Here is a 56,390-nt window from a genome sequence, read left to right as displayed (position 1 = left end):
CAAGGTTTAAACGTACTTTGATATCATTTGGATTAATTTCCAAGTAGTCTAAATAGGTATTAATAGCTTGTATATTATCGCCTTGAATTGTTAAAGCATGAGCGTATAGAGGCAAATACTCATGGCTAAAAGTAACCAATTTAGCTAGTGAAGCTACTGTTATTTCAATTTGCTGAAGCTCTGATGCTAGTGCGACCATCTGTTTAAGAATAATCTCAGTCTGATTGCTGTCATCAATTTGTTGTAAGGTTGATAGCGCAGCCTTATTGTTACCATCAAGCATGCATGAATAGCATTGAGCTAGATAGTATAAGCGTTGCGCCAGGTCGTTGTCCTCAATCATTGACTCAATACTATTGATTAACTGAACCAGTCCAGTTTGATTTTTGCTTTTGTATAAATCATTGATTTTAGCTAGTGTGTTATGCAACGAGGTATTGGTTTTTTTCATGGCAAAGTATGGGTGAGTCTTTGCTGTTAACTGTGTATGGTACTCAGTTACAGCGTCAATAAAGTGCTTGTTTTCACTGTCACAGCCGAATCCAAGCTGTTCTCTTAAATGTTGGAATATATGTACTCTACCTGGCTGATTGTGTCGTTTCCATTGGCCACTGAGTTCTTCCATATCGACATGTTCAGCCAACTCTAACTGCCGAGTTTTTGTTATATAAATGGCGTCTTGTACATAGTTATTAAGCTCTTCAGCTAAGCTTTTATAAGCCTCATAGTATAGTTGAGTCATATTTTGCATGTCCTCAACTGTCCAGTGCTGACTTGCTTTTGTGGTTAAGAACTTGGAAAACTCGCCGTAACCATAACTTTTTATCACGTAAGATATATCGCCAAATTTAGCTTCTATTTTTGCTTCAATAGCTTCAATTTTACGAGTGATATTACGATATTTGTTAGATTGAATATTAACGCGTTTTGCTTGTAAGTTGAGCTCGATAGCCTGCTGAGATAGCTTTTTTATTCCTTTAAATGCGTCTACCGAACTGAGTAGCTTGGCTTCGACATCTTTAAGGTGCTCGATTTTATCTGCAGCTGTATTAGGTAACATCTCTAATACTTGCTTTGGAGAGACGCCTGCTGGCTTTAAGATTAACCCTTCGACGGATTGATAGTTAATCCCCTCAAGTTTGGCTGCATTAATTGATAGATTGATGATGTTCACTTGAGGATGTTGCAGGGCTTCGGCTTGTAAAGTTTGTGCCGCTGACACTAGCTGTACAGGGGTTTCTGCAAGGTTGCCTGCGTAGGTTTCCACCCACTCCTCTATTCTGCTGTTGTTTATTCCTGCCTCGGCTTCAACTGACCCTTTGGCATGGGTGACTCCGGTACTTGAATAACAGAAGTCTGCACCAGTAAGTAAAATAGTAGAAAAGCCCAGCTCTATGGCGATGTGTACTGCGCTATTGGTTACTGTTGGCCCTACTGATGCAATATTGCTGGAGTCATCTTTACACCAAGGCAGTTTTGGCCCTGTATATAGTGCTCTTCCTTGCCATTGTGACAGGATGCGATGGTTCAAGTGGTACGAATTAATCAATAGGCTTTCTTGTGCTAAAGCCATAGTATCGATATTGACTTCAAAGTTTAGGTCTTGGTAGTCAATAGACACGATAATGTGGGCTGGAATACCCGCCTTTGAAAGTTTGGCTGCTACTCTCGATACCGTGATAATGAACAATTGCTCATAGTGCTGGGCAATCCAATCGATATGATCATCAAGTGATGGCCCGCCGCCAATAACAATACAGGTCTTCCCTTGAAACTTATTGCGTAATAATGACGCTGGATAGTGGTTGTCGGGGATGTTTTTTAATTGCTGAATTAAAAAAACTTTATTTGAAAATACAGAAGATATTTTAAATTTGTATGCTGTGAGTTGTTTTTGCACACCAAAAATTAACGTGCTGTACTGTTCAATAATACCAGAGGTTGAGGCGATTGAGTTATGTGTAAGATATTGATTTTTTATTAGGTACAGTTCATATTCATCGCTTGATAATTGAGCTGTGAATTCATCAAATGCTAGTATCTTAATTTGTTTATTTAAGTTTGTGCCGATATCAGTGTTTATTATGCTTAACACAGTATCTAGTTCGACAAAAATGTATTTACTTCCGCTAGGGATTCCTTGGCTGATTATATAGTTTATGAGTAAGCCTGAATCAGAGCCGATAATAATGTGTAGATATTCTTCCTTGAGGATATCCTCTCCAAATGTTTGCTTGAAAAGTGTTTTTGAGTCTATTTTTGCAAAAGAGTTTCTGTTTACGCTGGGCAGATAGTGCTCACCAAAATCGTTTTCACGGAATTGATTATCAAGGTTTGACTCAGAGGTATTCATTGTCTTTTTGCCTTTATTGAAAATGTATGTTTGAAAAGTTTATTGACGCTGAAATGCATCGGAAATATATGTGTTTCACTCTGGAGTAAAAGCATTGCGTAGTTCTTCTGTTGGTCAGGTCTCAGTAAGTTTCAATTTCTAAAACAAAAAGAAGTAACCCACAAGGCAAAAAGACAGTAATGCACCTGCTATCACGGGATAGATGAGGTAGCCATCTTCAGCTCGACGGGCGCGCTTAAAACATAAGTTCATGAGTATAAGATTGAATACTATGACCATGAAGGAGGCGACAACCCCATAGCGAAAAGGAAGATATTTTATTTCAGCGCATAGGTAAATCAGCATAAGCCAATCGAGAATGATCAGATATAGGAATATCTTTTGTAAACCATCGACTCCTTTTCTAATATATGAATTAGTCACCGTTGTTTCCTCAATTTCAGAAGGCTTAAGTAATCGAAATTATTGTATTGTTAAGATTGGCTTAATTTGTTTATTTTATTCAAAATGTAGATAATATCTTCTTCGCTTTCAATATCCCACTTAGCCCCAATAAAACTTAGTTTTCCATTCACTCTCTTGATTCGCATAACGGTAATGGGGACTAATTTATCGTTAATAGATAGGCATATCTTTTGGTCTACTTTCAGGTTGCATCGAGTAATTAACCCAATTCCCCCCAGCCCAATATCTTTAATATTGGCGATGCCTATTTGCTTTTCTATCCAGCCATGTTTATCGAATAGAGGCACGGTTATGCCGTCACATGCAAACATAAGGTCTGCATGTGCATTTCGCCGTAGGCTTAATCTGTAGTGTTGCCTACTCTCTATTTTTGGCGTGACTTCTATTGCCGCCTTTTCAGCAGGAATAAATTCATCATGCTGAACTATTGATTTGTCCACGACTCTGGGTATCTCGATCTAGGTTGATTAGCTTCAGCTAGTTTTCTAGCATTCGTAAGTGCTTTGCTCGGTTCCGGTTTTTCTACAGGTAGCCCTGTCATTTGTCTAAGCTGCATCTCTGTATCAGTTGTCATAATAATCATCTCGATACGTCGATTAGCCGCAGCTGCTGGATCATTACGAATATAAGGAGCCTGATCTGCCATTCCCGTTACTTGAATGACCTGATTATCTTGAACTCCGGCATATTCGAGTACTCGTCTGGCGAGCAATGCTCGTTTACTGGATAACTCCCAATTGGTAAAGGTTTTACCGACAAAAGGGGTGGAGTCGGTATGGCCTGAAATGCTCATTTTGTTTTCTACTTTACTGAGAACAGGTCCTAATGCCATTAGTAGGTCTTCAAAATAGGGTTTCATCTCTGAACTGCCGCGGGTAAACATAAACTTGTTAATATTGTCGTGCATCAATATACGCACACCTTGAGGCACGACCTGCAGTTTAACGTTTGCGCTCATGCTGACATTTTCGATGACACTATTAATTTCTCTGGCCAGCATCTCTAGTTGGGCTTGAGTTTCGAACTTACCCGGGATCATGGCGTTAAGTTCGGGACCTTTTCCTGCCTTCACATTATTTTCCCCCTCTGGTATGCGATTGTGTAGCGCAGGGCCTCGGGTATCAGCGCCACTAGAGGAGGTTGGGATCACGGGCTCTTGGATGGTCATTTGCCCTTCAAAGTCGAGCATTGAAGGAGAGCTACTTAAGTCAAAAGGGTTGATAGAACCCGCTTCAAACAGGTCTCCCTGTATGTGCTTAGCTATCACGGTGCGCTCTTGCTGATCGGCAATTTGAATAATCCATAGCACCATGAAAAACGCCATCATAGCTAAGGTGAAGTCGGCAAAAGCGACTTTCCAGGCACCGCCATGTGCCTGTTGGGCTTTTTTGCGCCTTTTGCGTTTGATGATAACCGCTTCAGGTTTTAGAGCCATTAGCTTTGTTGCTCCGCTAACCAGCGCTCAAGCTCTATAAATGTAGGGCGGTTCTCAGTTTGGATCTGCTTACGGCCAGCATCAATTGCAATCATAGGCGGCTTGCCTTTGGCAAATGCTGACAACATAGCGGCTACGCAACGAAGTTGTGCTGACTTGCGTTCTACTAAGTGTTCAAGTGCTTTGGCTATAGGATCGAATAAGCAGTAACAGGCAAAAATACCGATGAAGGTACCCACTAGAGCGGCAGAGACTTTTACACCGATCATGGTTATGGGGCCGTCGATGCTCGACATGGTGATGATAATGCCCATTACCGCGGCGAGGATGCCAAATCCCGGCATGGCTTCAGCAATTTTGCCAATCGCATGCGAGGGGCGCATGCTATCTTCTTCAATACGATGGATCTCTTCTTCAAGAATATGTTCTAAATCATGAGGCGAGATCTTGCCCATCGATTGTAAGCGAAGGTTATCAATAAGAAAGTTCAGCACATTTGGATGCTCAAGAATCGCTGGATACATTAGAAATAGCGAGCTCTCTCTTGGCTTTTCAACATGATCATCGATCACCTTTAATCCCTGCATCTGAATTTGAGTCATCAGCATAGACATAAGCCCAAAAAGTTGCGGGTAGAGTTCAGGATCTTCTTTTTCTACTCTAAGTATTTCTTTGAGTTGCTCTACCATTACCATTAGGACTGGTCTTGGTGTTGCGATAATGAGTGCCCCCAAGCCAGCACCAAAAATAATCAATATTTCGGCTGGCTGCCATAGAGCGAGTAATACTCCCCCGGCCCACATATAGCCACCAAACACAGATAGAAGAATTATTACTAACCCTAAAAGTTTACTCATACAGCCTCACGTATTTACCGCTCCCACTCTTGATAGATCTGCTGAAGTTGTTTCACTGCGTGTTTGTGCAGTTGGCAAATACGTGTCTCAGTCAGTCCCAAAGTTGCAGCGATTTCTTTCAAATTGAGTTCATGCTGATAGTAAAGCGACAGGATCAGCTGTTCTCTTTTGTTTAATTTTAAAATTGCTTGGAATAATGTTTCTTTTGTAGAAAATTGCTCCAACATGTCTCTTTTATCTTCAAAATGTCCGCCGTCACTAATGAGTTCATCTAAGCTGCGCATCGATTCTGACTGGGAGGCAAATAGCCGTTCACGGTACTCTGCTTGGTTAAGCCCCATAGACTCGGCCACCTCAGAATCTGTAGGTTCTCGTTTTAGTTGTCGAGTGAGCTTGCGCACCATGTCGTTGAGTTCATGTGCTTGCTGCCTTACGGGACGTGGCCGCCAATCTTGGCGGCGTAGCTCATCTAGAATGGCTCCGCGGATACGCTGACCCGCAAAAGATAAAAAGCCATTGTCATACTCACCGGGATAGCGTCGGGCCGATTCTAACAGCGCCATCATACCTATCTGCTCCATATCTTCTATTGCGAGCACTAAACCGCAATGGCTTCTAAGTTGCGACACTGAGCGCTTAACTAAAGGAAGGTATTGCTTCATCACCTGGCTTTCTGATAATCGATTAACGGCAATTTCTTCAGCGGCTTCGTGATAGGCTGATAGTGCTGTATTCATAGCATTGCCTTTTATTGGATAATCATACGAGTAAACAGCACTTCATCTAACGCTATGTTGAAGTCATTCTGGACTAACACTGCCGATAAGAGACTTAGAGCCTCTTTTTGTAGTGGCTCAAATTGCTGCGTGTCTTTGAGTTCATCGAAATTTTTATTAGAGAACATTTTCATTAGCGAATTTTTGATAACGGGATCGGCTTGCGTTAAGGTGTACTGTGCATCTTTAGATCGAGTCTTGATTGCCAGCTCCAACAACAAGTAGTGCGAATATTCCTCACCAGGAATAGATATGACAAACTTATCGAGAGGGTAAAATTTAGCCATGACCACTTCGGGCTCTTGAGGGCTGAATGGATCGCCAATCAGTGTTGGTGATTGCCATCCAACCCAGAAAGCTGCACCAGTCCAAGTCATAAAAGCGAGAGCAAGAGCGAGTACCTTGACCTTTTTGTTTATTGACGCCATGTATTTCTCCTAAATTATGCTAACAGATCAACGTGATCTGCTTGTTGTTCTCTGCTGCTATAAGACAGTTCAGTTCCATTTGCGGTTGCCGCTGCAATTGCAAATTCTGCCATAGGTGACGCTTGCTTTTGCTGGCTTTCACCTTGACTAATATCAACATCAATCTGCCCGCCGTGATCCATTGCAAGTTCGGCTCGTAATCTATCCAGTCCCATTAATAGGGCATCACGTACCGATGAATTTGCAGCATGCATTTGAATGTGTAATCGGTCGCCATCTAAACGCACATTCAGTTCGACCTTGCCCAACTCTGGTGGATCGAGTCTGATTTCGGCCTGTTTTATCTGTTGATCGATTTGAAACTTCAGCTGCTCTCGAAGTGGAGATCGCATTTCATGAGCTTGTTGCAGCATCGGGGCTGTTTGTGAAACCGACACGGGTCCCCACTGTGCAACAGAGGCTTGAGAGCGAGAGCTCGAAGCCAAGATTTGGTTAACAGAGTCAACGATGTCTACGGATGCAGCATCGGTTATTGTTGCTGGTGTATGTAGTCCTTGAAATAAATTTTGAGCCATCATGGTGTCACTCTTTACCATTGCAGTTACCGGGGAAAAACTGGTTTGAGCGGTCACTGTATTTAGCTGCGATTGCTGTTGCCCAACGCTGTCTATAGAAAGATAGCCGGTTAGTGCTTGCCCCGTCTTTTGTGAGTCCAGAGGTTGATTAACCGGTTGCGTAATAGGCTTTATAGCGACAGGCGCCTCAGCAAGGGCTAGAGCCTGACCTACTGCCATCTGCTCTGCTGATAAGTTGGTCGTGGCTTGAGTGTGCTGCGACTGTAATTGCTGCCCATAGCTGCTTGTTGCGAACGATGTTGTCTGCGGGAGCGGATTAGTGCCACTTAGTGGGTGATTCAAAGGCGTGCCTGTTAACTGAGTTCCTGCTAAAGACGCGCCCATCGTCGGCAATGTTCCTGAGTGGCGTTGGCCGGCGACCAAGTTCTGTTGACTTGCCACTGGCGCATTAATCAAAGAGAAAGCCATAGAGAACGGCATCGCATCCGCTTGATGTTGATCATGGGGATCGGTGCAGCTACTACAGGTGTTATCTGTTATCGGATTTGATAGCTGAGAGGAGCCTGTCGCTGTAGAGCGGGTGCTCGATGGCGTACTACCCGCTAAGACTGAGTTAGTCATCATAAGCACCGCCACTGACACTGGTCAGCTGATAGGCTGCTAGGCCGTCTTGTTGTTGCTTAAATTGACTCATCTCTTGCCCTAATTGCTCTTTTGCTTGTATTAATTGCTGTAATACCTGTTGATGGGTAGCGGCTAAGGATTGGCGCGCAGCCAGCTGCGAGAGGCAGCTCGGTTTGCCCGCTTTAGTTAATACCTCAATCAATTTCGCATTCACTTTGGCTAATTTTTCCCAGTCTTGGGCATGAGCATAAAATCGCAGCGCTTTTTCAAACTGCTGCCACTGCTCAATTGAGATTAGCCCAACCTTCTCTGACATCGGTAATGACCTTAGTGATGGGTTTTAGGGCGGCTACGCTGTTTTCAACGCTGGCAATAACCAGTTGCCGACTGCAATAGTCATAGAGGCGGTTTAACGTAAATGCGACTTCGGCACCATTTTCAAGATCCAGCATGGAGTCGAGACCATGCACAATATTGAGGCACTTATTGATACTTTGACCTTTATCCTCGTAGCTCTTACGTTGCATAAAGCCTGCAGTACGCTCAATTTCTTCGAGTAAGCCGTCGAGCAGCATACGCACCATCTCATGAGGGTTCGCAGCTGCTGCTCTAGCGTTTAGCGATGTTTGCTTGTAAGCATTAAAAGGGTCGTGCTCATTCAACATTTAAAGTATGTCCTTAATAAAATAGCGCGCTTGATGATTGAAGTTGGCTAATGGTGGCTTCCATAGCGGTAAACTGGGCTAGATAGATTTGGTACCTTTGCTCCATCTGCCTATCGTGATTATCCATGCTGGTTTCGACGCGTTCGATCTGCATTTCAAGATTATCTTTTTTAAGATCCATCGAGCCTTGGAACTTAGTAAAAGGATCGATGATTTTGTCGAGTTTATCGACATAACTGCCCGTGTCGGTAAACATGGCTTGCACGGCATTAGGATCGTCTTTAAGTGCTTTAGAGAGCTTGTCGTTATCAATATCAAGTTTGCCATCGCGACCGAATTCAACACCGATATCCGATAAACGCATACCGTTAGGTGCGGTGTTAAAAATCACATCACGCATGTTTTGTTGCAGCATGCGAATACTGGAGTCGCCTTTGAGTACGCCTAGCTGATCTTCGGTGATTGAAGAATTGCTGTCGTCATCTTTATCATCTTCATCTTCGTCATCTTTATCTTCATCACTATTATCATCTTTATCGGCATTTTCTTGATTTAGCTCATCTAGCGCTTCACTGCCCATGGAGCGAGTTAATTTGTTGATTTCATCCATCAAGTCATTGAAAATATCAACGAAGTCTTCAATAGCCTGCTCGCTAGCATCGGTATCCGATTCAATTCTAATGGTGCTGCTCTCACCCGGCTTGTGGGCTTTATTCAGCTCAATAGAGACACCATCGATGACATTGACTAGGTTATTACTGCTGCTGGTGATATCCATGCCATTGAGGTTCACTTTGGCATCTTGAGCGGCCTTGCGCTGGAGCATTGTCCACTCATTGGGCTTCCCATCCACACCTAGCATACCGGTAGTCGAGAATTGAATTTCATTGGCTGCACCGGTTTCTTTAGATGTCAGCATTAGCTCGACTTGGCCACCCGTGCGCACCAGTGATGCCTGCACCCCAGGATTTCCTGAATGTGAGTTAATCATGCTGGTCAGGTCTTTAACCGTCTTACTGCCATCGGCGTTAAGCGCTGACATATCAAGGCTGATGCTATCGCTGCCTAGCTGGATAGTGATCGTGCCGCTGTTCGGCAGTAGAGTATCCTCGCTATCAAAGCTTTTCGTCACTTGATGTGCCTGTGCAAGTTGCTCGATATGCAGATCGTAGTCACCCATAGGTGCGCCACTTTCGACCGATATTGAAGCACTGTCATCGCTAACCGATGAGGTTTTACTTTCGAAAGCATCACCGTCAATCGCTTCCAGCTTGCTGCTCATGGAGTCCAGGCTGCGCTCTAAGATCTCATAGGCATCAAGCTGCGCCTCGTACTTGGTCATATTGCTTTGAAAGATCTGATCTTTGCCTGCACGCTCTGCGACGATAAGTTGTTCGGCGAATGTGGCGCCACCCATACCTGAAATCATTACACTCTTCCCATTTTGCAGCTATCGCAGCTAAGCAATATCTGTTCCAATTATAAATATGTTTGTTAGTTGTTGTTGTTTAAGCTGTTTTATTTGCTTGTGCGGTTTAGGGGATTCACTCGTTTTCCGTTATTAACCTTTGGTGGGAAGCATTGCTTCCGCTGAGTTAAAGGCTCACTTTTGATTATTGCTTTGTTAAGGCGACCTAACTTGAATGTAGCTAAAGCGAGAGGGCAGAATGTGTGAGATTAACGGCGAAAAAAAAGGGCCTTGAGGCCCTTTTTTAGAAAGTGTGTGGCTAAAGAGGGGATTAGCCCAATAGGCCCATCACCAAACCGGTATTTTGGTTCGATGAAGATAGGATGTTAGTACCAGCCTGTACTAATAACTGGTTCTTGCTCATCGCTGCGGTTTCAGAAGCGAAATCGGCATCCATGATACGGCCTGCAGCCGCTTTAGTGTTTTCAGTCACGTTAGTTAGGTTAGATGCTGTGTGACCTAGACGGTTGATGTTAGCACCTAGATCTGAACGTTGTTCACCAATCTTATCAATCATAGTGTCAATCGTAGCGATAGTTGCACCACTAGCTAGTCCTTTTGCTAAGCCTGAAGCACCTGTGATCAAGCCGCTCGTATCAATGCCTACTTTTAATACTTCAGATGTGCCTGCACCGATTTGGAACTGAGTACCGCTACTTTTTAGATTGTCGAAAAGGTTTTCGCCAGCGTAAGTGGTGTTTTTCATGATACGTGTCATTTCAGAACCTAGTTCTTTAAACTCTGCATCGATAGCTTTTTTGTCTTCATCAGAGTTAACACCGTTAGCATATTGTGTTGCTAGTTCTTTCTGGCGGTTGGCAATTACATTTAGCTCATCCAATGCACCATCGGCAGTTTGTAACATAGAGGTCGCATCTGATACGTTACGGCTCGCCGCTTCCATACCAGTAACGTTGGCATTCATACGTGTAGCAATCTGTAGACCTGCAGCATCGTCAGCCGCGCTGTTGATACGTAGACCTGTTGATAGGCGTTCCATAGCATTGCTAAGTAGGTCGTTATTTTTGTTTACAGAGTTTTGTGCGATGTTTGACGCATTGTTAGTCATTACAGATAACATGAGGACTTCCTTTAATTTTAAGTCATTGTTTGGTTTCTATAGTCTTAAAACGACGCGGTAAAGGAAAACTGAAAGGAATTGATGATTTAATTTGTCTGGCAAGAGTTAAGTGTATGAATTTATAGTGTTAAACGCCTTTGTTGTTCATTCTGAAATGGCGAGAAAAGTTTTAGTTAATAGGTGTTTGGGTCGCTTTAAATAAGCATATTTATGCTTGGCTAAAACTTGATTAAAAAGAGAGCGAGAATGAAACATTCACTCATTAGACCTAGTTTCGTCACTAACTTCAGTTGTATCGGCGGAGAGTGTGAAGATAGTTGCTGTTACGGTTGGGGGATTCATATTGATAAACAAAGCTATAAAAAAACGCTAGCTCATAGTGAGCTTAAGATTTTAGCTAAAACGGCCTTGAAGAAGGTCAAAAAGAGTGAGCAGATGTGGGCTCTTGCTGTATTGAATGAAGAGGGGGCTTGTGGTTTTTTAGATACCAATAACTTGTGCCAAATTCATGCGAAGGCGGGAGAGGAGTTATTGAGTAATACTTGCAAAACCTATCCGAGAATGTCACATATGAGGGGGGGAGACCGATATGACAGCCTATCATTATCTTGTCCTGAGGCAGCGAGAAATATTCTGCTTCGACCTGATGCATTTAGCCTGCAGCGTACAACAATTAATCATCATCGTAGCTATAAGGCGACACCACTTTGGGCTCAAAAAGCCTATGATTATTCAATTCAACTGCTGTTAAAGCCTGAACAACCGCTAGAGCTAGGTCTTACCGCTATCGGTATTTTGATGAACACTGCAGATAAAGCGGCTAAAGGGGAAGTTGAAAGTAGTGCTATTGATAGTATGTTTCAACAACTTATTATCTTAAGTGATAACGGCCAGCTTAAGCAGCATTTCGAGGGGTTTAATCAAGATTCTGATACACACCAAATACATGCATTTACCTCTATTCAATTATGGTTAAATACTAATAAAGTGAGACGAGGTCGGAGTCGATTTGAGCGAATAAACGAAGCTATTTGCTTAATGGCGGACGATGATACAAACATTAGTATGAGCAGCATTAATCAGGCTTGGAAAGATATTGCTCTACCCGCATTACGGGGGCAGCCAGAATTATTCAGTCGTTATCTACTTTACTATTTTTACCACATGAACTTCCCTCTGGTCGATAAGCTCATGCCATCGCAGGCCTTTAGGGTGATGTTGTTAGATTTCTTTATGTTACGTTGTTATTTGGCCGTGATAGCGGCTAAAAATAATGGCTTGTCTGAGCACGACATCATCATGTGTTTTCAGGTTTACCACACCAATAGGCAGCATAAGGCCAACTATAGCCAGTATGCGATTAATCTTTTGGATGAAGCTAAATTTGATGATTTAGCCTCCATACTTACCTTGTTGTCGTAATGGGGAAGGTCGTAGATTAGTTGTGAGGCCATAGTTTTGGCCTCACAAACACAAAACTACCAAGAGAGCAGGGACGATACCTGTGAGCGCGTCATATTCGCCTGTGCCATCAGTGAGGTAATTTGTAGGCTAAAGGGGCTCGGTTGCATCAGTCTGCTTAATTGACTCATTGTTGATGCCAATTCTTGTTGGGTGTCTTTTTTCGAGCTTACCTGCTGCAACTGTTGTTGAATTTTTAGCTTACTGTCACTCAGCTCTTGCAGTTGTTGTTCGACTTTATGTAGCGACTTGGCTATCTTGGCAATGGCTTGCTTGAGTTCGGCATTGCTGCCAAAACGCCATTCTCTCGGATCTTGCCAGTTTAACTCTTCGTTGACCCTAATCGTTCTTGGTTCACCTGCTGGGAGCCGTTGCCCTTGGCCAGTCATCAATATACCTGCTTGGATCTGTTGCCATTGTGACTTAGGACTACTAAAAATTAATTTGCCGTCACTACTGTGGCTAGCTTGAATATCTAGCGGTTTAAGGGATGCATTGAGATTTTTAAGCAATTGTTGTGGCTGCTTGTTGGCTAGCAAAACGACCGTAGCTGACTGGTTGCCGACTTGGAACGTTATCCGTTCATCACGCTGTTTTTGTGCGGTTAAATCAACCGACTTTAAACTAAAATGATACTTGGCGGCGGGCCTTGTTGGCGAGATAAGGTTGAGCTGGTGGTCGACTAAGGGCTTACTATCATAGCTGATAGCAAGCTGGGACAGCTTATTTTGAATTTGCTTACTGCGCGCGCTCTGCTCAAGCGCCGATTGCTCAGAGGCGCTTGCGGCGAGAGATTTTTTGACCTGGCTTTGTAGCTGCTTAAGTAGTTGTTGTACCAGCAATAAGCCTTGCTCTGCAACTTGCGCCGCACTGATTCTATGTTGGCCTTGGGTGACCCTAGCCCACTTGCTGTAGCTTTCTAATCGGTGGGTTGGAATTGCGGTCGGCTTAGCTTGAGCTTGTTCGTTTATTGGTTGCTGCGTACCAACAGCTTGCGCAACCGTTGGGCTGCGCTGCTGAACATTAAGCGTGTCGGAAATTCCGTTGAGCATAGACTTATTGGGGCCTGATTAGATATGGTTAAATAGCGTTAGCTGTGACACTTGAACAAAGGTTTGCTGAGTCACTTTTAGCGTGGTGAGTTTTAAGTTGAACTCCGCGGTGGCCTGAGCATAATCTAAACCTTCGGTTTCACCTATCACTTCTTTATTAAATAGCACCCGCTCTTCATGGCTTCCCTGCACTAGGCTGAGGGTATTTTGCTTGCCACCCATATCGGTGATCGCCGCGCCAATACTGGTAAGTGTGTCATTTAGGCTGGTTAACATATCACCTGAGACTTGTTCAAATGCAGCGTCACCGGGTGCAAGGGCTGGATCGTTAAGCGCGGTAATAAAGTCTTGAGTTTGATTGAGGATATCGGCGCTGCCATTAGAGAAGATAAAGTCAGCCGCTGTGCTGTTAGCCGTCATCCAGGAGGAGGAGGAGGTTTGTACTTCTCTGTGGCTGTTGTCACCTTGATAGACGTAGTTACCCGCCGCGTCTTTACCAATAGGAGCTGTGTCTGTTTCATTGCCAGAGAACAAGTAGTTACCGCCATCATCTTTGGCGTTGAGCACATCGGCAAAAGACTCTAGTAGTTCGTCCAATTCGGCTGCATAGGCCGTTCGATCTTCTGCAGATAAGCTACCATTACTGGCCGATACGGTGATTTCACGCATACGGTTTTGTAATTCAACCATGCTCGACATATAGGTTTCGGCACGGCCAAAGCTGGCACTTAACGACTCGGTATTTTTAAGGTACTGCTCGGTCGCTGCCATATCTCGCTCGTTGCCCATCACTTTTACCGCACCGATAGGGTCGTCAGATGGTCGTAGTATTGAGCTAGCAGTGCCCATCATCTCATTGAGCTTAGCGATATCGGTGGTAGATTTTTGTAGGCTTTGCAAGCTGTTGCTGTAGAGATTATGCATACTTACGCGCATAAGAAAGTCCTTAAATACTGTTTAATATGGTTTGAAAGAGCTGATCGGCGGTGGAGATCACTTTGGCATTAGCCTGGTAAGATTGCTGATAGATGATGAGGTTTACGCCTTCTTCATCCATGTTTACCCCGCTGGTGCTGGCCCATTGTGATTGCGCCTCCATTTGCATCTTTTCTGCCGTCTCTTTGGCCATTTTAGCTTGGCGTGAGGCCGAGCCTAGTTCACCAATTTTACTGGAAAAGGCATCGCCCATGGTGGCATCAACCCCCATTGAGTCAAAGGTAAAGCTCTTATTGGCTAGCTCAACCAGTGATTTTAGGTTGCTGTTGTCACCCGGTGTACCGTCTTTACCAAAGGCCAGCATGTCAGCGTTAAATCCTGCTGTCATCTTTAGGCTACCAGCAGGATTTGTTGGGTCATAGGTAAATAGGTCCAGCGTTGGAGCATCACCGTTTAAGTCCGTGCCTGCCGCTAATATGGTGTTAAATTCATCAGCCATGGTCTTGGCTAGTTCGTTATTAAAGGCCATAGAGTCGACAAGACTATTATCGCGGTAATCGATGAGTGAGCCTAAGCTACCGCCTGCGGTTTCATCTAACGGAAAGCTAGATTGACCGAACTGAATGCTTAATTGGCTAAACAGAGGGTTTGCGGGATCAGGGGTTACTTGTATTTTAGCGGCCGTGGTGCCTGAAAGTAGTGGCTGTCCCTGCGCTAAAGAGATACTCACCATATTATTGGCGTCATGAGCGATATTCACGTCGACAATCTTTGATAAATCGTCAATGGCCGCATCGCGGGCATCTAACAGGGCGAGTGGTACATTACCGCTGGCATTAGAGGACTGGATCTGTGCATTAAAGTTAGCAATGCTGTCTAGCTGTGAATTAATCTCTTTTGCCGAAGTGCCGATCTGGCCTTCGACTTGATTAACTTGGGAGCTAAGTCCCTCACTGATAGAGTTAAACCTTTGGGTTAATGATTTTGCTTCATTGAGCACGCCTTGGCGGTGAGCAATCTCGTTGGGTTGCTCCATTGCCGAGTTCAATGAGGCAAAAAGAAGATCCAGACCCGCAGAGATACTATTACCTTCAGAGCCAAAAATCTGTTCAGCTTGACCTAAGTAACTCGATTGCGTTTGAGCAAAACTTAGGCTGCTGGTGGTATTCCATAGTTGCGCAACCTCGTATTGATCCGATATGCGGCGCATACCGTCGACCGTCACTCCCGAGCCACCGCCATAGACGCCATTGCCTACAGAGCTTAGCATTACTTGCTGACGGGAGTATCCCGCCACCATGGCATTGTTGATGTTATTGGACGTGGCGGTTAGGGCTGCCATGCTGGCATTAAGCCCTGACATACCAATGTTGAGCATGCTCATCTTGAATCCTTATCTCTATCGCTTTAAATGAGGGCTAATCAGCAGCGCCATTTACTCTTGCGGTTTCGTCATAAATGGCAATATTAAAGCGGGTTGCATTGCAACTGTATTGGGAGTGCCATTCGATTGATTATTAGAGGCGACCGTCTCGGGACTAGACTTAAGTGCGACAGACAATTGTTTTGCCATCACACTAGCAAGACCTGTACTTTGCATCTGGCTTAAGCGGCCAGCAAGTTCGGCATCATGCCAATCGCGATACATGCCGTCATTCTGTGAAGAAAGGGGGCTATCTTTGTCGGCCATCACATCTGAGGCCGATCGCATCTGTTTTAATACGGTTTGTAGAAACTGAGCTTCAAACTGTTGGCTGACGAGTTTTAATGCACCATGCTCGCCATTGGCTTTAATCAAATCACCGGCATTTAGTTGATTTAGGTAGCTGTGGTTGTTGTCTAATTTCATTAGATCACCACCAATTCAGCTTCGAGTGCACCTGCTTCATCCAGTGCTTGTAAGATAGACATGAGATCCATGGGTGATGCACCCAGGCTATTGACCGCACGCACGACATCATCGAGGGCTACACCCTCTTCCCAGACAAACATATGACCATTTTCTTGATCGATATCGACAGTGCTGTCGTTAGTGACAACAGTTTCGCCTTGAGCTTGGCCTAAAAAGGCGCCATTGGGTTGGCTTACGTTCTGTTGCTCGACGATAGAGACAGTCAGGTTGCCATGGCTAACCGCCGCTTTACGTACCACCACGTCGCCACCCATGACCACGGTACCTGTGCGACTATTAAATACCACGCGAGGAGACTTGCGCCCTTGCTCGATTTGCAGCTCTTCGAGCATGGACATAAAGGTGACTCGTTCGCGGTTGGTGCGGGGAGCTCGCACCATGACCTTGGCGTTGCTATCGGCTTCAGCGACACTCGGACCAAATAGTTCGTTAACGGCCCGCTCAATGTTACGCGCCGTCTTAAAGCTAGGCTGTTTTAGGTTTAGCACGATATGTTCGGTTTCATTAAAATTACTTGGCATCGATGCTTCTAATAACGCTCCGTTGGGAATAGTACCCACTGTAGGAATATTGACCGTCACTGAGCTGCCATTTCGCCCTTGTGCTGACACGCCACCAACGACTAAGTTGCCTTGAGCCACGGCATAAACCTCGCCATCGACGGCGCGTAGCGGCGTCATTAACAGGGTGCCGCCACGCAAACTTTTAGCATCACCCAGTGATGACACGGTAATGTCTAACGTTTGTCCAGGGCTTGCCAGCGGTGACACCGTGGCTGAAACCGCGACCGCGGCAACGTTCTTTAACTTGGGATCGGTTTTATCATCGATTTGCACCCCAAACTGTTTCAGCATATTCACAACGGATTGGCTGGTAAATTTGACCTGATTCTTATCACCGGTACCATCTAGACCGACGACGAGGCCGTAACCTACGAGTTGGTTATCACGAATACCTTGCACATCGACAATATCCATTAAATAGCGGTGCTGAGCCTCGGCCTGAACGGGAAGTAATGGCAGCAAAGCCAGTAGCATGCTGGTCATAAAGAGGGCGATTTTTTTCATTCAAGTAACCTTGATTTTTGAATATGCAAGCAGAAGATCATAGTGGAAACCACGGGCTATTAAAGTAGCGAGATGCCCAGCCCATACGGTTACTGTCAGTAATCGCACCTTGACCGCCATAGATAATACGAGCATCGGCGATACGCTGTGAAGAGATGGTGTTATCGTTGCCAATATCATCAGTACGAATGAGTCCGAGCAAGCGCAGGTACTCATCACCTTGGTTAAGTCTGAGCCATTTTTCGCCACGAATTAATAGCGCGCCATTGGGCAAAACTTTAGCGACGGTTACTGTGATGGAGCCTGACAGCTGGTTTTGCTGAGTGCTCGATCCGGTACCACTAAACGAGCTACCTAAGTTGGCTTCGCCGCTGCCAGCGATACTGTTTGTGCCTGTAGTGCCTTGACCATCAAGCGATAAGCCTGTGTTTTTATTGGTCTTAGTGTCGGCGCTTTTGCTCGAATAGGTCTTCTCATCTAAGGCGACAGTCAGAATGTCGCCTTCGCGAAATGCACGCTTATCTTTGAATAGTGTCAGCATAAACCCAGGGCGGTAAGCACTACCGTCTTTGGCATCTGGTAAGCTGTAATCTATTTCTGGCGGCGCCCATTCTGGCTTTCCTGGTTTGGTATCAAGCTCAGGAATGTGTGAGATACAGCCAGATAAGAGTAATACTAAGCCTATCCAAAATCCTATCCAAAGTTGTTGCATGGTGATCCTTTTCGAGTCCTAACGTTGAAGCAATGGATAAAGCGCTGATTACAGCGCTTGGTTTAGGAACTTAAGCATGTCGTCAGAGGCCGACACCACTTTAGCGTTCATCTCGTAAGCACGCTGGGTCGAAATCATCTCGACCATCTCTTCAACCACGTTAACGTTAGCGCCTTCAAGTGCCCCTTGGCGGATTTGGCCTAAGGCTTCATCGCCAGCAATCCCTTCAATCGCACCGCCTGAGGCACCCGTTTCACGGTATAAGTTGTTACCACGTGCTTCTAAACCCGCTGGGTTGGTAAAGTTAACTAGGGTGATTTGGCCTAGCTCTTGTGAATCAGCTTGACCCGCCATCTGGGCTGAGACGATACCGTCAGAAGCAATCGTCACTGTCTGTGCTTCATCTGGAATTTGGATATTAGGCACTAAAGGCAAACCTTGAGAGGTCACCATTAAGCCTTCGCTGCTGCGGTAGAACTGTCCATCTCGGGAAAAGCTCACATCGCCATTAACTTCTTCGATTTGGAAGAAGCCCTGACCTTCAATCGCAAGATCTAGCTGTTGATTGGTTGTCAGCATGTCGCCAGGCGTAAACACCTTTTGCGTGCCCGCAACGCGAGTACCTGTACCTAGCTGTAGACCTGCAGGCAGTTCATTTTGCTCATCAACTTGGCCGCCAGGTTGGCGTTGCACCTGATAGAAAAGGTCATTAAAGGCGACACGGTCACGTTTAAAGCCTGTGGTGTTAACGTTTGCCAAGTTGTTGGCAATGGTAGTCATCTTAGTATCTTGGGCGGTTAAGCCTGTTTTACTAACCCATAAAGCTGATTGCATCGAATGTGTCCTTAAAAAATAGTTTACGCGTCACGTAGTAAGCGGTTACCCGCTTCAGCGAGCTTTTCAGCGCTCTTCATCAGTTTGACTTGCACCTCAAACTGGCGGCTTAAATCCATGGCGGCGATAAGCTCACCCACGGCTTGGACGTTACTGGCTTCTAGAAAGCCGCTGCTAACCGTCACGTCTTCACTCGCGGGTAAAGGTTGACGGTCTTGCGGGTAAAGCAAACCGTCCAAGCCTTTGCTCATTGTTGCTATGTCTGGATTAACCAGCTTGAGCTGGCCAACTTCTTCGATAACACCATCGGCGTCGGCAATAATGCTGATCCGGCCGTCATCGCCAATGAAGAGTTCACGATACTCTGGCAGCACAATAGGGCCCGCTAGTCCCGCGACAGGGCGACCATCTAAGGTCAGCTGGCCGTTTACATCGGGAGTCATGGCGCCTGCACGGGTATAACCTTCACCTTCGGCTGTCATTACCGAGAACAGGCCTGCCCCGTTGAACGCCAGATCGAGATTGCGGCCTGTCGGGTTTAAAGTGCCGCTTTGTCGACTGAAGCCACTGCCTTGTGTCTGAGCCAATACGCGAGTCTGCAAGCTATCGCCGATAGGGTTCACTACCATAGAGTTGACTCGTTCAAGATCGGCCTTAAAACCAGTGGTGTCAGCATTGGCTAAGTTATTTGCGCGTATCGCCTGCGCTTCCATTACCCTAGTCGCGCCACTCGCCGCGGTATATAGCATTCTGTCCACGGATTATTCCTAGATTGCGTTCAACAAGGATTGCTGCATTTGCGAGTTGGTATCCAGCACTTTGGCATTGGATTGATAGTTACGTTGCGCTGTCATCAAGTTAACCATTTCGGCAGTTTGGTCGACGTTAGAGCCTTCAAGATAACCCGCGCTGAGTCCCCCTAGGGTGCCAGTGGTTGGCGTGCCAATAATCGGTTGGCCAGCGGCATTGCTTGCCGTCCACGCGTTATTGCTGGTCGGTGTTAAACCGTTCGGGTTGCTAAAGTCTGCGAGTACGACTTGGCCTTGTATCTGCTCTTGACCGTTGGTGTAGGTACCAAACAGCATGCCGTTATCATCAATACGAATACCGTTTAGCTCGCCTGAGGTGTAGCCATTTTGATTTAGGCTTGAGTTGTTATAGTCAGAGGCGTATTGGGTGCTCTTGTCGTAAGTTAACGCAAGGTTCATCGCTGACGCACCGGCAGAGGCGGCGATGTTTAGTGTGATGTCGTTACCGTTTATAAGCATACCGTTAGTATCAAACTCTAATGTATGGCCGGCAGCTGGCGTTACATCAGTATCGCCCATTTTATAATGTACAGACCAAGTGTTATCGGTCGTTTTAACATAATACTGGGTCAGAGCGTGTTCATTACCGAGTGAGTCGAAAGCGGCTATGGTGCTAGAAGAGTGATAGGTTGTGGCATCATCAGAATCGAATGGGTTAGTGGCTGGATCGATCACTTCAACTCTAGCATCTAAGTTAGAGATCAGGCCAATGGTCGAGGTTGCTTTGGCTGAAAGAGCCCCTGTTTGCACCTGTAGATCGCTGACGTTGCCGTTCTGTAGATTGCCTGTTGCACCTGTGCTGTAGCCTTGCAGACGGTTACCTGCTGGATCAGTAATATAGCCGTCAGCGTCTTGGTTAAACATGCCGGCGCGAGCATAGCTGGTGCTGCCGTCTTGGCCGCTTAATACGAAGAAACCATCGCCCTGAATACCCATATCTAATTGACGACCTGTATAGGTTAAGCTGCCACCCATAGAAAAATTTTGGCTGGTGGACATTACGTTAACGCCGCCAGCTTGGCCGCCATTATAGATGGCTGAAAACTCACTGCGACCACTACGAAAGCCGACCGTTGATGAGTTAGCAATGTTATTACTGATCGTGTTGAGGTCTTGAGTAGTTGCTTGTAGACCACTTAGTGCAATATTGAACGACATGGAGATTATCCTTTACTAACGCGTTATGAGACTTCAGAGATTTCAAGTACAGAGATGGTGCCTAGGCCATTGCCAAGTTCTGCCATCATCATTCCTGATGCACTGATAAAGTGAATTTTTTCGATTTCAGCCTTGATAAAAGTATCGGCTGTCGTGGTTACATCACCGGCTGTGGTATTGGCAACTAAGCTGTATTCGCCCTGTGGTAGCTCTAGAGCAGTAGGATCGATGCTAAAGGTAGAATCTCCCGCTTCTTGTGGGCCTAGCTCTATGGTCTTAACCACATCGCCACTGTTATCGACGATGTCGATACTGAGATTTTCAACTGAGTCTTCTAGATACACCTTGCCATCGAGCGCGGCATCATCAAGAGTGAAGTCTGATGCGGGTACCATGGCATTTTTGCCCACAAGCTGAGCAGATTGCACGATGCCAAGGTTTTCCATCATGACCATTTGCATCGACTGATTGGTGCGCATGTGCTCTAAGCTTTCGACTTGTGAGAATTGAGCAAGTTGTGAAACATACTCAGTACCATCGATAGGATTGGTGGGATCTTGGTTTTGGATCTGTGCAATCATCAATGTCATAAATTCATTTTTGATTGAAGCGGCATCATTACCCGGAGAGTTTTGTATAGCACCGGTGTTACCGCTGTTGTTACTCACATCTGTTACATTCATTATTTGTTTCCTAGTTGCAGTAAACCTTGCTGCATTGAGCGAGCACGGTTCATCACTTCAACACTGGTTTCAAATGAGCGGCTTGCAGCCATCATGTCAGCCATCTCCTCTACAGTATTGACGTTGGAGTAGGCGACATAGCCTTGCTCGTCGGCAAAGGGATGGTTGGGCTCGTAACGCATATCGAGTGGCGCATCGCTTTGTACTATGGCTGAAACTTCGACGTGTGCTCCAGCCAGCTCTCCCTCTTGGGTTTGCTTGTAAATAGTCGAGAACACAGGCTTTAACGCGCGAAATGCTTGTTCCGGTGTCTCGGCAGCTGCGCCAGCATTAGCAAGGTTACTGGCAACGGTATTAAGGCGAATGGTTTGGGCATTCATGCCTGCACCAGCAATTTGATAAATTTCTGCGAATGACATAGTTGTGCTTATTTACCTTCAATGGCGGTACGTAAGCCTGAAATCTTCATGTTGAGGAAGGTCAGGCTCGTTTGATAATCCATGGAGTTCTGTGAGTATCTTGCTTGCTCTAAGCTTAGCTCTACGGTGTTTTGATCCGCTGATGTTTGGTGAGGAATACGGTAACTAACTTGGTATTCTCCATTAGGGGTTACCCCTGCATTGAGCTGAGTCATCACAGTATTAAAGTCCAGATCTCTGGCTTTGTAGCCAGGAGTTTCAGCATTGGCCAAATTACCTGCCAGCATTTTGCTACGCTCGACTCTGAAATCTAGCGTCTGGGGGTGAACACCTAATGCGGCATCGAAGTTGATAGCCATTGAAACTCCTAGTATGGTATATGTTGTTTTTTATTTTTCCTTTCTATCCAAATTATGTGCCAAAATGCTTAACTCATACTTATCAGTCACTTATGTCTTTTTGATGTCTAGGGTGGGAACCTCAACTTCCTATGTCTTGCTTATACTTTCCTGCCTATTTCCGCATCATGCCCTCGCACAGGAAAATACGGGTGCAACGGAACAACTCAAACAGGAAGTGAGCCGGTTACTTGCTAGAGAATTGACTCAGTGGCAAAAGCAGATGGGGATAAAGCAGCTAAATACCGACATCAACATCAGGGTGCCATCTGGGGCAAAAAGGTTAGATGTTTGTCAATCAGATTTGAGTATCGATAGCGGTGCAATTCCTTTGGGTAATGTGCAACGTAAAGTGACCTGTGAGTCACAAGGGTGGAGCTTGTATGTGCGCGCCTCTGTTGTGGTAAAGGCAAAAGTTCCAGTGACCAATCGGCTACTAAAGCGGGGTGAACATGTTTCGATTGCTGATATTGAGTGGCAAGTTATTAGGCTGGATGCGTCTGATCGAAATGTGTTGGCACAATTGGATGATATTCTGGGGCGTAAAGTGGTGAGAAAAATTCGTCGCCATCAGGCCATCAAGTCACAGCAGTTAGATGACCCGCAGTGGATTAATATTGGTGACCGAGTCATTATTGAGGCGCGCAGCAATAGCTTTTACGCCAATATGCCCGGCGAAGCGCTTGAGGGCGGGGGCAAGGGAGATGCGATTAGAGTGAGGAACTTAAGCTCGGGTAAAATTATATCTGCTTATCCTATCGCGAAAGGGCGCGTGGCGACTCTGTTTTAACTTGTGAGCGGTGGCTGACATTGTAAATATTGCTGCTGAAGCCGATAATCTTTTGCCAAATAAATGGCGTTAATTTCAGTTGTGTTGTCTTTCTGTCGCCCTAGTTATTTTATAGGCGTATTTAATGGAGCCAGTATGGAAATTAATAAAATTAACAGTACGATAAATACTGAAATGGGCACGAGTCGGAGTAAAACGCATAGTTTCTCTCAACCTCAGCAACCTCAGACTGTTGTCGTCAAAAAGCCTCAAGCGGAAGTCAGTGATGACTGTAAGCTTATCGCGCATAACCAGCCGCAACTTGAGCAGTTACCCGATGTTGATCAAGAAAAGGTCGCTGAAATCCGTCAATCACTGATTGATGGTAGCTTCGAGATTGATATCGCGAAGATGGTTGATGCCATGGTACAGCAGCATGGTTAAGCCTGTTAGCCAGAACAATAAGCGAGAGCTTGTTATAGGGGTGGTGCTGGGGGTTCGGCAAGATATTGATGGTTATCGTCAACTGAAAAGCCTATTGAATCGTCAGCGTGAACTGATGCAACGTCGCGATAATCAAGGTCTTAATGAGCATAACAAGCTGCAATCTAGCTTATGCAATAGCTTGATGATTAAGGCGAGCGATAGAGGACAGATGTTGCAGGACTTGGGCTTTGCGGGGAATGCTAGTGGTATGCTGGCGTTAATAGCAAGGCTGCCTAAAGCCTCTTCTGAGCAGGTCGCCACTCTTTGGAATCGCTTACTTTCTTTAGTCAAAGAGAGCAAGCAGATTAACGAAGACAATGGCAAGTTATTAGTTGCACAGCAGGAGGTGATTAGTCAGCTTTTAAACCGTAACAACGAGGTTGCAATTGATTACGGGGATCTGCGATAAAAGGATGTTTGTCGCCTAAGTTGTAGCGTAACGGCCTGCAAGATCATCTAATTGCTTTTGCTCTTGTCTGTCTAGTTGATGCTGTTGTTCTTGTTTTCGTTCTTGGTAAAGCCACTTGATTCCTTGCTGGCGACCTAATTGACGGCGCCACAGGTTATCCATTCTTTGATGCTCTTGTTGTAAAAGAAGTTGCTTACGTATCAATTGCTTCTGCATCGGTTCGATGACTTGGATCATTTGAGCGCTATTTTGCAGCATCATTGCCGTTCCCCCAGTCACACTAAGCTGAGTGTAATCGGTCACCATTTGGCTTAAGAGTCGCTTTTGCTGTTCAATGTCATTGATTCTCGTCTGGGCGTTATTTCGCTGCAGACCTAGCTGGCCGAGCTTTTTTTCCTCTTGTTGACATAATATGAGTAGCTGTTTCATTACGCTTCTCTACTCGACAAGGAGTACCCCATATTGCTGACCAATTGTGCTAAGGCTGTGATGCTATGAGCGTGATCGGCTTGTGAGTCGGTACTTTGACGTAAAAATTCTGCCATTTGAGGATAAGCTTTCACCGCCATATCCATCTCAGGATCGTGACCCGCTTGATAACCTCCCAGTGGCAATAGATCTTTAACCTCGTTATAACGGCTATTTAGGTGACGAAACCATTGCCCTTGCTTTAGGGTGTCTTCAGTCGCGACTTTAGTCGCTAATCGACTCACTGACGCGCCAATATCGATGGCGGGGAAATGCCCCTTTTCGGCGAGTTTGCGGCTTAATACAATATGGCCATCTAAGATTGCACGAGCAGAGTCGGCGATGGGGTCTTGCTGATCATCACCTTCGGTTAATACGGTATAAAACGCGGTAAGGGTGCCCGTAGGGTGCTGACCATTACCCGCCATCTCGACTAAGCTTGGCAGCTGAGCAAAAGCTGAGGGCGGATAACCTTTGGTCGCTGGTGGCTCGCCTAAACTCAGCGCAATCTCACGCTGGGCCTGAGCATATCGAGTTAAGGAGTCAACCAGCAGTAATACTTGCTTGCCTTGGTCGCGATAGGTGGTGGCAATATGGTGGCATAAACGCATTGCGCGCATTCGCATCAGTGGTGTTGTATCGGCTGGGGCGGCAATGACAACTGCTCGCTTGCGTCCCTCTTCACCCAATGATTCGTCGATAAACTCTTTGACCTCTCGGCCACGCTCACCAATCAGACCAACCACGACAACATCAGCTTCTGTAAAACGGGTCATCATCCCTAGCAGAACACTCTTACCGACACCTGAGCCAGCAAAAAGACCTAGGCGCTGGCCACGGCCAATAGGGAGTAGGGCATTGATGGCTCTTATCCCAACATCCAATGGTTCGTGAATGGGTTTACGCATTAACGGGTTGATGGGTTTATGTTGTAGTGGCACATGAGGCAGATGCTTAATGCAGCCGAGTCCATCTAATGGCTGACCTAATCCGTCGAGCACGCGGCCAAGTATGCCTAAGCCTGAAGGAATAAGGCATCGGCCTTCAATTGGCATCACTCGAGCACCAGGCATTAGCCCCGAAGCGGCTTCGATAGGCATTAAGCAGAGGGTATCTTTGTAGAAACCGACCACTTCAGCCTCTACTAGCTGTTTATCACGACATTCTATGTGGCATCGATCTCCTGTGCCTAGCTGGCAACCGACCGCCTCGAGTAACAGGCCGTTGACTCGAGTGAGTCGTCCGTAAACTTGAGCGACAGGAACCTTAGGCCAATCTAAAATGTCGGCGTTAAATTTCAACGTCAGCCTCATTCGTTAAGCTAGCAGCTTCAATCGGGGTCTCATTAAGATGAGCCTGAACTTGAGCTAAACAGCTGTTGAGACGTGTTTCAACCGATGCATCTGCATCAGAGGTGGCGCTGACAATGCGGCAGCCGCCGGCGCTGATACTCGAGTCTGCAACGAGCGTCCAATGCTTAATCTTGTCGGCTGCCAACTCTTTAAGCTTGTCTACTGCACTTGGCTCAAGATGAATTTTGACCTCTGTCGGATCATCTGGCAGTGCGCTTAATGTCTCTTCAACCAAATTTAAGATCTGTTGTGGTTGAAGTGTTAGTTCACAGCGGATCACCTGTAAGGATACTCGGCGAATGAGATCTAGGATCAGTGTTTGCTGTTGCGCTATCTGTTGGCTATGGCCTTCTTCTAGTAGTGACTTTAGCGCGCCTAAAGGGGCGATAAGACTATTAAGCTGGTCATCGATATTATCTTTACCTTTTTGCTGACCCTCAATGCGCCCTTGGTTGAAGCCCACCGCATGGCCAGACTGGCGTCCCTCTTCTATACCGGCCTCAAAGCCGGCTTGATGGCCTTTTTGTACGCCATCATCATAGCCTTTATCGAAAGCCTGCTGAAAATCTTGCCAACTCATTTCCCCTTGTTCGGCATCGGTTTCAGGGGCGATTAGAGGAGAAAAGCGGTGGCGACGAGCATGATCACCTATGAGGCGCCAGCGTGGGTCGGAATTTTTGATTTCAGTACTCATTATTCAACTACCTGCTCTTCAAACAGTTGTAACTCAATCTCACCTTCGTCAGCCATCTGCTTGGCGATTTCCATGATCTCTTTACGTGCCGCAATGGCTTGACTCAATGGCACGGTACCAATGGCTTCCACCTGAGTTTCAATGGCGGATGACATACGTTTAGGCAGGGCTGTGAGTAGGGTGGTTTTCAGTTCAGCATCGATACCTTTGAGTGCAAGAGCCAATACATCACTAGGGACTGTTGCCATGATCTCTTGCAGTGTTTCTTGTTTCTGTCGACCTAGAATGATGAAGTCGAACATGTTGTCGGTAACATCATTGGCTAGTTGCTTATCGTGCAACTTGAGCATTTCCATCAGCTGTTCTCTATCGCCATTGAAACGGTTCAATATGTCAGCTACTTGGCGAACGCCGCTGATCTGCGTATGGCTCTTTTCCATAGCCATCAGCATGCAACGCTCAACTAATTGACGAAGCTCATCAACCACTTCTCTGTCTAGATCGCCGAGTTGAGCAATGCGCACCAGTACTTCATCTTGCCCCGATGCAGGCAGCCCCTCTAGAACCAGAGCTGCGTTTTCGGCGGGTAATAGTCCCAATAGCACAGCTTGTAGCTGACAGTGTTCGTTGGCAATCTCTCGTGCCAATAACTGCGGATCGACCCATTCTAAACGTTTGACTAAGATTTTAATCTCGTCGCCATAGATACCATCGATTAACCCTTTTGCGACTCGATCGCCTAAGGCGAGGTCTAAGGTTTTTTGAAGGTAGGAGCGTGAAGCTCGTGCGATACCAGATTGTTCCTGATAGCGTTTGAAAAAGCGCCCCAGTACAGCATCTGCCTCATGTTGAGTAATACTAGAAAGGCGTGCCATTTTATGGCTAAGGTGCTGTACGTCATTGCGGTCTAAATGAGCCATGACCTGTGCGGCACCTTGTTCTCCCATACTCAGCAACAACATCGCTGCTTGATCCAGATTATCCATCTTAATTACGAGTTCACTATTATTCACTGTTGCTGTTACCTATCTTCAAGGCTAATTTATATTCGGGTTGCAAGATGTACGATTTGGCTTAATCTCTCTCGGTATCGCCAATCCAATGGGCAATTACCTCGGCAACACGTGCAGGCTCTTGATTAGCAAGCAAGGTGAGGTGTTCCATCTTGACCGCTAAAGGAGAGCTCGCTTCTGGCAGGCTGACATCGCCGCTCCAGTTGATATCGCTGCTACTCTGGTTGGCTCCGATTAATTGATCAGCCATAGGCTGTGCATTATTAGTGGCTTCAAGTTTGGTTACAGCCGCCTGTGCCGATGGCAACGTTGCTTGCACTGGCTCATCACCACTTTTTAAGTTGTGCTCAACCGTTTTAGTGAGGTGCTTAACGAGTGGACGTAGCACGAAGAAGATCATCGCTAGGCCTAATAGCGCACCGATAAAGTAGCGTAAATAGGTTTGATAGCTTTCACCCTGCCACCATGGCATGGGCTCGAACACAGCGATGTTCATGGGCGCAAAGTCAAAACTATTGATGCTAAATTGGTCGCCGCGCGCCGCAGAGAAGCCAATCGAATCCTGTACCATGCTGCTTAATTGATCTAATTGAGGCTGAGTCCAGCCAGCTTCTCCGCCAGATTGCTTATTGACTAACACTGATACCGACAAACTTTCTAATTGCATCTGTTGATAACGCGTGTGTCTAACAGAGCGGCCAGTATCGAATTGGCGGCTCTCTTGTGAGTTTAAGTTGCGGCGAGCATTACTATCTTCTGCTTCTGCGGCTGGGGGCTGATTGCTGAGCGCTCCCGGAATACCCAGAGCCATATCGCTATTGGTTTCATTGCTGGTGACGTTTTCTTTGGTTACGACAGCGACTGGATCCAGAGACTCTTTGGTTTCTTCTACTTGGTTGAAGTTCACTGTTGCAGCAACTTGTACTTGGAAATGTTCGCGTCCTAGAATAGGCAGTAGCATGCTTGAAGCACGATCAATTAAGCTTTGCTCTAACTCTTGGGTGTACTTTAGCTGGCGGTCTCGTGCCTGAGTGATATCTTTATTAACACTAATTGATGAGCTTAAGTGGTTACCCTCTTGATCGACAACTTGTACTCGATCGGGAGTCATACCGGTAACGCTACCAGCGACTAAGTTGACGATAGACTCAATCTGTTCCGGTTGAATATTGCTACCGGCATAGAGTTCAAGCATCACAGAGGCTGTGGGTAATTCAGGTTGCTGACGAATAAATAGGGTTTTTTTAGGGATGGCCAAATGGACTCGAGCTGTTTTAACTGCTTTGAGTGCCATAATCGTTCGTGATAACTCACCCTCTAAACTATAGCGGTATTTAGCCTGTTCCATAAACTGGCTTGTGCCTATGCTAGAGTTTTCGAGAGACTCCATTCCTGACGGTACCTTAGCCTTAACGCCTCGGGCGGCTAATAGCATGCGGGCGGCGCCGAGTTTATCTTCAGTCACCAGTATCAGTCCGCTGTTAGCGTCGATACGATAGCTAATTCCTTCCGCTTCAAGTACCTCGATAATTTGTGAAGTTTCAACGCCTTCTTGGTCACCATATAAGGGACGGTAGCCTTGGCTAGCACTCCACAGCATCAACACAATGACGCAAGCGGCAACAATAGCGAGTACGGCTAATATCGCCACCTGACGGTCGCCTCGATTAAATTGTTGCCACTTTTGTTTTAGTGAATTAATGGGGTTGTTATTGACACCAACATTCGTTGCGGCGTTGCTGGTTTGAGTCAATGTTGCTGGCATGCTTTAGTTATCCTTCCTCAAAAATAGCACTTGAGTTTTTGGGTCGTAATGGTTATTAAATTAGACTGTTATGATCAGACTGGCATCTTCATAACTTCGTCAAACGCTTGTACTAAACGATTTCGAATTTGGATCATGGAGGAAAAAGCGAGTCCCGCTTTTTGCGAGGCCACCATGGCGCCGACTAAATCGCCGCTCTGGCCTGTATCTACCGCTTTCATTAGGGCTGCCGATGCATTTTGATCTGAGTTGACGGCGGCAACTTTATTTTTCATCAATTCAGTAAATGAGGGTGCTTGTAGCCCAAAATCTCTTGGATTAGGCGTGACGCTTATCGCGCCTTTTGCCATCTCTGAATGGATATTTAGCTGCTGCATCATTAACTGAGCACTGGCTATATTGGCATTTGACATATAAATTCTCTTGATAAACCTAGACTATGATTACGCGGCATGACCTGCTTGAGCGAGGAGCCGTTCAATATCGATCCCCTCTTCTCGCATTTGCGCCAGCTTGTATCGCAATGCTCGTGTTGTCATACCCAAGGCTTCAGCCGTTTGGATCCTATGGCCGTTATGACGCTTCAGTGTGTCAATAATATATTGGAACTCAGCCTGGCGTTTAGAGGCCTTTAGCCCTAACTCATTTTGCTCCACTAAGATTGAACCGTCTTGATTTTCGAGACCGAGATCTTCTGCTTGTAAGGCTTGGCCGCGGCGCATCACCAGCGCGCGTTGGATGGTATTTTCGAGTTCACGCACATTGCCGGGCCAGTTGTGGCTCAAGAGTAAGTTTCGTGCTTGCTCACTGAAGTAGCATTGCTGGTTAGCGGCAAGAATTTTGTATCGCTGCAGAAAATGCTCAGCGATAGGCAGAATGTCTTCACGTCTCTGACGCAGCGGTAATATCTTGATTGGCAACACATCCAAACGATAGAAGAGATCTTGTCTAAATTTGCCATCTTGCACCGCCTGGCGCAGATCTTTGTTGGTGGCGGCAATAACCCGAATATCTAACTTAATCGATTTATGACTACCTAATCGCTCAACTTCTCTTTCCTGCAATACCCGTAGTAATTTGGCTTGCAAAAGCAGAGGCATCTCACCGATTTCATCGAGCAGCAGCGTTCCGCCATTGGCGAGTTCGAATTTTCCGGGCTGGTCTGTTGTCGCACCGGTAAATGCGCCTTTGATATGCCCAAACAGGATCGACTCTAAAATGCTTTCAGGGATAGCGGCGCAGTTGATTGCGATAAAGGCTTTGTCAGCACGATTGGAATGACGGTGAATATAGCGAGCTAGTGGCTCTTTACCTGTGCCGCTTTCACCTGTAAGTAGCACTGTGGCTTCTGTATTGGCAGCGCGATGAGCCAGCATGAGCAATTGGCGACTGACAGGGGCCGCGCAAATTAACTCGTTATTGGGCAGTTCTAGTCGGCGCAATCTTTGTAGTAGTGAACACAGTTGCTCTTCATCTATCGGCAGTAACAAATAATCTTGTACACCACACTGCATGGCGATACTGGCAAGCTCGGTTTGTTCTGGGTTAAGCAGGGCGACTTGGTGCTTACCCGGAAATTGTCGTAGCCGTACCGGTACATCCTGACTCGTGCAATGAGAAAGGTTGATCAAGCTTAACCAGGGGGTGTCTTTGTTATTGGGCAACCATAAATCAAAGCCCTGTTGTATCAACCTATTCTGGCTCGATTGGGTTAGATCTGCATCGACAAATCTTAAACTAGAATGATTCATTTTGTGCTCTCGAAGCTGGGGTCACAGAATTTGCTGCAGACTTTACTAGGCGCAAAGTGACTCGACGGTTTAGCTCTCGTCCTTCAGTGCTGTTATTACTGGCGATTGGGGCTCGGGTACCGTGATGGCGTGTTTGGATCATCTTGGCTGACACCCCAAGCTCTATTAGCCTTGAGACCACCTCATCGGAGCGTTCTTTACTAAGCACTAAGTTGGCTAAGTGCTCACCGGATGCATCGGCATGACCGTCTACCAATACTTCTACAATACTCGGATCGGCTTGAAGGTAACGATAAATGGCATAGAGGTCTTGTTCATGAGTCGCATTCAAAAGACTTGAGCTAGGGGCAAACAAGAATTCTAAGCGTCGCAAGTAGGTGAAGGGTTTTGGCAGTAATTGCTGGCGACAAAGTCTAAATTGATTCGCCACTGAGCGGGTTGATACAGGGCTGGCATTGACTAGGTATTGGTTGTCAGTATTAGTGATAGCGACTTGCCAGGTGTGCCCTTGCTCTAGCGCTTCTAAAAAAGCGGCGGTATTTTTCTGGCTGATTGCTTGTGAGCCAAACCAGTGCAGTGAGGTCGTGGCGATAGGCTGATGCGTTTGTGCCTGCCAAGATGCGGCAACGACAGAGGCTTGGCTCTGTGCGTTATTTAAATTAAGCCAGTCAGCTTGCAAAGCAAAACTCAATGCTTCACCAGGATTCGCTTTTAAGGCGAACGTACCAAAGCTTGCGACTTTATGAGTAATCTCACAACCAAATTGATCTCCTGCAAATTGCCAATGGGCTTGTTCAAAAGGAGTTTGATAGTTAATAGGTGCCGCTAATGCGCTATTTGTGATGTTTGTACAAATAAAAATTAAACAGATTAATATATAAACTGATGGTTTCAATTTCCCATAACCCTTAAAAGTAAAGACTGTGTTTTTATTGTTTTTATGTTTGTATTTTTTAAGGTTGCCAATTAAACACGTAATATTAAAGTATGTAAAACTTTTTATTTTTATTTTGTGTGTAAATCATCTTTTTAAAACTTAAGCTAAAGTTGAGTGTGTTTTTTGTAGATGTACTGTAAGCTTGCGATTATTATAGATAGTCATTTCGTTGATTACTTTTAATACTACCATTGAGTCTTTCTCATTAATTACGCCTTAAGTTTATTTGTAACGTGTTGTTTTTATGGTTATTTTTTATTTCAGCTTAAAATGTTGAAATTAAATTAAAGTTTTTGTGAAAATGGTCGCTTTATAGTTGGCTTTGTTTTTGGCTTTGTTTTTGGCTATAGCGTTTTTATTTTAGGGTCATGGTTTGAATTTGTTTGGTAATGCGTTTTGTTATATTTGTTGCGAGTTTTATTTATTTAGTCATTATTTTGTCGGTCGTCATTTAAATAGCTATTTTTAATTGAGCGTCGATTATTTGACGTTGTTTTGTTGTGAGATTTAAGATGAAAACTACTGCTAAAGCCAATTTAATTAAATCTAGTCAAGGAATAGAAATTAGACCTGTTGCCCTGATCAAAGAGAAGTTAGCGAGAAGTCGATTATTGGTACAATTAGATCAATGCTTGCGTCCGATAATGGATGCCGTAAATGAATTACTACACCCGATTATTCGTCAAGGCCATCATGCGTTATCACAAGTTTCGTTAACTACGAAAACAAGTTCGTGTGTACCTGAATTGCATCATGCTTGGTTCTCATTAAGTTATAATCGAATCGCACTAGGCTGGTGGCGAATTGATAAATGTACTTTAGATCAGTTAGCGAGTGGCTATTATGGTGCTTTTTCTAGTACGCCAAAATCGCCATTAAGATCGCCTAGTCAATCTGAGTTTCGCTTGGTAAAGCGCCTTATGATAGCGGCAATTAAACGCTTGCCCATCACTGAGATAGATGAGAATGCGCTTGAATTAGAACTTATTACTAATGAAACCCCTATTAAGGCGCCTGTCTGCTGTGAGCTGAGTTTTCCTGCTGCCCATAGTGGCCCTCCTATCTTATTTTTTATGAGCGAACACTTACTTGGCTTGATGGCCGAATTACCGAGCCAATATCAAGCCGATCCCGCTTTATCTGAAAAGCTAGCGCACAGACTCAGACAGATCCCATTAAGAGTGTTACTCGAGCTTGGGCATCAAAGTACATCTTTGACTTCACTACAAAATCTGGCTGTGGGTGATATTTTGCCTATGAATCTGCATTCACGTTGTCCTGTGACTGTAGGTAAGCGCCCTCTTTTTTATGCCACGGTTCATACCCATGAGGGGCAAATGGTGGCCAAACTGACTCAAGAAGCCTTTTACATGGAGGAGCAATCCAATGGCTGAACATAACATTTTGCACGATGAAGATTTTTTATTGGATGATGAGTTTTTTGCTGAGGAGGAGAACCATCAGCCAAAGCCTCAAGCTAAGCCAGTTAAAGATATGTCTTTTTTCCATCAACTACCTGTGCAGGTGACCTTAGAGTTAGCCAGTGCTGAGATGTCATTGGGAGAATTGACGAAAATGGGCGAGGGCGATGTAGTGGCACTCGATCGTATGGTTGGTGAGCCTTTAGATATTCGAGTGAATGGTGCCTTGCTAGGCAGAGGTGAGGTGGTTGAGGTGAATGGCCGTTATGGTGTGCGCTTGCTTGAAGTGGAAGCTATCAGTCTAACAGGAGCAAATGACTGATTATGTGGCGAGTTTTGCTGATTCTACTCTTAGGCTTCTCATCGACGGCTTATGCCAATGATGGCTTAACATTATTCACGTTAAATGATGGTGCAGAGACTGAGTCTGTGAGCGTAAAGTTGGAAATTTTGGCACTGATGACAGTGCTAAGTTTCCTGCCCGCTATGTTGATGATGCTTACCAGCTTTACTCGTATCATTGTGGTATTGGGGATACTACGCCAAGCATTAGGCTTGCAGCAAAGCCCTCCCAATAAGGTGTTGATCGGAATCGCATTAGTAATGACGATATTTATCATGCGCCCAGTTGGAGAGGAGATTTATGATAAGGCTTTCTTACCTTACGATCAGGGGCTAATTGAGTTACCTGAGGCGGTAGAGCGTGGAGAGAAACCGCTGCGTCAGTTTATGTTGGCACAAACTCGTGAAACCGATCTTGAGCAAATGCTAAAGATAGCCGATGAACCGACAACCTTGACCGCGGATGAGATCCCCTTTTTTGTGCTGATGCCAGCCTTTGTTTTGAGCGAATTGAAAACGGCTTTTCAGATTGGTTTCTTGCTATTTTTACCCTTTTTGGTGATCGATCTAGTGGTTGCAAGCGTGTTGATGTCTATGGGCATGATGATGCTGTCACCCTTGATTATTTCATTGCCATTTAAATTAATGGTCTTTGTATTAGTCGATGGCTGGTCGATGACGGTGAGTACCTTAGTGGCCAGTTATGGTTAGCCTAGATTCTATTGCGCGATTAGGAAGGTTTTTAAATGAGTATTAGGCTGCAGGATGAGCGGGGATCTACTGTCTCCATCGCCGATATTATTTATCTGTTGCTCGGCTTGGTGATGCTCGGCTTAGTGGCATTAAATGACTGGCCTACTATCATCTCTATGCTCATAGCCGGGGTGTTTTAGCCTTATGGATGTGAATGAACTGACATCCTTCTTTGCTGATGCCGTTTATTTGGTGATCGCTATGGTCGGAGTCTTAGTGCTGCCAAGTTTAATCGTCGGTTTGGTTGTTGCTGTATTTCAAGCGGCAACCCAGGTGAATGAGCAAACCTTAAGCTTTTTACCTCGTTTGGTTATCACTCTGCTAATGGTGCTATTTGCTGGTGAATGGATGTTGTTACAGATGAGCGACTTCTTCCAGCGCCTGTTTCTTAACATTCCTCACCTGATAGGCTGAGACAATTGCGTAATTTGAATAAGATTGTAGCTAAAAAAGTTCAAGCTAACAGCTATTCAAACTTAAATGGTTAGCTAAATGCTGTCTCTTACCTCTATTCAACTTAGTACTTTTATTGGCACCTTTTGGTGGCCATTCTGCCGGATTATGGGCGCCTTTATGGTCATGCCATTTTTAAGCAGTACTTATATCCCAGTCACGGTACGAATTTTACTCGCATTAACATTATCGGCGCTGATAGCGCCAATGTTACCGCCATTACCTGAAGTTGATGCAATCTCGATACAGGCACTTTTACTCGCCATTGAGCAGCTGCTGGTAGGGTTTATGATGGCGTTGTTTCTCACCATTATGCTCTATGTTATGACGCAGCTCGGTGAGATGCTATCGATGCAGATGGGTCTGGCGATGGCGGTGATGAACGACCCCTCAAGTGGTGGCTCACACCCTATTCTTGGTCAATGGTTCCTGCTCTATGGCACCTTGGTATTTTTAGTGCTTGATGGGCACTTGGTGGCGATTGGTGTACTGGTCGATAGCTTTAGATTATGGCCTGTCGGTATGGGCGTGTTTGACCTACCGTTAATGGGGCTAATCGGTCGCATTAGCTGGCTATTTGCTGTTTCGTTTATGCTTGCTATTCCTTCAATCCTTGCCATGTTAATGGTCAATATTACCTTCGGTGTATTGAGCCGTTCGGCGCCGTCACTCAACGTTTTCGCTCTGGGCTTCCCTATGTCAATGTTGATGGGGCTGCTATGCGTTTTCTTCTCGTTCAGTGGTTTACCCAGTCGCTATAGTGATCTCTGTTTAGATGCCTTGTCTGCTATGTATCAGTTTATTGGGGGGATAACATGAGTAAAGATACTGGGCAGAGTAAAACGGAAGATGCAACACCCAAGAAGCTTAAACAAGCCCGTGATCAGGGGCAGGTGCCTCGCTCAAAAGATTTCACCTCTGCCGCTTTAGTTATTGGTTGCGCACTATTACTCACGACCAGTGCTGGTGAGATTGGCGCGAGAGTAGCGCAGTTAGCGCGAACCAATATGCTATTCACTAAAGCGCAATTAGATGAACCAGGCATGATGACTCGCCATTTAGGGCAGGCGCTGCTGGAGATCCTCTATATTCTTGCTCCGCTATTTATCTTGGTGGCTCTGATCGCCATGATCGCCGGAGCTATGCCGGGTGGCTGGATATTTAACTTTGGTAACGCAGGCTTTAAATACAGCCGTATCGATCCGATTGCGGGTCTTGGCAGAATGGTATCGATTAAATCGTTTGCTGAACTGCCTAAGTCAGTACTTAAGATTGTGCTGCTAGGCGGGATCATGTTGGTTTTTCTTGATAAGAACTTGCAAACCCTACTGACATTTTCTCAATTGCCAATCGATGAAGCGATTACGCGTGTGATCGATATGCTATCGCTCGGGGTGTTTTATTTAGGGTTGGGACTGTTATTCATCGCTTGTATCGATCTGCCCTATCAGTATTGGCAACATCACAATGAGCTGAAGATGTCGCTGCAAGAGGTTAAAGATGAGCATAAGCAGCAAGAGGGTAAGCCTGAGATCAAGGCTAAGATCCGCCAAATGCAGCAACGTATTAGTCGCTCAAGAGCCGATGTCTCCATTCCTAATGCCGACGTGCTTTTGGTTAACCCGACTCATTATGCCGTCGCACTAAAGTACGATGCTAACAAAGCCGATGCGCCTTATGTACTGACTAAGGGCACAGATGAGTTGGCGCTTTATATGCGAGACGTTGCTAAGCGCCATGGTGTGGAGATCTTAGAATTGCCCCCACTCACTAGGGCAATTTATTACTCGACCAATATTGAGCAACAGATCCCCGCAGCCCTTTTTGTGGCGATTGCTCATGTACTGACATATGTCATGCAAATTAGGGCTGCAAGGCAGGGCAAACAAGCTAAGCCTGATCCTCTACCTCACTTTTTTATTCCTAATAACTTACGACACGATTAAAGGATATCTGATTTAATGAACTGGTTTTCGCGTACTTTTACCGGTAGCCCTGGCTATATAGGTATTCCTATTATGCTATTGGCCGTATTGGCGATGGTGATGCTGCCTTTACCGCCATGGTTATTGGATATCCTATTTACCTTTAACATCGTGTTGGCTGTGATGGTACTGCTGGCCAGTGTGTCGATTCGCAGGCCACTGGAACTTTCAGTTTTTCCTACCGTCTTGCTATTAGCAACTCTGTTGCGATTAACCTTGAACGTTGCCTCCACGCGTGTGGTGTTAATTGAAGGCCATGAAGGGGGCGATGCTGCGGGTAAAGTCATTCAGGCATTCGGTGAAGTGGTTATCGGCGGTAATTATGTCGTCGGTGGCGTGGTCTTCTTAATCTTGATGATCATTAACTTTGTAGTGATCACTAAGGGTGGTGAGCGGATCTCCGAGGTTTCGGCACGTTTTACCCTTGACGCCTTACCCGGTAAACAGATGGCGATCGATGCCGATCTCAATGCGGGAGTGTTGACTCAGGAGCAGGCGAGAGAAAGACGTCAAGATGTTGCGCGAGAAGCCGACTTCTATGGTTCGATGGACGGTGCCTCTAAGTTTGTTCGTGGTGATGCGATTGCCAGTATGCTTATCTTAGCCATCAACATGCTTGGCGGCTTGGCAATCGGTATCTTCATGCATGACTTAGGTGTCGGCGACGCATTTAAGACCTATGCATTACTGACTATCGGTGATGGCTTAGTCGCTCAGATCCCTTCTCTGTTATTGGCGACAGCTGCTGCGATTATTGTGACTCGAGTTTCAGACGCCGAAGAGATGCCTGAACAGCTGCGCAATCAATTGTTGGCGAACCCTAAAACACTGGCTACTTCTGCGGGTGTGATGTTTATTCTAGGTATCGTGCCTGGAATGCCGACTTTTGTGTTCCTCTCGTTTGCTGCTTTACTAGGCTTTGCTGCATGGAAGCAGGAAAAACGAGGGCCGGTGATAAAAGAGTCGAAAATAGATCAGCAGTTAGAGAATAACTTAAGCGAGCCTTCAGCGCCGAGTTGGGATGCGCTGCCTTATACCGATTTGATTGAGGTGCGTTTAGGTTACCGTTTGGTGCACTTAGTTGAGCGCAGTAAAGGCGCCGAGCTGCAAAAGCGCTTAACGGGTATTCGCCGCACCTTATCTGAACAAGCAGGTTTCTTACTGTCTGAGGTCAGAGTTCGCGATAACTTGTCGTTGGCCCCCAACGCCTATCAAATTAGCATGATGGGCAATCCAGTGGTAACTGCCGAGCTGGAGCCTGATCGTTTAATGGCGATTAAGAGTGGCCCTGTATTTGGCGATATCGATGGGATTATTACCAAAGAGCCCGCCTATCAAATGGATGCAATTTGGGTTGAACAAGACAACAAAGCTAAGGCGTTGAACTTAGGCTATTCGGTAGTGGATAACGCGACGGTTATCGCCACCCATGTGAGTAAGCTTATTAGAGAGTCGCTACCCGATATGTTGCAACATGACGACGTATTGGCGCTTAGCGATCGACTTGCAAAGCAATCGCCTAAATTGGCAGAGGCACTCAATAGCGCCTTGACGCCTATCTTGCAACTTAAGGTATATCGCTTATTGCTTAAAGAGCAGGTATCACTAAAGGATATCCGTACCATAGCGACGACCTTGCTCGATTGCAGTGAAAACAGTAAAGACCCAGTACTGCTTGCCGCTGATGTGCGCTGCGCCCTGCGTAACTCGATTTTACACTCGATAGTCGGTACTGCAACTAAGCTGAATGTGATGACTCTGGCACCAGAATTAGAGCAAACCTTGATGGTGGCACTCAATCAATCACAGCAGCAGGGAAAGGTTGCTCTCGATAGTTTCCCGGTTGATCCGCAATTGCTGGCTCAGTTACAGCAGCGGATGCCGCAACTATTGGCCGAGGCAAAAGAGCAAGGTCATAGCCCGCTGTTATTAGTCTCTCCACCACTGCGTCCTATCTTAGCGCGCTATGCACTCGCCTTTGCGCGGGGTTTACATGTGCTGTCTTACAATGAGATCCCCGAGACGCGGGAGCTGATGGTGGCAGGCCAGTTAGGCTAAACGAAAACAAACAATAAAAGGGATAGCGTTGAGCTATCCCTTTTGCTATTAACGCATTTTGACTTGATGCTACCTTGCTTGTTGCTGGCCCGCTTGGTTTAAGAAGCTGAGTAAGGCATTCAGTGCTTGATTACGCGGCTTGTCACGTTCCATAAAGATCTCATGGCGCGCGTAAGGTATTTTTGTCAGCTTACATAAGCCATTAATCGCTCGCTTCTGGGCTCGATTATCCACGATAGTATCTTCTTCAGCCTGCAATATCAGTAATGGGACTTTGCTATTTCGTGCAGCATCAACGGCTTGCTCTGCTGCATCGATAGATTCGACTAACCAATGATTGGTGGGTGAACCTAACTGCAGTTGCGGATTTTTTTGATAGAGCTCGCGGTAATCTTCATAACGCAATTTGCTGTTGGTCAGATCGTTGTTATCGAACGATTCGGCATGATAGCCTTTGCCGCCTAATATATAGTTAGGTTGTTTATGGTTATCGAGTAGTGCAGCTAAACGGCGGATGAACCCTCTGGGTAGCGGTAGTTTTATGCCATACATAGGCGCAGAAAATACCGCGGCTTTAAAGGTTGCTGGATACTGTTGTAAATACAGGGTACCGATAGCCCCGCCCATCGAGTGACCAAGCAAGTAATAGTTTTCACTTGGCAGTGGTTTAACTATTTTAGTGACAAATTCGGCGAAATCGTCGACATATCGCTGGAACTTGTCGATATATCCCTGCTCAGGGTTAGCGGTTGTACGCGCCGATAACCCTTGGCCACGATGATCGATAGCAAATAGGCTGTAGCCTTGTTGGTATAGATCAAACATCAGCTCTTTATACTTTAAATACGATTCTACTCGGCCATTGCTAATCACAATGGTGCCTATGCTATTGGGGTGAGTGATGCGGGCATAGGCCAATGTGATGTCGTCATGAGTCTTAAACGTGGCTTGGCTGACTTGCTGCCAAAAGACTTTTTGCTCAGGGCTATTTAAATGGTGCTCAGATGAAAAATGGGCAGTTTGCTTATTTGTCATATAAGGCTCAGTAGCTATCGACATAATGTAGTTCTATTAAGTGATCTTGCATGCAGTGTAACAAACTTGTTTAGCCAGACTCTAGCGAAACCTAAGCGATTAAACCACGAAGCGCTCACTTCGTTTGCTACACGGAGGACACGAAGAAAAGATGGATTTCCTTCGTGCTCTTCGTGTCCTCTGTGGTCCATTTTTATCTTTTAACGTCATCAGATTTTTTTGAGTTCGTCGTTAAGTGAATGGCATTACGGCTAATGCCATTCACTTTATCCTGTATGAGGTCGTGGTGGCATTGACTAGATGGCGACCTTTTGAGCTGCGATAAAATCGTTTATCTGCTGCTCAAGTATCGACATAGGCACCGACCCGTTTGCCAATATCGCATCGTGGAAGGCGCGAATATCGAAATTCTCACCAAGTTCAGCTTCAGCCTGAGCGCGTAAGCGTTTAATGGTCAACTCGCCAATCTTGTATGACAAAGCTTGTCCAGGCCAGTTAATGTAGCGGTCAATCTCAGTGGTGACATTATGCATCGACAATGCAGTATTGCTGGCCATAAAGTCGATTGCTTGTTGACGAGTCCAGCCTTTGGCGTGCATGCCGGTATCGACCACTAGGCGTGCTGCGCGCCACATTTCGTAAGTTAAGCGGCCAAAGTTACTATAAGGGTCTTGATAGAAGCCCGCTTCTAAGCCTAGGTACTCTGAGTAGAGTCCCCAGCCTTCACCAAAGGCCGATATGTAGCTGTAGCGGCGAAAATCTGGCAGGTTGGTTAGCTCTTGGTTTAGCGCAATCTGTAAATGATGTCCTGGCACTGCCTCATGTAGAGTTAATGCCTCCATCTCATACAGTGGGCGTTTATCGAGGGCATAAGTGTTGACCCAATAATAGCCCGGCTCATCATTGCGGTTAGAGCCAGAGTAACGCCCCGTGGTGTATTTCGGCGCGATTTCAGCTGGAACGGGCTCAATACCGTAGGGCTGGCGCGGCAGCTTGCCAAAATACTTTGGCAACATGGCGTCGGCTTTCTTGGCGATAAAGGCCGCTTCTTTTAGCAACTCTTCTGCGGTCTTAGGGTAAAACTGTGGATCGGTGCGTAAAAAGTGCAGGAATTCGGCAAAACTGCCCTCAAAACCGACTTGTTCGATGATCTGCTGCATCTCACCGCGAATACGCTTCACTTCTTGCAAGCCAAGTTGGTGCACTTCATCCGACGTCATATCTAAGGTGGTGTAATAGCGCACACGATTTTCATAGAAGGCTTCACCATCGGGAAGATCGTAGGTTGCGATGCTTATCCGAGTGTGAGGAATATATTCGCGAGTGATGAAATCGAAGAAAGCTTGGTACTGGGGAAGCACGGTGTCTTGCACCAGGGTGCGGCCTTGCTCGGTAAGCCCTGCTTTCTCAGCCTCAGTAAAGTGTGATGGATACTGAGTAAATGGTTTGAAGTAACCACTGTCTTCGACTGGTACGATAAAGGCGGTGATACTGGTTTCAAAGCCTTTGAGAGTGGCTTTAGCTGGAGTGATGCCGCTGGCGAGACCCTGTTTTAACCAGTAAGTTTGCTGTTCGAAATAGCTAGGCAGTGCTTGCAGTTGCTTAATATAGTTTTGATAGTCTTCGACCTTGGCAAAGCGGCCTTTAGTGATGGAGGCTATATAAGCGTGAAAGCCTCCTTCGGCCGATATCGGCATGTAATGATCTTTATAGCGATATTGGTCGACATCATTTTGTAATTGGTCGCGCAGTATTTGTGCGTTAATCGCATCTTCTTTGCTTAAGCTGTTTTTGTCTATCTTTACTAATTGCTTCAACAATTGCTGTTTGCGCTGATCGAGCGCTTCAAGTGCAGCGGGTGATAGGTCTTGTAGTTTTCCTGCAGCACTTTTGTCACCCAGTGAGTAAGCAAAGCTAGGGCTTGCGTCTAAAGCTATCTGCCAAGCGCCATCGATAAGCGATTGTAGTTGAGTATTGCTGGCAACCTGTTGAGTGCTGACATCTTGCTGCGGTGCTGTCGTTATTGTAGTGTTTTGGCAGGCGCTTAGGCTTAATACCAGTACAGAGGGGAGTAGGTATTTATACATGAATTGTCCATTATTGTTTTAATTTTCAGCTTGATTATGCCGTTATGACCAGCAAAGGTCACGGATGAAAATTAAACTAAATGTGACTAGAAGTGTTTGCAGGTTTGGGGGAAAGGAGTCACTAAGAGCATTTTTGGACTTATTAGAGACAAAAAAACCGGCTAATGCCGGTTTTTTTGGTATCTAACGCAAGATTAGATAACGCGAGAGAACTGTTGTTGTCTTGCTTTCTCACGGTAGTAAACATCGAAACAGATGCAGATGTTACGGATCAATAGGCGGCCAGTTGGGCTGATAGTGATCTTGCGGTCTGTGATGTCGACTAGCTTATCATCGATAAAGGTTTGCAGTAGTTTTAAGTCTTCTGCGAAGTACTCTTCAAAGTTGATATTTAACTTCTCGTCAATCAGCGCCATATCTAAGTCGAAGTGACAGATAAGCTGCTTAATGACTACGCGGCGAATTTCGTCGTCACGGTTTAAGCTACAACCTTTCCAAAGCGCATGACCATTAGCATCGATAGACTCGAAGTATGGACGAATGTCTTTCTGGTTTTGTGCGTAGCAATCGCCAATCTGGCTGATTGAAGACACACCAAGACCTAGCAGATCACACTCTTCTTGAGTGGTGTAACCTTGGAAGTTACGGTGCAGGCGACCTTCGTTCTGTAGAATCGATAGCTCGTCATCAGGCTTAGCAAAGTGGTCCATACCAATGTATTGGTAACCGGCACCCGTTAGCGTTTCGATAGTTTGATGCAACATATCTAGCTTTTGCTGTGGCGACGCTAAGTCTTCGTCTTTAATCTTACGCTGCGCCGCAAAACGAGATGGCAGGTGAGCGTAGTTAAATACCGATAGACGGTCTGGATTTAAGTCCAGTACGCGTTGCATGGTTTCAGCAAAGGTCTCAGGTGTCTGGTGTGGCAAACCATAGATGAGGTCGATGTTAGTTGAAACAAAGCCTAGCGCTTTAGCGCGTGCCATCAGATCGAAGATAAACTGCTCGTCTTGCTCGCGGTTTACTGCAATCTGTACTTTCTTATTGAAATCTTGCACACCGATAGAAATACGGTTGAAACCGGCTTCTTTAAGGGTGTCCAACATTGAAAGTTCGATTTCACGTGGGTCGACTTCAATTGAGTATTCACCCACATCGGCAACATTGAAGTTAGCCTTGATGAGTGCAGATAGCTTAAGAATTTGCTCAGGTGTTAGGAATGTCGGCGTACCGCCACCCCAGTGAATTTGAGTCACTAAGTAGTTTTTAAACAGCGGAGCACGTTTAACGATTTCCGTTGCTAGATACTCAATGTACTGATCGGCTTTATGCTGGTGACGAGTGATCACTTTATTGCAGCCACAGTAGTAACAAAGCTTGGCGCAGAAAGGAATATGGATATAAAGAGAAAGCTTGTCACTCTTGCTGTTCTTAATAGAGGTCAGCAGTTTTTCCTCGGTAAACGAATCATCGAATTCCAAGGCCGTCGGATAAGAAGTATAACGTGGACCGCTATAATTGTACTTTTCGATCATTGACTGATCCCAACTAATTGGGGTGGGCTGCTTCAAGGCGTGTCCTCCGGCGTATAGTTTAGCAACATGTGAAGTATGCATGGTTATTTGTTGAATAACCTTGATCTATGTTGTAAAAATTTAATGTGGGTAGCAAAGTATGACTGAATATCGCTGAAAATAAGGTGTCTGTCTGTGCTCTTTAGAAGATTTTGTGCACAGACTCACCCTATATAAGCAAAATACCCCATATATGCGATGTAGATTCGCCCTTTAATTACTGCAAGTCCTGCATCGTCTTCACTCTTAGTGAAGCAATTCAGGCTTAAATTCACTCAGTCGTTTGGCTTCATCGAGGATCTTGGCTTCTAATTCACCTTCTGAACGCATACGAGCAAAATCGAGCTTCATGCGCTGTTGCTTGTCTAGGCTTTTTCGCTCTTCCTTAATAGGATGCGATTTAATGACTTCAAAATGAGTAAACGTAGCGGGATATAGGCTCTCGACTAATTCAGCCATGCCGACGAGTTGAAACAGTTTCGCGATACGCATTACACCTTCAGATAGCTCACAGCGCTCTTCTATCATAGCGGTTGCGATATAACGTATGTTATCAAGCAGCTCGTCTGATTTGGCTTTGGCTGCAGCGGCCTGTTCTTGTTGGCGTTGTAATTTGAGCTGTTGTTGTGTGCGCACTTGAATAAGCAGGTAGGTCGCATAGGCGGTAAGCGCGACAATGACTAGTGCGCCGAGAGCGATAAAGCTTGTTGTCATACTAAACCCTGGCTGAAAGGAGTGAGATACCGGTGACGATTATGGATAAAAATATGGCATCAATAAAGATGCCATAGAGTTTTATAGAACTTAGTCTTTGTCGAAGTAGTCTTTTAACAGATTTGCACCAGACTCGAACTTATCAAATAGGTCGTCATCGCTAACGGCCTTTTTGTTTTTCGGCTCGTCATCTTCTTCGTCGGTGATCCCCAGTCTTTCCATTAGCGCTTCAATCTGGTTTAACTGCTTGTTTAACCATGTTTGATCGTCTTTGCTTAGGTTTTTGCCTTCTTCAAGCATATCAAGCAGGTTATTCAGTCTTGGATCTTCCTCAAGCTTCAATAACTTCTGCTCGTCTGTGAGTTTTGGCCCTTTTGGCTTCTTCTCAACTTTAACTTCGGCAGTGATATTCAGCTGAACAGGCTTCTTGCTGCCGTGGCGCGGATCGGCACTTTTAGCCTTGCCGCCGTTAGCTTGGCTTTCAATCATCGAAGCGTTATGACGACTTCCCGCTTTATTGCCAGCAACTTGTTTCTTGCCAGCCAGAACACGTTCTTTCTTCTTGGTTCTCGGGGCTAATTTTGGAGCATTATCGTTGCTCTTACGCATTTTCTTACTACGGGACATGATCGCTTATCTCGATAACTTAAAAGACTCTATTGTTGAAAAGCGACTCGGCTCATACAACAACTGAAGTTTGGTCGCGTGTTATATCAGATCCTGATGGTTTTTGCACCAGAATGAGATCGTTTGCTGCAAATAATAGCTTAAAACCAACCTTATTTGCCAGAAACTCAAACGTTGCCTGCTGATAAAAGCTCACATGAGTGAGATTATTTTTATGGTGCCACTTGTCAAATGCGCTCAATTCATTGAGCAATGGCGTACAAATTGCCATCCAGCCACCGGGTTTGAGCAAGTGACACAGTAATTGCCATTCTTTGTCAGGGAAACGAAAGTGCTCAAATACGCGATAGCAGCAAATAAAGTCATATTCTTGTTTGAGTTGTCCGCTCCATGGAGCCTTACTGGGGTCATACTGATTTAACTGGTGGCCCTTAGCGGTAATTTCCTGCAAGGTTTTATTATCTAAAGTACGGCCAAAATTAAGTCCTAATAAGGGCTTATTGCTCTGTTCACATTGAGCAATGAGATCTAACATAAATCGCGCTAGCGACTTTTGTTTGTTATTGGCGAGTCGGTACTTTTGCTGTTCAGCTGAGGGAGGTAAGTGAGAGCTGGCATCGGCAAAAACCAATTGGCAGTGCAGGCAATGATATAAGCAGCGCTTTTTGTTGGCGTAAAATCTAACGGTATTGTCACTGTGACAAAGGGGGCATCTGCGCATATGTTAGCTCAAACCAACGAGTTACTATATTTGAGTATATGGTGAGAAATAAAAAAAGGCGACAGATTAATCTGTCGCCTCTATAAAAGTGCTAATTCGCACCAATTCTGATTTCAAGTATCCGTACTTGCTATGTGACTATCCCGGTCAATATCCATCTTATTTTTTGTCTGCTTTCCATGCATGTCTTATCGTTGTTGGTCTTCCCGACACTTTATTTTTAGACCTGTCGCCATCCTGACAACAGTTTCCGTAGATGGTCTCAATGACACATCACAATTTTATTCGTCCATCCAATGACGCCTAAGTAACCATCCATGTATCTTTTTAAGTATCTTCCAGTGATAACAAGCTTCCCGCAAGTGCATCCTAAGCTAGTCGCTTCCGATGCCGAGTTTGTATTCTATAAACTCGTTCCTGTTGGTGCGCGTTTCTCTGAATGTAAGGTTTAATGCTAAATAGCGTTATTGGCCTTCCTAACCAATCCCTTACTAAAATTCTTACGACCTGGACTTCAAACTGAAATCTCTACTCTTATTATTTTTAGTGAGTGGTCTCAATAATATTATTATTATTTAATTAATTTATTCTTATATCTTAAATGCATACATACCAAAATCTGAAAGTTATTATTAAATAATTATTGTACTAACAGTTGGGTTCATCTCGGTACGGGAGCTATTTAACCCTAGAATTGTGATCTCTGTCAAGTAGGGTTTCGCTTGAAGTTTACGTAAACGTAAACAGAATGATATAAAAAAGGACGGTTTCCCGCCCTGCTTAAGCTTTTGCTAATGTTTAGTTAAGGCTTGATATATATTTAGATAATGCGTCGATATCATCATTATTTAGTTTTTTAGTGACGTCTTGCATCATGCCATTTAAGTCGTTGTTACGATTTGTATCATGGAACTTGTTCAGCTGTATTTTGATATAATTAGCATGTTGACCACTGATTGCGGGGAAGCCAGCAAGCTCCATACCGTTACCTTCGGGTCCATGACAGGCAATACAGGCCGTGATCCCACGAGTCGCATCACCCGCTTTATAAAGCTGTGAGCCAAGTTCTGGAACGTCGTTAACTTCAATATTTGTTTTAGGCTGGCCAGCATAAAATGCAGAGATATCTGCAATGTCTTGATCGCTAAGTGCGACAGACATACCACCCATGATCGGGTCCATACGACCTTCTTTGCCGCCAGTTTGTGCTGCACTGCGGAAATCATGTAATTGCTTTTCTAGGTATGTACTGTGTTGACCTGCAAGTTTTGGGTACATGTCTATCATGCTGTTGCCGTCAACACCGTGACAAGCAGAGCAAACGATGGCTTTAGTTTTTCCGGCTTCAGCATTTCCTTCTGCCATAGCAGGTGAAGATATTGTGGCTAAAACAGACAGCGCAAGAGCTAACTTTTTCATGGCGTTCCAACTTCTTATTAAAATATTTGTCATGAGCTTACTAGGAAGACCTGCAAGCGTGATAAAATGTATTTTATGTGATCGGGGTAATATTTTACACGAAATTGTGAAAATGTAAGCAACTCTTCGATATTTAGCTAAGTAAGTTGATAAAATTTTGGAGTTAATTGTGAGTGAATCTCGTATCGATTTCCGTAAAGCAGAGTTTTTAATTAGTGCGCCAGATATTGCGCACTTGAATGAATACCTCCCTGGCGACGTTGGGGTAGAAATTGCGTTTGCGGGTCGTTCGAACGCGGGTAAGTCGAGTGCACTGAATTTACTGACGGAGCAAAAAATTGCTCGAACCAGTAAAACACCTGGGCGTACGCAGTTAATTAACGTTTTTAGGTTGGATAAACATCGCCGTTTAGTCGACTTACCTGGTTATGGTTTTGCTCAAGTCCCTTTGGCTCTTAAGCTGAAGTGGCAGCAATCGCTTGGTGAGTACCTGCTTAAGCGTGATTGCTTAAGCGGCGTTGTTGTACTAATGGATATCCGTCATCCGCTAAAAGATCTTGATATGCAGATGATTGAGTGGGCTGTAGAAAGCCATATTCCTGTTCTAGCACTATTAACCAAAGCAGATAAGCTGGGTCAAAGTGATAGAATGAAGATGGTTAATTCTGTACGCAAGACATTAAGTCACTTTGATGATGCCGTAAAGGTTGAGCCTTTTTCTTCATTGAAGGGCATAGGTAAAAGTAAGGTCTTAGGCATTCTTGATGGCTGGTGTAAGCCTGAGTGGCTGATGCAACAAATTGAAGCCGATGCGTTAGCAGCTCAAGCGGAAGCTGACAAACAGTAACCACTCTAAAACTAATCGATGAATTACGCTCCTTTATATAAGGGGCGTTTTTTTTGGTCTTTTTCTAGGAGCCTGTAGGAAAGGTTGAGGAATTAGGCAAAAAAAAACCGACGGTATAAACCATCGGCGTAAATTAGCTCTTTTGGGGAGAAGCTAAATTCAACAAGACTCAAGTTCAATCAAACTAGGTTGATGTCGCTCAATGAACACAGCATAACTCGAATTTTGTTCGATTTAAAGTAATTACTCTAAAATTTATTTCAGGCGAAAAAAAGCCCCAGCAAATTAGATTTGCTGAGGCGCCATAATTTGGCCATTTACTACAGAATAGCAAACGTAAAAAAGGTCTGAAAGATAGAACATCTTAACCTCTGTACCCTACGCAGAGAATATTACTCCATTAACCGCTATATGAAAAACTGTTTTTGTAAAAAACACACAATAATGTGATGGATATCTCAGTGTTTGTTTAATAAAAATACACATCTTGATCGCAAAATTTCAGTTTAATAGCGGTATATCAATAATTTATATTACTTTTTGTTGGTTTTGTATTCCAAGGGGATTTTACTATTACAGGTTGTTTCATAGCGGAAATAGTAAAAATTTGCACAGGTGATAGCGCAGACGACTGGATTAGGCGTGTTTGATTTTGATGATGGCTTAGTTTGAGTGCAGAAGAAGAATATTTCTGGCTTAACGGCAAACTTATTGAACTGCGATGTCGATATTGAGGCTTGAGGTGATAAAGGCGGGGGGAATCAATAAAATTTACTGGCAGCGAGTGCCGCCAGTAAATAGTGGGCAACTGAGGCTAGGTTAGTGTGCTTGCTCCCAGTTATCACCGATACCTGCTTCGGCAAGTAGCTCAACATCTAAGCTAGCTGCGGCGGCCATAAGCTCGCAGACCTTAGCTTGTAGAGTGTCAGCCTTGTCAGCATCGACTTCAAACACCAATTCATCGTGTACCTGCATGATCATGATGATTTCGCCGTCAGTTTCAGTTTCGATCCACTTGGCAATGTTAATCATGGCCTTTTTGATGATGTCAGCCGCGGTGCCTTGCATTGGCGCGTTGATTGCGGCGCGCTCTGCGGCCTGGCGGCGCATTGCGTTTCTATCTTTAATTGCTGGTAGATAGAGGCGACGACCAAATAGTGTCGATACATAGCCAAGATCGGCAGCAATAGCCCGCGTCTCTTCCATATATTTAAGTACACCAGGGTAGCGCTTAAAGTACGTGTCGATATAGCTTTGCGCTTCGGAGCGAGAAATATCCAGCTGTTTGGCTAGGCCAAAAGCTGACATGCCATAAATCAAACCGAAGTTGACCGCTTTTGCGCGGCGACGCTGATCGATAGTAACCTCGCTAAAGTCGACATCGAAGACTTCTGCTGCAGTTGCTTTATGAATGTCTTTACCTTCGGCAAAGGCCGTTAATAAACCTTTGTCTTGTGAAAGGTGCGCCATAATTCTTAATTCGATTTGCGAGTAATCGGCTGCGAGGATCTTTTTCCCAGCAGGCGCAATAAACGCGTGACGAATACGACGACCTTCTTCGGTACGAATTGGAATGTTCTGCAGGTTAGGCTCGCTTGATGATAAACGACCGGTGGCAGCATTAGCTTGATGGTAGCTAGTGTGCACACGACCCGTTTGAGCATTAACCATTAATGGTAGCTTATCGGTGTAAGTGCTCTTTAGCTTGGCAAGGCTACGGTGCTCTAAAATAATTTTAGGTAGCGGATAATCCAGCGCAAGTTCAACTAACACTTCTTCAGCTGTTGATGGTGCGCCTTTAGGGGTTTTTTTAATAATCGGGTAGCCGAGCTTTTCAAAAAACAGTTCTTGTAGCTGCTTTGGCGAGCTCAGGTTAAACGCTTGGCCTGCGATCTCGTGCGCCTTGTGTTCTAGCTCATCAATCTTACGGGCAAGCTCTTCACTTTGCTGGCCGAGTAGCATGCTATCGATCAACACGCCTTGGCGTTCGATATCAGATAACACATTAATTAGAGGCAACTCAATGTCAGTGAATACGCTGGCCAGTTCTGGCAGCTTTTCTAGTCTTGACCAAAGGTGCTGGTGCAGACGCAGGGTAATATCGGCATCTTCTGCGGCATAAGGCGCTGCTGTTTCTAGCGGAATTTGGTTAAAGGTGATCTGTTTAACCCCTTTACCGGCAATTTCTTCGAAACTGATGTTCTTATGACCTAAATACTTAAGCGCTAAATCGTCCATGTTGTGCTTTGAAGCGACGGAGTTAAATACGTAAGACTCCAGCATGGTGTCAAATTGTACACCGCGCAGTGTAATTCCTGCATTAGCAAATATGCTGATGTCGTACTTGAGGTTTTGGCCAACTTTTTTAACGGACTCATCTTCTAGTAGAGGTTGCAGCTTTTCAAATACAAGGGCTTTATCGAGTTGCTCAGGAGCATCGATATAGTCATGAGCGATAGGAAGATAAGCGGCTTTACCTGCTTCAACAGCAAAGGAGATCCCGACTAGCTTGGCTTGCATATAATTAAGGCTAGTGGTTTCGGTGTCGATGGCAATTAGCTCGGCAGAGGTTAACTTTTTAATCCAGCTGTCGAGTTGCTCTAGGGTAAGAATGGTGTCGTACTCAACGTCGATATCAAGCTTTGCTGCTGGCGCATCGTCTTCAGACTCTGCAGCTGTGGCTTTGTCACCTTTGTTATCGAGCACTTCAGCGAGCCAGCGTTTAAATTCCATCTCGCCATAACACTTAATGAGCTCGTCTTTATTGGCAGGCTCAATATCCATCTTGCGCCAATCTTGCTCAAGCTCTACGTCTAACTTGATGGTTGCGAGCTCATAACTTAGTTTGAGCATATCTGCGTGCTCAATAATCTTAGCAGGCATGGTCTTAGAGCCGCGGAAACCGAGTTCTGGCATTTTTTCTGGTGCAGCTAAAATATTAGCCACTGAACCAACACCAGTAAGCATTGCCAGCGCTGTTTTTTCGCCCACACCAGGTAAGCCAGGAATGTTGTCGGCTTTATCGCCCTGTAAGGCTAATAGGTCGATAATCAGTTCAGGGCCGACACCAAATTTTTCGGTCACCTCTGCAGGGCCCATAATGGTGTTGGTCATGGTATTAATTAGCGTGACATTGTCATCCACTAATTGCGCCATATCTTTATCGCCAGTGCTGATAAGTACCGCGCGGCCTTCTTTACTCGCCTGCGTTGCGATAGTGCCAATCACGTCATCGGCTTCTACACCTGAAATGCATACAAGCGGCAAACCGAGCGCCTTAATGATTCGGTGTAGCGGCTCAATCTGATTGCGCAGATCATCGGGCATTGGAGGACGTTGAGCCTTGTACTCTGAATACATGTCGTTGCGGAATGTTTTGCCTTTTGCATCAAACACAACTGCCATTTGTGATGGTTTATATTGGTTGATCAAGCTGCGAAGCATGTTGATTACGCCATAGACGGCACCGGTTGCTTCCCCTTTAGAATTCGTTAGGTGAGGTGGGGCATAGTAAGCGCGGTAAAGGTAAGAAGAACCATCCACAAGAATTAAAGGGTTGTCGGCAATTTTAGGCATAGTTGAGTATTCGTTTATCGGTATTCGATGATGGCGCTAGCATGCCATATTAGGGCAATTTCGGCCACGTAAAAATAATACCCAGCCTGTGGATAACTCTGTGAATGGAACCGGACAACTCGATCTTGAAAAAAAAGAGGAATAAAAGTATCTGTGCTTAAGTTGTTGAAAAATAGCTGATAAAATTAAATGTGTGAAGTGAGTTTTATTTTGGCTATTTGAACTAATTATGTGGACTTTTTATTTTTATGCGTATTTCAAACCCATCCCTTGGTTAAATATTATTCACTTGATAAAGTGTTGACCTAACTTAGCATGATAAATAATCTGATCAAGCAGTTTATTACGAGTTTGTTAAAACAATATGATATATAAAGAGGCTTTTTAATGAAAAAAGTAGCAGTTCTTTTGAGTGGTAGCGGTGTTTATGATGGCACCGAGTTACATGAGTCGGTTTTAGCGCTATTGGAGATGACTAAAGCGGGGGCTAGTTACCAGTGTTTCGCGCCTAATATCCCTCAATACCATGTCGTAAATCATTTAACGGGCGAAGTTGCGGAGAATGAAACCCGCAATGTATTGGTTGAATCGGCAAGAATTGCTCGTGGTGAAGTTAAAGCTGTCGATGAACTGAATATTGCTGATTTTGATGCCTTAGTGATCCCCGGTGGCTTTGGCGCTGCTAAGAATTTATGTGATTTCGCAGTGACGGGCGCTGAGCATTCGGTCGAACCCAGCGTTGAGCGCTTTATTAAGCAGTTTGCCAGTGCCCATAAGCCAGTGGGCTTTATCTGTATCTCGCCAATTATGATCCCGAAACTTTATGGTCAGGGCGTATGTGGCACGATAGGTATCGATGAAGGCGCTGCTGCGGCCTTTGAACAGCAAGGCGGCCAACATCACGCAACCTCAGTTGATGATATTGTGGTTGATGAGCAACATAAAGTCGTGAGCACGCCAGCCTATATGCTAGCGGGTAACATTGTTGAAGCGCATTCAGGGATCAGTAAGCTAGTCAGTAAAGTGTTAGAGATGGCGTAATCGTTAATCTATTTAATAATAAGCCCGCAGATAGCGGGCTTATTATTATGGGCTTTACACTAAAAAGCACTGAACAGATGAGCCCTGATATCCTTGATATGGATATTAGAGTGAGTGGCTAAAATTTACGTGTTTTGCTGTCGATAAAGCCTTGGATAATGCCAACGAGTAAACCACCAAGGTGAGCTCCGTTAGCGATAGATAAGCCAAACATGTCGGTGAAGCCTAATACCAGCCAAAGTAGCATAAAGCCGATGTAAGCCGGCGGTAGGCCTATGCCTGATTCTGGCCGCTTAACCCCCATAATCCATGTATAGCCGACGACGGCATAGACCACTCCAGACAAGCCGCCAAAGTTCGGACCAGCCATATAATATTGCAAGATATTGGGTAGAGTGCCGCCAACAATGAGCAGAATGAACAGAGGTGTAAAGCCGATTTTGTTTTCTATTTTGCCACCTAAATACCACCACCATAGGAGGTTAAAGATGATGTGCATGGCGGAGAAATGCATCAGGCTGGGGGTAAAGACTCGCCAAAATTCACTTAAGGTCGCTGATGGGGTTGCACCAAAAAATGATAATTGCTCAAAAATTGGGTTGGCAAAACCAAGGCTCATTGCAGCGTAGATGATGACGCAGACAAAAAAGACTAATAAGGTCAGTGGTCCAGCCCCTGTAACAAACTGGCTAACGAGTTGCAGGCTTGGGTTACCGTAATCGAGCTTGGTTTGAGTGTTGCCATTTTCCCAAGATGCCGCCAGATACTTTTCATCATAAGGGTTATGAATAAAGGCTTGGTATTCTCGATGAGCTCTGTCGAAGTGACTTTGGTCATGGATCATGAGTGCCACACCTTGCTCGGTTGGCATCAACTCGCAGTCTATGTGTAGCCCTTTGAGGTAGTCAATGAGAGCCTGCGCTGCTCGGCTATTAGGGAGCCTGCCAATCTCAATCATTCGATTACCCTCACGCTAGTTTATAGGTTTGCTTGGTGCCAGGCGCTGTAGCCACCATCGAGGCTATAGATATCATCAAAGCCCTGTTCATTGAGGTAGCTGGCTGCACTTTGGCTGCTGATCCCATGATAGCAAACTACGACCAGTGGTAAATCCATATCGGCGTCGCTAATATAGTGAGCTAAGTTTTCATTGTTTAGGTTAAAGGCGCCGTCGATATGGCCCGCTTCATAACTTGCAGCATCTCTGATATCTATAATTTGCAGTTCTGCTGACTCTGCTTGCATCTGGATAAGTTGATTTACGCTAAGGTGTTGAAACGCTGGCATAGGAAACCTGTATTGTTTGATGGAGGATAAAGCGTCTGTAATACGCAAAATTAACGTATTACAGCCGCTCTTAAGATCAAATGTTAGCTGCTAAATTACAGCAGCTAAACAAGTTTAATCCCAGTTTAAAATAACTTTACCCGATTGGCCTGAGCGCATTGCATCGAAACCTTGCTGGAACTCATCAATGCTAAAGTGGTGAGTGATGATTGGCGAGATGTCTAGGCCTGATTGGATAAGGCTCGCCATCTTGTACCAAGTCTCAAACATCTCACGACCATAAATGCCTTTAATGATAAGACCTTTAAAGATCACTTTGCTCCAGTCGATTGCCATATCGCCACCTGGAATACCTAGCATAGCAATCTTGCCGCCATGGTTCATAGTATCGAGCATAGAGTGGAATGCACTTGGCACACCTGACATCTCAAGACCAACATCAAAGCCTTCAGTCATACCAAGTTCTTGCATCACATCTTGTAAGCTTTCTTTGGCAACGTTAACTGCGCGAGTTGCGCCCATTTTTTCTGCCAGCTCAAGACGGTATTCGTTTACATCGGTAATGACTACATGGCGCGCACCTACGTGACGACAAACCGCCGCAGCCATAATACCAATTGGGCCTGCACCCGTGATAAGCACGTCTTCACCGACGAGATCAAATGACAGTGCAGTGTGAACAGCGTTACCAAATGGATCGAAGATAGAGGCTAGGTCATCAGAGATATCGTCTGGAATTTTAAACGCGTTAAAGGCTGGAATAACGAGGTATTCAGCAAAGGCACCTTCACGGTTTACACCCACACCAGAGGTGTTACGGCATAAGTGAGTGCGTCCGCCGCGGCAGTTACGGCAATGACCGCAAGTAATATGGCCTTCGCCTGATACGCGATCGCCAATAGTAAAGCCACGAACCTCTTGGCCCATATCGACAACTTCACCGACATATTCATGGCCGACAACCATAGGAACGGGGATTGTCTTTTGTGACCATTCGTCCCAGTTATAGATATGAACATCGGTACCACAGATTGCGGTCTTACGAATTTTAATCAGTAGATCGTTATGGCCCACTTCTGGTTTAGGCGCATCAACCATCCAGATGCCTTCTTCAGGCTTTAACTTGCTGAGTGCTTTCATCTTAATAACCTATTACAAGCGGCGTTGGCTGCTTGCTAAATGTCGTTCAAAAAAGGGCTACCATGCAGTAGCCCTTATTGTTTAACCAATGATACCCATCTCTTTTGCGATACGGGTAAAGGCTTCAATCGCTTTGTCGATCTGCTCTTTAGTGTGGGCTGCAGACATTTGCGTACGAATACGCGCTTGGCCTTTTGGTACCACAGGGAAAGAGAAACCGATAACGTAGATATTTTCAGTTAATAGACGGTTAGCAAAATCCCCCGCCAATTTAGCATCGCCAATCATTACTGGAATGATTGCATGGTCGGCGCCACCAAGGGTAAAGCCTGCTGCTGACATTTGCTCGCGGAAGTAGCGGCTGTTTTCCCAAACGGCTTCACGCAGTGCTTGGCCAGACTTGAGCATTTCAAGCACATGAATCGAGGCTGTAACGATTGAAGGCGCCAATGAATTTGAGAATAGGTAAGGGCGAGAGCGTTGACGTAACCAGTCGATCACCTCTTTTTTACCTGAAGTGAATCCACCTGAAGCACCACCAAGCGCTTTACCCAGTGTGCCTGTGATGATGTCGACGCGATCCATCACTTCGCAATACTCGTGAGTACCACGGCCTTCTTGACCAACAAAGCCTACAGCGTGCGAGTCATCGACCATAACGAGTGCGCCGTACTTGTCTGCAAGATCGCACACGCCTTTTAGATTGGCGATAACGCCGTCCATCGAGAACACGCCGTCAGTAGCGATCATGATGTTGCGGGCGCCCGCTTCTTTAGCTGCTTTTAGCTGTGCTTCAAGATCGGCCATGTCATTGTTGGCATAACGGAAACGCTTGGCTTTACAAAGACGCACACCATCGATGATAGAGGCGTGGTTTAGCGCATCAGAAATAATCGCATCTTCAGCACTTAATAAGGTTTCAAATAGACCCGCGTTAGCATCGAAGCACGAAGAGTAAAGAATGGTGTCTTCCATGCCTAAGAATTCGCTAAGGCTAGCTTCTAGGGTTTTATGGATATCTTGAGTACCACAGATAAAGCGTACTGACGCCATGCCAAAACCGTGAGCATCAAGACCTGCATGCGCTGCTTTGAGTAGTTCAGGGTGATTAGCTAAACCTAAATAGTTATTAGCGCAAAAGTTGATAACTTGATCGCCATTGACTGTAATTGCCGTTTGTTGAGGAGAAGCAATGACTCGTTCGCTTTTATACAGGCCTTCGGCTTTTACGTCGACAAGCTGTTGATTTATTTGGTTGTAGAATGAGGTCTTAGGCACCTTTATTCTCCTTAATTAGCATTATTTTGAGTATTGGAGTGGCGGCATTTTAACCTTAATTTGCACGGCTCTACAGCCTTTTTTTTAAGTCAGGAAAAGGGATTATTTAGATTAGGGGATAGTCTGAAGTAACATTAGATAAACGGCTCTTCTCCGCTTAAGTGAGTCTATTCATATCAAAGATCATAAATAACATTATCATTTACAACACTTTCTTATC

General features: G+C 45.3%; 58 protein-coding genes (1 of these 58 running past the window's edge). 15 read left to right on the top strand and 43 right to left on the bottom strand.

Annotated features, from left to right (window positions below):
* From ACVBIL_RS13020 to ACVBIL_RS12970, 11 genes are all read right to left on the bottom strand, one after another.
* Nucleotides 1-2,353 carry the 5' portion of a 6-hydroxymethylpterin diphosphokinase MptE-like protein gene (locus ACVBIL_RS13020; RefSeq protein ID WP_447167400.1) on the bottom strand. 119 nt of this gene lie to the left of the window's left edge, so 2,353 of the gene's 2,472 nt are visible here — the first part of the coding sequence; its start codon is at nucleotides 2,351-2,353; its stop codon lies off the left edge, out of view.
* Nucleotides 2,354-2,826: 473 nt separating this feature from the next.
* The gene (locus ACVBIL_RS13015) at nucleotides 2,827-3,258 is read right to left on the bottom strand and encodes a hypothetical protein (protein ID WP_447167399.1); all 432 of its coding nucleotides are present in this window, start codon (nucleotides 3,256-3,258) and stop codon (nucleotides 2,827-2,829) included.
* The gene (locus ACVBIL_RS13010) at nucleotides 3,243-4,253 is read right to left on the bottom strand and encodes a flagellar motor protein MotB (protein ID WP_447167398.1); all 1,011 of its coding nucleotides are present in this window, start codon (nucleotides 4,251-4,253) and stop codon (nucleotides 3,243-3,245) included. Before ACVBIL_RS13010 ends, ACVBIL_RS13015 begins: the two co-directional genes overlap by 16 nt.
* A complete protein-coding gene (gene motA / locus ACVBIL_RS13005; RefSeq protein WP_447167397.1) occupies nucleotides 4,253-5,110 on the bottom strand; it encodes a flagellar motor stator protein MotA in 858 nt (285 codons plus the stop codon). Before motA ends, ACVBIL_RS13010 begins: the two co-directional genes overlap by 1 nt.
* Before the next feature lie 14 nt (nucleotides 5,111-5,124).
* Complete coding sequence (locus ACVBIL_RS13000) at nucleotides 5,125-5,847, bottom strand: RNA polymerase sigma factor FliA (RefSeq protein ID WP_447167396.1); 723 nt, start codon at nucleotides 5,845-5,847, stop codon at nucleotides 5,125-5,127.
* 11 nt (nucleotides 5,848-5,858) lie between these two features.
* Nucleotides 5,859-6,314, bottom strand: a complete 456-nt coding sequence (locus tag ACVBIL_RS12995) for a flagellar basal body-associated FliL family protein (RefSeq protein WP_447167395.1) — start codon at nucleotides 6,312-6,314, stop codon at nucleotides 5,859-5,861.
* Nucleotides 6,315-6,328: 14 nt separating this feature from the next.
* Nucleotides 6,329-7,513 (bottom strand): flagellar hook-length control protein FliK, encoded by a 1,185-nt coding sequence (locus ACVBIL_RS12990; RefSeq protein ID WP_447167394.1) that lies wholly within the window; start codon nucleotides 7,511-7,513, stop codon nucleotides 6,329-6,331.
* Nucleotides 7,503-7,829, bottom strand: a complete 327-nt coding sequence (locus ACVBIL_RS12985; protein WP_447167393.1) for a hypothetical protein — start codon at nucleotides 7,827-7,829, stop codon at nucleotides 7,503-7,505. Before ACVBIL_RS12985 ends, ACVBIL_RS12990 begins: the two co-directional genes overlap by 11 nt.
* Nucleotides 7,798-8,178 (bottom strand): flagellar export chaperone FliS, encoded by a 381-nt coding sequence (fliS, locus tag ACVBIL_RS12980; protein WP_220762480.1) that lies wholly within the window; start codon nucleotides 8,176-8,178, stop codon nucleotides 7,798-7,800. Before fliS ends, ACVBIL_RS12985 begins: the two co-directional genes overlap by 32 nt.
* Before the next feature lie 13 nt (nucleotides 8,179-8,191).
* Nucleotides 8,192-9,607, bottom strand: a complete 1,416-nt coding sequence (gene fliD / locus ACVBIL_RS12975; protein ID WP_447167392.1) for a flagellar filament capping protein FliD — start codon at nucleotides 9,605-9,607, stop codon at nucleotides 8,192-8,194.
* 310 nt (nucleotides 9,608-9,917) lie between these two features.
* Nucleotides 9,918-10,727, bottom strand: a complete 810-nt coding sequence (locus tag ACVBIL_RS12970) for a flagellin N-terminal helical domain-containing protein (protein ID WP_447167391.1) — start codon at nucleotides 10,725-10,727, stop codon at nucleotides 9,918-9,920.
* Nucleotides 10,728-10,973: 246 nt separating this feature from the next.
* Here ACVBIL_RS12970 and fliB point away from each other — a divergent pair, with 246 nt between their 5' ends.
* A complete protein-coding gene (fliB, locus tag ACVBIL_RS12965) occupies nucleotides 10,974-12,149 on the top strand; it encodes a flagellin lysine-N-methylase (protein WP_447167390.1) in 1,176 nt (391 codons plus the stop codon).
* 56 nt (nucleotides 12,150-12,205) lie between these two features.
* On the opposite strand, the gene ACVBIL_RS12960 is transcribed toward fliB, so the two are convergent.
* The 12 genes from ACVBIL_RS12960 to flgB are packed head-to-tail and all read right to left on the bottom strand — an operon-like array spanning nucleotide 12,206 to nucleotide 22,129.
* Nucleotides 12,206-13,240 carry a hypothetical protein gene (locus tag ACVBIL_RS12960; protein WP_447167389.1) on the bottom strand — a complete coding sequence of 345 codons (1,035 nt, stop codon included), beginning with the start codon at nucleotides 13,238-13,240 and terminating at the stop codon, nucleotides 12,206-12,208.
* 18 nt (nucleotides 13,241-13,258) lie between these two features.
* Nucleotides 13,259-14,176 carry a flagellar hook-associated protein FlgL gene (flgL, locus tag ACVBIL_RS12955; RefSeq protein ID WP_447167388.1) on the bottom strand — a complete coding sequence of 306 codons (918 nt, stop codon included), beginning with the start codon at nucleotides 14,174-14,176 and terminating at the stop codon, nucleotides 13,259-13,261.
* Between the two features lie 10 nt (nucleotides 14,177-14,186).
* Nucleotides 14,187-15,560: a flagellar hook-associated protein FlgK gene (flgK, locus tag ACVBIL_RS12950; protein WP_447167387.1), complete on the bottom strand. Its 1,374-nt coding sequence runs from the start codon at nucleotides 15,558-15,560 to the stop codon at nucleotides 14,187-14,189.
* Between the two features lie 51 nt (nucleotides 15,561-15,611).
* Nucleotides 15,612-16,025: a rod-binding protein gene (locus ACVBIL_RS12945; protein WP_447167386.1), complete on the bottom strand. Its 414-nt coding sequence runs from the start codon at nucleotides 16,023-16,025 to the stop codon at nucleotides 15,612-15,614.
* Nucleotides 16,025-17,155 carry a flagellar basal body P-ring protein FlgI gene (locus ACVBIL_RS12940; protein WP_447167385.1) on the bottom strand — a complete coding sequence of 377 codons (1,131 nt, stop codon included), beginning with the start codon at nucleotides 17,153-17,155 and terminating at the stop codon, nucleotides 16,025-16,027. The genes ACVBIL_RS12945 and ACVBIL_RS12940 overlap by 1 nt, the downstream gene beginning before the upstream one ends.
* A 37-nt stretch (nucleotides 17,156-17,192) precedes the next feature.
* Complete coding sequence (flgH, locus tag ACVBIL_RS12935) at nucleotides 17,193-17,867, bottom strand: flagellar basal body L-ring protein FlgH (protein ID WP_447167384.1); 675 nt, start codon at nucleotides 17,865-17,867, stop codon at nucleotides 17,193-17,195.
* A 48-nt stretch (nucleotides 17,868-17,915) separates the two neighbouring features.
* On the bottom strand, nucleotides 17,916-18,701 hold the full coding sequence (flgG, locus tag ACVBIL_RS12930) for a flagellar basal-body rod protein FlgG (RefSeq protein WP_447167383.1): 786 nt from the start codon (nucleotides 18,699-18,701) through the stop codon (nucleotides 17,916-17,918).
* 23 nt (nucleotides 18,702-18,724) lie between these two features.
* On the bottom strand, nucleotides 18,725-19,459 hold the full coding sequence (locus ACVBIL_RS12925; RefSeq protein WP_447167382.1) for a flagellar basal body rod protein FlgF: 735 nt from the start codon (nucleotides 19,457-19,459) through the stop codon (nucleotides 18,725-18,727).
* A 9-nt stretch (nucleotides 19,460-19,468) separates the two neighbouring features.
* Nucleotides 19,469-20,668 carry a flagellar hook protein FlgE gene (gene flgE, locus ACVBIL_RS12920; RefSeq protein ID WP_447167381.1) on the bottom strand — a complete coding sequence of 400 codons (1,200 nt, stop codon included), beginning with the start codon at nucleotides 20,666-20,668 and terminating at the stop codon, nucleotides 19,469-19,471.
* 23 nt (nucleotides 20,669-20,691) lie between these two features.
* A complete protein-coding gene (locus ACVBIL_RS12915) occupies nucleotides 20,692-21,351 on the bottom strand; it encodes a flagellar hook assembly protein FlgD (protein ID WP_447167380.1) in 660 nt (219 codons plus the stop codon).
* Nucleotides 21,351-21,770, bottom strand: coding sequence for a flagellar basal body rod protein FlgC (gene flgC / locus ACVBIL_RS12910; protein WP_447167379.1), 420 nt, complete (start codon nucleotides 21,768-21,770; stop codon nucleotides 21,351-21,353). The genes ACVBIL_RS12915 and flgC overlap by 1 nt, the downstream gene beginning before the upstream one ends.
* A gap of 8 nt (nucleotides 21,771-21,778) precedes the next feature.
* Complete coding sequence (gene flgB, locus ACVBIL_RS12905; protein WP_447167378.1) at nucleotides 21,779-22,129, bottom strand: flagellar basal body rod protein FlgB; 351 nt, start codon at nucleotides 22,127-22,129, stop codon at nucleotides 21,779-21,781.
* 103 nt (nucleotides 22,130-22,232) lie between these two features.
* Here flgB and flgA point away from each other — a divergent pair, with 103 nt between their 5' ends.
* From flgA to ACVBIL_RS12890, 3 genes are all read left to right on the top strand, one after another.
* Nucleotides 22,233-22,958, top strand: a complete 726-nt coding sequence (gene flgA / locus ACVBIL_RS12900) for a flagellar basal body P-ring formation chaperone FlgA (protein ID WP_447167409.1) — start codon at nucleotides 22,233-22,235, stop codon at nucleotides 22,956-22,958.
* 135 nt (nucleotides 22,959-23,093) lie between these two features.
* A complete protein-coding gene (flgM, locus tag ACVBIL_RS12895; protein WP_447167377.1) occupies nucleotides 23,094-23,381 on the top strand; it encodes a flagellar biosynthesis anti-sigma factor FlgM in 288 nt (95 codons plus the stop codon).
* Nucleotides 23,356-23,832, top strand: coding sequence for a flagellar protein FlgN (locus tag ACVBIL_RS12890; protein WP_447167376.1), 477 nt, complete (start codon nucleotides 23,356-23,358; stop codon nucleotides 23,830-23,832). Before flgM ends, ACVBIL_RS12890 begins: the two co-directional genes overlap by 26 nt.
* A 15-nt stretch (nucleotides 23,833-23,847) precedes the next feature.
* On the opposite strand, the gene ACVBIL_RS12885 is transcribed toward ACVBIL_RS12890, so the two are convergent.
* From ACVBIL_RS12885 to ACVBIL_RS12850, 8 genes are all read right to left on the bottom strand, one after another.
* On the bottom strand, nucleotides 23,848-24,261 hold the full coding sequence (locus ACVBIL_RS12885; RefSeq protein ID WP_447167375.1) for a flagellar FliJ family protein: 414 nt from the start codon (nucleotides 24,259-24,261) through the stop codon (nucleotides 23,848-23,850).
* Nucleotides 24,261-25,613, bottom strand: a complete 1,353-nt coding sequence (locus tag ACVBIL_RS12880) for a FliI/YscN family ATPase (RefSeq protein WP_447167374.1) — start codon at nucleotides 25,611-25,613, stop codon at nucleotides 24,261-24,263. The genes ACVBIL_RS12885 and ACVBIL_RS12880 overlap by 1 nt, the downstream gene beginning before the upstream one ends.
* Entirely contained in the window at nucleotides 25,591-26,346 is a 756-nt protein-coding gene (gene fliH, locus ACVBIL_RS12875; RefSeq protein ID WP_447167373.1) for a flagellar assembly protein FliH, read from the bottom strand. The genes ACVBIL_RS12880 and fliH overlap by 23 nt, the downstream gene beginning before the upstream one ends.
* The gene (locus tag ACVBIL_RS12870; protein WP_447167408.1) at nucleotides 26,346-27,332 is read right to left on the bottom strand and encodes a flagellar motor switch protein FliG; all 987 of its coding nucleotides are present in this window, start codon (nucleotides 27,330-27,332) and stop codon (nucleotides 26,346-26,348) included. The genes fliH and ACVBIL_RS12870 overlap by 1 nt, the downstream gene beginning before the upstream one ends.
* Before the next feature lie 88 nt (nucleotides 27,333-27,420).
* On the bottom strand, nucleotides 27,421-29,124 hold the full coding sequence (fliF, locus tag ACVBIL_RS12865) for a flagellar basal-body MS-ring/collar protein FliF (RefSeq protein ID WP_447167372.1): 1,704 nt from the start codon (nucleotides 29,122-29,124) through the stop codon (nucleotides 27,421-27,423).
* Nucleotides 29,125-29,198: 74 nt separating this feature from the next.
* On the bottom strand, nucleotides 29,199-29,537 hold the full coding sequence (fliE, locus tag ACVBIL_RS12860; RefSeq protein ID WP_447167371.1) for a flagellar hook-basal body complex protein FliE: 339 nt from the start codon (nucleotides 29,535-29,537) through the stop codon (nucleotides 29,199-29,201).
* A gap of 30 nt (nucleotides 29,538-29,567) precedes the next feature.
* Nucleotides 29,568-30,875, bottom strand: coding sequence for a sigma-54 interaction domain-containing protein (locus ACVBIL_RS12855; protein ID WP_447167370.1), 1,308 nt, complete (start codon nucleotides 30,873-30,875; stop codon nucleotides 29,568-29,570).
* Entirely contained in the window at nucleotides 30,862-31,770 is a 909-nt protein-coding gene (locus ACVBIL_RS12850) for an OmpA family protein (protein ID WP_447167369.1), read from the bottom strand. The genes ACVBIL_RS12855 and ACVBIL_RS12850 overlap by 14 nt, the downstream gene beginning before the upstream one ends.
* 554 nt (nucleotides 31,771-32,324) lie before the next feature.
* Here ACVBIL_RS12850 and ACVBIL_RS12845 point away from each other — a divergent pair.
* The 8 genes from ACVBIL_RS12845 (at nucleotide 32,325) to flhA (ending at nucleotide 38,824) form a co-directional block, all read left to right on the top strand.
* Entirely contained in the window at nucleotides 32,325-33,206 is an 882-nt protein-coding gene (locus ACVBIL_RS12845; protein ID WP_447167368.1) for a FliM/FliN family flagellar motor switch protein, read from the top strand.
* Entirely contained in the window at nucleotides 33,199-33,555 is a 357-nt protein-coding gene (fliN, locus tag ACVBIL_RS12840; RefSeq protein WP_447167367.1) for a flagellar motor switch protein FliN, read from the top strand. The genes ACVBIL_RS12845 and fliN overlap by 8 nt, the downstream gene beginning before the upstream one ends.
* A gap of 2 nt (nucleotides 33,556-33,557) precedes the next feature.
* Nucleotides 33,558-34,286 (top strand): flagellar type III secretion system pore protein FliP, encoded by a 729-nt coding sequence (gene fliP, locus ACVBIL_RS12835; RefSeq protein WP_447167366.1) that lies wholly within the window; start codon nucleotides 33,558-33,560, stop codon nucleotides 34,284-34,286.
* A gap of 35 nt (nucleotides 34,287-34,321) precedes the next feature.
* Complete coding sequence (locus ACVBIL_RS12830; protein ID WP_447167365.1) at nucleotides 34,322-34,468, top strand: hypothetical protein; 147 nt, start codon at nucleotides 34,322-34,324, stop codon at nucleotides 34,466-34,468.
* Between the two features lie 4 nt (nucleotides 34,469-34,472).
* Entirely contained in the window at nucleotides 34,473-34,742 is a 270-nt protein-coding gene (gene fliQ / locus ACVBIL_RS12825; RefSeq protein WP_447167364.1) for a flagellar biosynthesis protein FliQ, read from the top strand.
* Nucleotides 34,743-34,820: 78 nt separating this feature from the next.
* The gene (gene fliR, locus ACVBIL_RS12820; RefSeq protein ID WP_447167363.1) at nucleotides 34,821-35,600 is read left to right on the top strand and encodes a flagellar biosynthetic protein FliR; all 780 of its coding nucleotides are present in this window, start codon (nucleotides 34,821-34,823) and stop codon (nucleotides 35,598-35,600) included.
* Nucleotides 35,597-36,727: a flagellar biosynthesis protein FlhB gene (gene flhB / locus ACVBIL_RS12815; protein WP_447167362.1), complete on the top strand. Its 1,131-nt coding sequence runs from the start codon at nucleotides 35,597-35,599 to the stop codon at nucleotides 36,725-36,727. Before fliR ends, flhB begins: the two co-directional genes overlap by 4 nt.
* A gap of 15 nt (nucleotides 36,728-36,742) precedes the next feature.
* Nucleotides 36,743-38,824, top strand: a complete 2,082-nt coding sequence (gene flhA, locus ACVBIL_RS12810) for a flagellar biosynthesis protein FlhA (RefSeq protein ID WP_447167361.1) — start codon at nucleotides 36,743-36,745, stop codon at nucleotides 38,822-38,824.
* A gap of 69 nt (nucleotides 38,825-38,893) precedes the next feature.
* Here flhA and ACVBIL_RS12805 read toward each other — a convergent pair whose 3' ends face one another.
* From ACVBIL_RS12805 to ACVBIL_RS12780, 6 genes are all read right to left on the bottom strand, one after another.
* Complete coding sequence (locus tag ACVBIL_RS12805) at nucleotides 38,894-39,883, bottom strand: alpha/beta fold hydrolase (protein ID WP_447167360.1); 990 nt, start codon at nucleotides 39,881-39,883, stop codon at nucleotides 38,894-38,896.
* Nucleotides 39,884-40,155: 272 nt separating this feature from the next.
* Complete coding sequence (locus ACVBIL_RS12800; RefSeq protein WP_447167359.1) at nucleotides 40,156-41,946, bottom strand: DUF885 domain-containing protein; 1,791 nt, start codon at nucleotides 41,944-41,946, stop codon at nucleotides 40,156-40,158.
* Between the two features lie 194 nt (nucleotides 41,947-42,140).
* The gene (hemN, locus tag ACVBIL_RS12795; protein WP_447167358.1) at nucleotides 42,141-43,517 is read right to left on the bottom strand and encodes an oxygen-independent coproporphyrinogen III oxidase; all 1,377 of its coding nucleotides are present in this window, start codon (nucleotides 43,515-43,517) and stop codon (nucleotides 42,141-42,143) included.
* Between the two features lie 249 nt (nucleotides 43,518-43,766).
* The gene (locus ACVBIL_RS12790) at nucleotides 43,767-44,234 is read right to left on the bottom strand and encodes a DUF2489 domain-containing protein (RefSeq protein ID WP_447167357.1); all 468 of its coding nucleotides are present in this window, start codon (nucleotides 44,232-44,234) and stop codon (nucleotides 43,767-43,769) included.
* A gap of 90 nt (nucleotides 44,235-44,324) precedes the next feature.
* On the bottom strand, nucleotides 44,325-44,861 hold the full coding sequence (gene yihI / locus ACVBIL_RS12785; RefSeq protein ID WP_447167356.1) for a Der GTPase-activating protein YihI: 537 nt from the start codon (nucleotides 44,859-44,861) through the stop codon (nucleotides 44,325-44,327).
* 52 nt (nucleotides 44,862-44,913) lie between these two features.
* Nucleotides 44,914-45,582, bottom strand: coding sequence for a methyltransferase domain-containing protein (locus ACVBIL_RS12780; protein WP_447167355.1), 669 nt, complete (start codon nucleotides 45,580-45,582; stop codon nucleotides 44,914-44,916).
* A gap of 317 nt (nucleotides 45,583-45,899) precedes the next feature.
* Here ACVBIL_RS12780 and ACVBIL_RS12775 point away from each other — a divergent pair, with 317 nt between their 5' ends.
* The gene (locus tag ACVBIL_RS12775; RefSeq protein WP_447167354.1) at nucleotides 45,900-46,034 is read left to right on the top strand and encodes a hypothetical protein; all 135 of its coding nucleotides are present in this window, start codon (nucleotides 45,900-45,902) and stop codon (nucleotides 46,032-46,034) included.
* Between the two features lie 346 nt (nucleotides 46,035-46,380).
* Here ACVBIL_RS12775 and ACVBIL_RS12770 read toward each other — a convergent pair whose 3' ends face one another.
* Nucleotides 46,381-47,001: a c-type cytochrome gene (locus tag ACVBIL_RS12770; RefSeq protein WP_447167353.1), complete on the bottom strand. Its 621-nt coding sequence runs from the start codon at nucleotides 46,999-47,001 to the stop codon at nucleotides 46,381-46,383.
* Nucleotides 47,002-47,170: 169 nt separating this feature from the next.
* On the opposite strand from ACVBIL_RS12770, the gene yihA reads away from it, so the two are divergent.
* A complete protein-coding gene (gene yihA, locus ACVBIL_RS12765; protein WP_447167352.1) occupies nucleotides 47,171-47,848 on the top strand; it encodes a ribosome biogenesis GTP-binding protein YihA/YsxC in 678 nt (225 codons plus the stop codon).
* 819 nt (nucleotides 47,849-48,667) lie between these two features.
* Here yihA and polA read toward each other — a convergent pair.
* Nucleotides 48,668-51,424, bottom strand: a complete 2,757-nt coding sequence (polA, locus tag ACVBIL_RS12760) for a DNA polymerase I (RefSeq protein WP_447167351.1) — start codon at nucleotides 51,422-51,424, stop codon at nucleotides 48,668-48,670.
* A gap of 387 nt (nucleotides 51,425-51,811) precedes the next feature.
* Between polA and elbB the strand changes: the two genes are divergently transcribed.
* Nucleotides 51,812-52,465, top strand: coding sequence for an isoprenoid biosynthesis glyoxalase ElbB (gene elbB, locus ACVBIL_RS12755; RefSeq protein ID WP_447167350.1), 654 nt, complete (start codon nucleotides 51,812-51,814; stop codon nucleotides 52,463-52,465).
* A 118-nt stretch (nucleotides 52,466-52,583) separates the two neighbouring features.
* Here the strand turns inward: elbB and glpG are convergent, their stop codons facing one another.
* From glpG to ACVBIL_RS12735, 4 genes are all read right to left on the bottom strand, one after another.
* Nucleotides 52,584-53,423, bottom strand: coding sequence for a rhomboid family intramembrane serine protease GlpG (gene glpG / locus ACVBIL_RS12750; protein WP_447167349.1), 840 nt, complete (start codon nucleotides 53,421-53,423; stop codon nucleotides 52,584-52,586).
* A 20-nt stretch (nucleotides 53,424-53,443) separates the two neighbouring features.
* Entirely contained in the window at nucleotides 53,444-53,752 is a 309-nt protein-coding gene (glpE, locus tag ACVBIL_RS12745) for a thiosulfate sulfurtransferase GlpE (protein ID WP_447167348.1), read from the bottom strand.
* Between the two features lie 114 nt (nucleotides 53,753-53,866).
* A complete protein-coding gene (gene tdh, locus ACVBIL_RS12740; protein ID WP_447167347.1) occupies nucleotides 53,867-54,892 on the bottom strand; it encodes an L-threonine 3-dehydrogenase in 1,026 nt (341 codons plus the stop codon).
* A gap of 81 nt (nucleotides 54,893-54,973) precedes the next feature.
* Nucleotides 54,974-56,170, bottom strand: coding sequence for a glycine C-acetyltransferase (locus ACVBIL_RS12735; protein ID WP_447167346.1), 1,197 nt, complete (start codon nucleotides 56,168-56,170; stop codon nucleotides 54,974-54,976).
* Between the last annotated feature and the right edge of the window lie 220 nt (nucleotides 56,171-56,390).

This window comes from Shewanella sp. 125m-7, assembly GCF_052977045.1.
The sequence above is the reverse complement of the archived record's forward strand: the minus strand, read 5'-3'. Positions and strand labels throughout refer to the sequence as shown.

Excerpts from the sequence above, each read along its gene's own strand:
- ACVBIL_RS13010 (WP_447167398.1), bottom strand. The coding sequence starts at position 4,253 with ATGGCTCTAAAACCTGAAGCGGTTATCATCAAACGCAAAAGGCGCAAA.
- motA (WP_447167397.1), bottom strand. The coding sequence starts at position 5,110 with ATGAGTAAACTTTTAGGGTTAGTAATAATTCTTCTATCTGTGTTTGGT.
- ACVBIL_RS13000 (WP_447167396.1), bottom strand. The coding sequence starts at position 5,847 with ATGAATACAGCACTATCAGCCTATCACGAAGCCGCTGAAGAAATTGCC.
- ACVBIL_RS12995 (WP_447167395.1), bottom strand. The coding sequence starts at position 6,314 with ATGGCGTCAATAAACAAAAAGGTCAAGGTACTCGCTCTTGCTCTCGCT.
- ACVBIL_RS12990 (WP_447167394.1), bottom strand. The coding sequence starts at position 7,513 with ATGATGACTAACTCAGTCTTAGCGGGTAGTACGCCATCGAGCACCCGC.
- ACVBIL_RS12985 (WP_447167393.1), bottom strand. The coding sequence starts at position 7,829 with ATGTCAGAGAAGGTTGGGCTAATCTCAATTGAGCAGTGGCAGCAGTTT.
- fliS (WP_220762480.1), bottom strand. The coding sequence starts at position 8,178 with ATGTTGAATGAGCACGACCCTTTTAATGCTTACAAGCAAACATCGCTA.
- fliD (WP_447167392.1), bottom strand. The coding sequence starts at position 9,607 with ATGATTTCAGGTATGGGTGGCGCCACATTCGCCGAACAACTTATCGTC.
- ACVBIL_RS12970 (WP_447167391.1), bottom strand. The coding sequence starts at position 10,727 with ATGTTATCTGTAATGACTAACAATGCGTCAAACATCGCACAAAACTCT.
- fliB (WP_447167390.1), top strand. The coding sequence starts at position 10,974 with ATGAAACATTCACTCATTAGACCTAGTTTCGTCACTAACTTCAGTTGT.
- ACVBIL_RS12960 (WP_447167389.1), bottom strand. The coding sequence starts at position 13,240 with ATGCTCAACGGAATTTCCGACACGCTTAATGTTCAGCAGCGCAGCCCA.
- flgL (WP_447167388.1), bottom strand. The coding sequence starts at position 14,176 with ATGCGCGTAAGTATGCATAATCTCTACAGCAACAGCTTGCAAAGCCTA.
- flgK (WP_447167387.1), bottom strand. The coding sequence starts at position 15,560 with ATGAGCATGCTCAACATTGGTATGTCAGGGCTTAATGCCAGCATGGCA.
- ACVBIL_RS12945 (WP_447167386.1), bottom strand. The coding sequence starts at position 16,025 with ATGAAATTAGACAACAACCACAGCTACCTAAATCAACTAAATGCCGGT.
- ACVBIL_RS12940 (WP_447167385.1), bottom strand. The coding sequence starts at position 17,155 with ATGAAAAAAATCGCCCTCTTTATGACCAGCATGCTACTGGCTTTGCTG.
- flgH (WP_447167384.1), bottom strand. The coding sequence starts at position 17,867 with ATGCAACAACTTTGGATAGGATTTTGGATAGGCTTAGTATTACTCTTA.
- flgG (WP_447167383.1), bottom strand. The coding sequence starts at position 18,701 with ATGCAATCAGCTTTATGGGTTAGTAAAACAGGCTTAACCGCCCAAGAT.
- flgE (WP_447167381.1), bottom strand. The coding sequence starts at position 20,668 with ATGTCGTTCAATATTGCACTAAGTGGTCTACAAGCAACTACTCAAGAC.
- ACVBIL_RS12915 (WP_447167380.1), bottom strand. The coding sequence starts at position 21,351 with ATGAATGTAACAGATGTGAGTAACAACAGCGGTAACACCGGTGCTATA.
- flgC (WP_447167379.1), bottom strand. The coding sequence starts at position 21,770 with ATGTCATTCGCAGAAATTTATCAAATTGCTGGTGCAGGCATGAATGCC.
- flgB (WP_447167378.1), bottom strand. The coding sequence starts at position 22,129 with ATGGCTATCAACTTCGATGCCGCATTAGGTGTTCACCCCCAGACGCTA.
- flgA (WP_447167409.1), top strand. The coding sequence starts at position 22,233 with ATGTCTAGGGTGGGAACCTCAACTTCCTATGTCTTGCTTATACTTTCC.
- flgM (WP_447167377.1), top strand. The coding sequence starts at position 23,094 with ATGGAAATTAATAAAATTAACAGTACGATAAATACTGAAATGGGCACG.
- ACVBIL_RS12890 (WP_447167376.1), top strand. The coding sequence starts at position 23,356 with ATGCCATGGTACAGCAGCATGGTTAAGCCTGTTAGCCAGAACAATAAG.
- ACVBIL_RS12885 (WP_447167375.1), bottom strand. The coding sequence starts at position 24,261 with ATGAAACAGCTACTCATATTATGTCAACAAGAGGAAAAAAAGCTCGGC.
- ACVBIL_RS12880 (WP_447167374.1), bottom strand. The coding sequence starts at position 25,613 with ATGAGGCTGACGTTGAAATTTAACGCCGACATTTTAGATTGGCCTAAG.
- fliH (WP_447167373.1), bottom strand. The coding sequence starts at position 26,346 with ATGAGTACTGAAATCAAAAATTCCGACCCACGCTGGCGCCTCATAGGT.
- ACVBIL_RS12870 (WP_447167408.1), bottom strand. The coding sequence starts at position 27,332 with ATGGATAATCTGGATCAAGCAGCGATGTTGTTGCTGAGTATGGGAGAA.
- fliF (WP_447167372.1), bottom strand. The coding sequence starts at position 29,124 with ATGCCAGCAACATTGACTCAAACCAGCAACGCCGCAACGAATGTTGGT.
- fliE (WP_447167371.1), bottom strand. The coding sequence starts at position 29,537 with ATGTCAAATGCCAATATAGCCAGTGCTCAGTTAATGATGCAGCAGCTA.
- ACVBIL_RS12855 (WP_447167370.1), bottom strand. The coding sequence starts at position 30,875 with ATGAATCATTCTAGTTTAAGATTTGTCGATGCAGATCTAACCCAATCG.
- ACVBIL_RS12845 (WP_447167368.1), top strand. The coding sequence starts at position 32,325 with ATGAAAACTACTGCTAAAGCCAATTTAATTAAATCTAGTCAAGGAATA.
- fliN (WP_447167367.1), top strand. The coding sequence starts at position 33,199 with ATGGCTGAACATAACATTTTGCACGATGAAGATTTTTTATTGGATGAT.
- fliP (WP_447167366.1), top strand. The coding sequence starts at position 33,558 with ATGTGGCGAGTTTTGCTGATTCTACTCTTAGGCTTCTCATCGACGGCT.
- ACVBIL_RS12830 (WP_447167365.1), top strand. The coding sequence starts at position 34,322 with ATGAGTATTAGGCTGCAGGATGAGCGGGGATCTACTGTCTCCATCGCC.
- fliQ (WP_447167364.1), top strand. The coding sequence starts at position 34,473 with ATGGATGTGAATGAACTGACATCCTTCTTTGCTGATGCCGTTTATTTG.
- fliR (WP_447167363.1), top strand. The coding sequence starts at position 34,821 with ATGCTGTCTCTTACCTCTATTCAACTTAGTACTTTTATTGGCACCTTT.
- flhB (WP_447167362.1), top strand. The coding sequence starts at position 35,597 with ATGAGTAAAGATACTGGGCAGAGTAAAACGGAAGATGCAACACCCAAG.
- flhA (WP_447167361.1), top strand. The coding sequence starts at position 36,743 with ATGAACTGGTTTTCGCGTACTTTTACCGGTAGCCCTGGCTATATAGGT.
- ACVBIL_RS12805 (WP_447167360.1), bottom strand. The coding sequence starts at position 39,883 with ATGTCGATAGCTACTGAGCCTTATATGACAAATAAGCAAACTGCCCAT.
- ACVBIL_RS12800 (WP_447167359.1), bottom strand. The coding sequence starts at position 41,946 with ATGTATAAATACCTACTCCCCTCTGTACTGGTATTAAGCCTAAGCGCC.
- ACVBIL_RS12790 (WP_447167357.1), bottom strand. The coding sequence starts at position 44,234 with ATGACAACAAGCTTTATCGCTCTCGGCGCACTAGTCATTGTCGCGCTT.
- yihI (WP_447167356.1), bottom strand. The coding sequence starts at position 44,861 with ATGTCCCGTAGTAAGAAAATGCGTAAGAGCAACGATAATGCTCCAAAA.
- ACVBIL_RS12780 (WP_447167355.1), bottom strand. The coding sequence starts at position 45,582 with ATGCGCAGATGCCCCCTTTGTCACAGTGACAATACCGTTAGATTTTAC.
- ACVBIL_RS12775 (WP_447167354.1), top strand. The coding sequence starts at position 45,900 with ATGTATCTTTTTAAGTATCTTCCAGTGATAACAAGCTTCCCGCAAGTG.
- ACVBIL_RS12770 (WP_447167353.1), bottom strand. The coding sequence starts at position 47,001 with ATGAAAAAGTTAGCTCTTGCGCTGTCTGTTTTAGCCACAATATCTTCA.
- polA (WP_447167351.1), bottom strand. The coding sequence starts at position 51,424 with ATGCCTAAAATTGCCGACAACCCTTTAATTCTTGTGGATGGTTCTTCT.
- elbB (WP_447167350.1), top strand. The coding sequence starts at position 51,812 with ATGAAAAAAGTAGCAGTTCTTTTGAGTGGTAGCGGTGTTTATGATGGC.
- glpG (WP_447167349.1), bottom strand. The coding sequence starts at position 53,423 with ATGATTGAGATTGGCAGGCTCCCTAATAGCCGAGCAGCGCAGGCTCTC.
- glpE (WP_447167348.1), bottom strand. The coding sequence starts at position 53,752 with ATGCCAGCGTTTCAACACCTTAGCGTAAATCAACTTATCCAGATGCAA.
- tdh (WP_447167347.1), bottom strand. The coding sequence starts at position 54,892 with ATGAAAGCACTCAGCAAGTTAAAGCCTGAAGAAGGCATCTGGATGGTT.